The 57,671-nt window shown below is 33.8% G+C and carries 52 protein-coding genes, 1 rRNA gene, 1 pseudogene and 1 riboswitch; of the genes and pseudogenes, 29 read left to right on the top strand and 25 right to left on the bottom strand.

Annotated features, from left to right (window positions below):
• Positions 1-56: 56 nt before the first annotated feature.
• The 5 genes from ACKX2A_RS06625 to ACKX2A_RS06605 form a co-directional block, all read right to left on the bottom strand.
• A complete protein-coding gene (locus ACKX2A_RS06625; RefSeq protein WP_415328517.1) occupies positions 57-794 on the bottom strand; it encodes an SDR family oxidoreductase in 738 nt (245 codons plus the stop codon).
• Positions 795-867: 73 nt separating this feature from the next.
• A complete protein-coding gene (locus ACKX2A_RS06620) occupies positions 868-1,521 on the bottom strand; it encodes a TetR/AcrR family transcriptional regulator (protein WP_415328515.1) in 654 nt (217 codons plus the stop codon).
• Between the two features lie 221 nt (positions 1,522-1,742).
• Entirely contained in the window at positions 1,743-3,452 is a 1,710-nt protein-coding gene (locus ACKX2A_RS06615) for a S41 family peptidase (RefSeq protein WP_415328513.1), read from the bottom strand.
• 75 nt (positions 3,453-3,527) lie between these two features.
• Complete coding sequence (locus ACKX2A_RS06610; RefSeq protein ID WP_415328511.1) at positions 3,528-4,070, bottom strand: GNAT family N-acetyltransferase; 543 nt, start codon at positions 4,068-4,070, stop codon at positions 3,528-3,530.
• Positions 4,057-4,797: a hypothetical protein gene (locus ACKX2A_RS06605; protein ID WP_415328510.1), complete on the bottom strand. Its 741-nt coding sequence runs from the start codon at positions 4,795-4,797 to the stop codon at positions 4,057-4,059. The genes ACKX2A_RS06610 and ACKX2A_RS06605 overlap by 14 nt, the downstream gene beginning before the upstream one ends.
• Before the next feature lie 114 nt (positions 4,798-4,911).
• Here ACKX2A_RS06605 and pafA point away from each other — a divergent pair, with 114 nt between their 5' ends.
• Positions 4,912-6,558 (top strand): alkaline phosphatase PafA, encoded by a 1,647-nt coding sequence (pafA, locus tag ACKX2A_RS06600; RefSeq protein ID WP_415328508.1) that lies wholly within the window; start codon positions 4,912-4,914, stop codon positions 6,556-6,558.
• Positions 6,559-6,624: 66 nt separating this feature from the next.
• Here pafA and ACKX2A_RS06595 read toward each other — a convergent pair whose 3' ends face one another.
• The 5 genes from ACKX2A_RS06595 to ACKX2A_RS06575 form a co-directional block, all read right to left on the bottom strand.
• Positions 6,625-6,870: a helix-turn-helix domain-containing protein gene (locus ACKX2A_RS06595; protein WP_415328506.1), complete on the bottom strand. Its 246-nt coding sequence runs from the start codon at positions 6,868-6,870 to the stop codon at positions 6,625-6,627.
• Between the two features lie 25 nt (positions 6,871-6,895).
• Positions 6,896-7,219, bottom strand: a complete 324-nt coding sequence (locus ACKX2A_RS06590; RefSeq protein WP_415328504.1) for a Crp/Fnr family transcriptional regulator — start codon at positions 7,217-7,219, stop codon at positions 6,896-6,898.
• 178 nt (positions 7,220-7,397) lie between these two features.
• Positions 7,398-10,013: a T9SS type A sorting domain-containing protein gene (locus tag ACKX2A_RS06585; RefSeq protein WP_415328502.1), complete on the bottom strand. Its 2,616-nt coding sequence runs from the start codon at positions 10,011-10,013 to the stop codon at positions 7,398-7,400.
• Positions 10,014-10,278: 265 nt separating this feature from the next.
• Positions 10,279-11,409, bottom strand: a complete 1,131-nt coding sequence (locus ACKX2A_RS06580; protein ID WP_415328500.1) for a hypothetical protein — start codon at positions 11,407-11,409, stop codon at positions 10,279-10,281.
• The gene (locus ACKX2A_RS06575; RefSeq protein WP_415328499.1) at positions 11,406-12,998 is read right to left on the bottom strand and encodes a helix-turn-helix domain-containing protein; all 1,593 of its coding nucleotides are present in this window, start codon (positions 12,996-12,998) and stop codon (positions 11,406-11,408) included. Before ACKX2A_RS06575 ends, ACKX2A_RS06580 begins: the two co-directional genes overlap by 4 nt.
• Before the next feature lie 212 nt (positions 12,999-13,210).
• Between ACKX2A_RS06575 and ACKX2A_RS06570 the strand changes: the two genes are divergently transcribed.
• Positions 13,211-14,524, top strand: a complete 1,314-nt coding sequence (locus ACKX2A_RS06570; RefSeq protein ID WP_415328497.1) for a T9SS type A sorting domain-containing protein — start codon at positions 13,211-13,213, stop codon at positions 14,522-14,524.
• 287 nt (positions 14,525-14,811) lie between these two features.
• Here ACKX2A_RS06570 and ACKX2A_RS06565 read toward each other — a convergent pair whose 3' ends face one another.
• The 6 genes from ACKX2A_RS06565 to ACKX2A_RS06540 all read right to left on the bottom strand — a co-directional run bounded on the left by ACKX2A_RS06565 (position 14,812) and on the right by ACKX2A_RS06540 (position 18,982).
• The gene (locus tag ACKX2A_RS06565) at positions 14,812-15,603 is read right to left on the bottom strand and encodes a hypothetical protein (protein ID WP_415328496.1); all 792 of its coding nucleotides are present in this window, start codon (positions 15,601-15,603) and stop codon (positions 14,812-14,814) included.
• A gap of 284 nt (positions 15,604-15,887) precedes the next feature.
• The gene (locus tag ACKX2A_RS06560) at positions 15,888-16,193 is read right to left on the bottom strand and encodes a barstar family protein (RefSeq protein ID WP_415328494.1); all 306 of its coding nucleotides are present in this window, start codon (positions 16,191-16,193) and stop codon (positions 15,888-15,890) included.
• A 171-nt stretch (positions 16,194-16,364) separates the two neighbouring features.
• The gene (locus ACKX2A_RS06555; RefSeq protein ID WP_415328492.1) at positions 16,365-16,862 is read right to left on the bottom strand and encodes a ribonuclease domain-containing protein; all 498 of its coding nucleotides are present in this window, start codon (positions 16,860-16,862) and stop codon (positions 16,365-16,367) included.
• An 83-nt stretch (positions 16,863-16,945) separates the two neighbouring features.
• On the bottom strand, positions 16,946-17,737 hold the full coding sequence (gene nadE / locus ACKX2A_RS06550; RefSeq protein ID WP_415328490.1) for an NAD(+) synthase: 792 nt from the start codon (positions 17,735-17,737) through the stop codon (positions 16,946-16,948).
• 59 nt (positions 17,738-17,796) lie between these two features.
• Positions 17,797-18,252: a GNAT family N-acetyltransferase gene (locus ACKX2A_RS06545; protein WP_415328488.1), complete on the bottom strand. Its 456-nt coding sequence runs from the start codon at positions 18,250-18,252 to the stop codon at positions 17,797-17,799.
• A 52-nt stretch (positions 18,253-18,304) separates the two neighbouring features.
• Positions 18,305-18,982 carry a leucine-rich repeat domain-containing protein gene (locus ACKX2A_RS06540; RefSeq protein ID WP_415328487.1) on the bottom strand — a complete coding sequence of 226 codons (678 nt, stop codon included), beginning with the start codon at positions 18,980-18,982 and terminating at the stop codon, positions 18,305-18,307.
• Between the two features lie 51 nt (positions 18,983-19,033).
• Here ACKX2A_RS06540 and ACKX2A_RS06535 point away from each other — a divergent pair, with 51 nt between their 5' ends.
• The 11 genes from ACKX2A_RS06535 (at position 19,034) to ACKX2A_RS06485 (ending at position 30,019) form a co-directional block, all read left to right on the top strand.
• Positions 19,034-20,020: a gliding motility protein GldB gene (locus ACKX2A_RS06535; RefSeq protein WP_415328486.1), complete on the top strand. Its 987-nt coding sequence runs from the start codon at positions 19,034-19,036 to the stop codon at positions 20,018-20,020.
• Between the two features lie 94 nt (positions 20,021-20,114).
• Positions 20,115-20,441 (top strand): gliding motility protein GldC, encoded by a 327-nt coding sequence (gldC, locus tag ACKX2A_RS06530; RefSeq protein WP_072958851.1) that lies wholly within the window; start codon positions 20,115-20,117, stop codon positions 20,439-20,441.
• 86 nt (positions 20,442-20,527) lie between these two features.
• Positions 20,528-21,667 carry a cystathionine gamma-synthase gene (locus ACKX2A_RS06525; RefSeq protein WP_415328485.1) on the top strand — a complete coding sequence of 380 codons (1,140 nt, stop codon included), beginning with the start codon at positions 20,528-20,530 and terminating at the stop codon, positions 21,665-21,667.
• Between the two features lie 130 nt (positions 21,668-21,797).
• Complete coding sequence (locus ACKX2A_RS06520; protein WP_415328484.1) at positions 21,798-22,277, top strand: nuclear transport factor 2 family protein; 480 nt, start codon at positions 21,798-21,800, stop codon at positions 22,275-22,277.
• Between the two features lie 6 nt (positions 22,278-22,283).
• A complete protein-coding gene (locus tag ACKX2A_RS06515; RefSeq protein WP_415328482.1) occupies positions 22,284-22,730 on the top strand; it encodes a GNAT family N-acetyltransferase in 447 nt (148 codons plus the stop codon).
• Between the two features lie 82 nt (positions 22,731-22,812).
• Positions 22,813-23,319 carry a DinB family protein gene (locus ACKX2A_RS06510; RefSeq protein WP_415328480.1) on the top strand — a complete coding sequence of 169 codons (507 nt, stop codon included), beginning with the start codon at positions 22,813-22,815 and terminating at the stop codon, positions 23,317-23,319.
• A gap of 83 nt (positions 23,320-23,402) precedes the next feature.
• Positions 23,403-24,335 (top strand): hypothetical protein, encoded by a 933-nt coding sequence (locus ACKX2A_RS06505; protein ID WP_415328479.1) that lies wholly within the window; start codon positions 23,403-23,405, stop codon positions 24,333-24,335.
• A gap of 11 nt (positions 24,336-24,346) precedes the next feature.
• Positions 24,347-24,895 (top strand): L-threonylcarbamoyladenylate synthase, encoded by a 549-nt coding sequence (locus tag ACKX2A_RS06500; protein WP_415328477.1) that lies wholly within the window; start codon positions 24,347-24,349, stop codon positions 24,893-24,895.
• Positions 24,896-25,073: 178 nt separating this feature from the next.
• The gene (locus ACKX2A_RS06495) at positions 25,074-26,495 is read left to right on the top strand and encodes a CCA tRNA nucleotidyltransferase (RefSeq protein ID WP_415328475.1); all 1,422 of its coding nucleotides are present in this window, start codon (positions 25,074-25,076) and stop codon (positions 26,493-26,495) included.
• Positions 26,496-26,676: 181 nt separating this feature from the next.
• Positions 26,677-27,714, top strand: a complete 1,038-nt coding sequence (locus ACKX2A_RS06490; protein ID WP_415328474.1) for a hypothetical protein — start codon at positions 26,677-26,679, stop codon at positions 27,712-27,714.
• On the top strand, positions 27,674-30,019 hold the full coding sequence (locus tag ACKX2A_RS06485) for a hypothetical protein (protein WP_415328473.1): 2,346 nt from the start codon (positions 27,674-27,676) through the stop codon (positions 30,017-30,019). The genes ACKX2A_RS06490 and ACKX2A_RS06485 overlap by 41 nt, the downstream gene beginning before the upstream one ends.
• A 98-nt stretch (positions 30,020-30,117) precedes the next feature.
• Here the strand turns inward: ACKX2A_RS06485 and ACKX2A_RS06480 are convergent, their stop codons facing one another.
• The 3 genes from ACKX2A_RS06480 to cdd form a co-directional block, all read right to left on the bottom strand.
• Positions 30,118-31,155 carry a YncE family protein gene (locus tag ACKX2A_RS06480; RefSeq protein WP_415328471.1) on the bottom strand — a complete coding sequence of 346 codons (1,038 nt, stop codon included), beginning with the start codon at positions 31,153-31,155 and terminating at the stop codon, positions 30,118-30,120.
• A 12-nt stretch (positions 31,156-31,167) separates the two neighbouring features.
• Complete coding sequence (locus tag ACKX2A_RS06475) at positions 31,168-32,994, bottom strand: TonB-dependent receptor plug domain-containing protein (RefSeq protein WP_415328470.1); 1,827 nt, start codon at positions 32,992-32,994, stop codon at positions 31,168-31,170.
• A 32-nt stretch (positions 32,995-33,026) separates the two neighbouring features.
• Positions 33,027-33,204, bottom strand: a riboswitch (cobalamin riboswitch).
• 249 nt (positions 33,205-33,453) lie between these two features.
• Positions 33,454-33,936: a cytidine deaminase gene (cdd, locus tag ACKX2A_RS06470; protein WP_415328468.1), complete on the bottom strand. Its 483-nt coding sequence runs from the start codon at positions 33,934-33,936 to the stop codon at positions 33,454-33,456.
• A 102-nt stretch (positions 33,937-34,038) separates the two neighbouring features.
• On the opposite strand from cdd, the gene namA reads away from it, so the two are divergent.
• The 4 genes from namA (at position 34,039) to ACKX2A_RS06450 (ending at position 36,949) form a co-directional block, all read left to right on the top strand.
• Entirely contained in the window at positions 34,039-35,091 is a 1,053-nt protein-coding gene (gene namA / locus ACKX2A_RS06465) for an NADPH dehydrogenase NamA (RefSeq protein ID WP_415328466.1), read from the top strand.
• 37 nt (positions 35,092-35,128) lie between these two features.
• Entirely contained in the window at positions 35,129-35,419 is a 291-nt protein-coding gene (locus tag ACKX2A_RS06460; RefSeq protein WP_415328464.1) for a DUF2752 domain-containing protein, read from the top strand.
• A 30-nt stretch (positions 35,420-35,449) separates the two neighbouring features.
• The gene (locus ACKX2A_RS06455; protein ID WP_415328462.1) at positions 35,450-35,773 is read left to right on the top strand and encodes a CCC motif membrane protein; all 324 of its coding nucleotides are present in this window, start codon (positions 35,450-35,452) and stop codon (positions 35,771-35,773) included.
• A gap of 150 nt (positions 35,774-35,923) precedes the next feature.
• The gene (locus tag ACKX2A_RS06450) at positions 35,924-36,949 is read left to right on the top strand and encodes an NAD(P)-dependent alcohol dehydrogenase (protein ID WP_415328460.1); all 1,026 of its coding nucleotides are present in this window, start codon (positions 35,924-35,926) and stop codon (positions 36,947-36,949) included.
• Positions 36,950-37,123: 174 nt separating this feature from the next.
• Here the strand turns inward: ACKX2A_RS06450 and ACKX2A_RS06445 are convergent, their stop codons facing one another.
• Positions 37,124-38,905: an endonuclease gene (locus ACKX2A_RS06445; RefSeq protein WP_415328458.1), complete on the bottom strand. Its 1,782-nt coding sequence runs from the start codon at positions 38,903-38,905 to the stop codon at positions 37,124-37,126.
• Between the two features lie 365 nt (positions 38,906-39,270).
• Between ACKX2A_RS06445 and ACKX2A_RS06440 the strand changes: the two genes are divergently transcribed.
• Positions 39,271-40,080 carry a T9SS type A sorting domain-containing protein gene (locus tag ACKX2A_RS06440; protein WP_415328455.1) on the top strand — a complete coding sequence of 270 codons (810 nt, stop codon included), beginning with the start codon at positions 39,271-39,273 and terminating at the stop codon, positions 40,078-40,080.
• A 124-nt stretch (positions 40,081-40,204) separates the two neighbouring features.
• Positions 40,205-40,522: a hypothetical protein gene (locus ACKX2A_RS06435; RefSeq protein WP_415328450.1), complete on the top strand. Its 318-nt coding sequence runs from the start codon at positions 40,205-40,207 to the stop codon at positions 40,520-40,522.
• 80 nt (positions 40,523-40,602) lie between these two features.
• Here the strand turns inward: ACKX2A_RS06435 and ACKX2A_RS06430 are convergent, their stop codons facing one another.
• Both ACKX2A_RS06430 and ACKX2A_RS06425 read right to left on the bottom strand, forming a co-directional pair.
• Positions 40,603-41,130, bottom strand: a complete 528-nt coding sequence (locus ACKX2A_RS06430; protein ID WP_415328448.1) for a DUF4136 domain-containing protein — start codon at positions 41,128-41,130, stop codon at positions 40,603-40,605.
• 1 nt (position 41,131) lies between these two features.
• Positions 41,132-41,314: a DUF5522 domain-containing protein gene (locus tag ACKX2A_RS06425; RefSeq protein ID WP_029294953.1), complete on the bottom strand. Its 183-nt coding sequence runs from the start codon at positions 41,312-41,314 to the stop codon at positions 41,132-41,134.
• A gap of 40 nt (positions 41,315-41,354) precedes the next feature.
• On the opposite strand from ACKX2A_RS06425, the gene ACKX2A_RS06420 reads away from it, so the two are divergent.
• From ACKX2A_RS06420 to ACKX2A_RS06395, 6 genes and pseudogenes are all read left to right on the top strand, one after another.
• A complete protein-coding gene (locus tag ACKX2A_RS06420) occupies positions 41,355-41,681 on the top strand; it encodes a hypothetical protein (RefSeq protein ID WP_415328445.1) in 327 nt (108 codons plus the stop codon).
• 228 nt (positions 41,682-41,909) lie between these two features.
• Positions 41,910-42,818, top strand: coding sequence for a 1-aminocyclopropane-1-carboxylate deaminase/D-cysteine desulfhydrase (locus ACKX2A_RS06415; RefSeq protein WP_415328444.1), 909 nt, complete (start codon positions 41,910-41,912; stop codon positions 42,816-42,818).
• A 66-nt stretch (positions 42,819-42,884) separates the two neighbouring features.
• Positions 42,885-43,944: pseudogene (locus ACKX2A_RS06410) on the top strand (glucosaminidase domain-containing protein).
• A 92-nt stretch (positions 43,945-44,036) separates the two neighbouring features.
• Positions 44,037-44,999: a hypothetical protein gene (locus tag ACKX2A_RS06405; protein WP_415328442.1), complete on the top strand. Its 963-nt coding sequence runs from the start codon at positions 44,037-44,039 to the stop codon at positions 44,997-44,999.
• A 21-nt stretch (positions 45,000-45,020) separates the two neighbouring features.
• Positions 45,021-46,304: a glutamate-1-semialdehyde 2,1-aminomutase gene (gene hemL / locus ACKX2A_RS06400; protein WP_415328440.1), complete on the top strand. Its 1,284-nt coding sequence runs from the start codon at positions 45,021-45,023 to the stop codon at positions 46,302-46,304.
• Between the two features lie 322 nt (positions 46,305-46,626).
• Positions 46,627-46,923, top strand: a complete 297-nt coding sequence (locus tag ACKX2A_RS06395) for a hypothetical protein (protein ID WP_415328438.1) — start codon at positions 46,627-46,629, stop codon at positions 46,921-46,923.
• 53 nt (positions 46,924-46,976) lie between these two features.
• Here the strand turns inward: ACKX2A_RS06395 and ACKX2A_RS06390 are convergent, their stop codons facing one another.
• The 3 genes from ACKX2A_RS06390 to ACKX2A_RS06380 form a co-directional block, all read right to left on the bottom strand.
• On the bottom strand, positions 46,977-48,137 hold the full coding sequence (locus ACKX2A_RS06390) for a hypothetical protein (protein WP_415328436.1): 1,161 nt from the start codon (positions 48,135-48,137) through the stop codon (positions 46,977-46,979).
• A gap of 216 nt (positions 48,138-48,353) precedes the next feature.
• Entirely contained in the window at positions 48,354-49,577 is a 1,224-nt protein-coding gene (locus tag ACKX2A_RS06385) for a hypothetical protein (RefSeq protein WP_415328435.1), read from the bottom strand.
• Between the two features lie 44 nt (positions 49,578-49,621).
• Positions 49,622-52,273 carry a TonB-dependent receptor plug domain-containing protein gene (locus ACKX2A_RS06380; protein WP_415328434.1) on the bottom strand — a complete coding sequence of 884 codons (2,652 nt, stop codon included), beginning with the start codon at positions 52,271-52,273 and terminating at the stop codon, positions 49,622-49,624.
• A gap of 187 nt (positions 52,274-52,460) precedes the next feature.
• Between ACKX2A_RS06380 and ACKX2A_RS06375 the strand changes: the two genes are divergently transcribed.
• The 4 genes from ACKX2A_RS06375 to ACKX2A_RS06360 all read left to right on the top strand — a co-directional run bounded on the left by ACKX2A_RS06375 (position 52,461) and on the right by ACKX2A_RS06360 (position 57,661).
• The gene (locus ACKX2A_RS06375) at positions 52,461-53,138 is read left to right on the top strand and encodes a response regulator transcription factor (protein WP_415328433.1); all 678 of its coding nucleotides are present in this window, start codon (positions 52,461-52,463) and stop codon (positions 53,136-53,138) included.
• A gap of 52 nt (positions 53,139-53,190) precedes the next feature.
• Entirely contained in the window at positions 53,191-54,222 is a 1,032-nt protein-coding gene (locus ACKX2A_RS06370; protein ID WP_415328431.1) for a sensor histidine kinase, read from the top strand.
• Between the two features lie 131 nt (positions 54,223-54,353).
• Positions 54,354-54,953 (top strand): IS1096 element passenger TnpR family protein, encoded by a 600-nt coding sequence (locus tag ACKX2A_RS06365; RefSeq protein ID WP_415328430.1) that lies wholly within the window; start codon positions 54,354-54,356, stop codon positions 54,951-54,953.
• A 1,191-nt stretch (positions 54,954-56,144) separates the two neighbouring features.
• Positions 56,145-57,661: ribosomal RNA gene (locus ACKX2A_RS06360) — 16S ribosomal RNA — on the top strand.
• Positions 57,662-57,671: the final 10 nt, after the last annotated feature.

The raw sequence follows: 57,671 nt of genomic DNA, 5'->3' as shown, positions 1-57,671 counted from the left end.
AAACCCGCGAGAGATAAAATATATGGAATCAACTCCTAATCAGGAATGATGAATTTTTAGTTGTTGAAAGTTGCGAAAGCGCCTTCTGTAGCTGCAAAGAAATTATCGTAAATTAAACCTGTGTTTCCTACACGAATTTCGTAAATGTTTTCCTGCAATGCTTTTACAAGATCATTGGCAACATCTGAAGCCGGAATTCCGTTTTCCAAACCGCCAATTTCTGCGGAGAAATCTGTGGCAACTAAAGGTGGCATCAATTCAAAAACTTTGATGTTGGTTTCTTTTGCCAGTTCATATCTCAACAATCTTGTGTGCGAGTGAAGCGCCGCTTTGGAATCCGAATACGTCGGAAGATGCGAACCGGGAACGAATCCTACAATGGAAGAAACATTCACGATGGCTGCTTCGTTTTGTTCTTTTAATAAAGGTAAAAATTTGTCTGTCAATCGAAGAGGCGCGAAGTAATTTGTTGTGAATTCTGCCATTGCTTTGCTATAAATATCTCCGTCTGTTGCAAGATTATACACATAAGCATTTCCTGCATTGTTGATCAGAATATTGATATCTCCGAAAGTAGTTTTTACTTCTTCATACAATTTGTTAACATCACTTTCATTCGTAATATCCGCCTGAATAGTGAAAACATTTTCTAAATCTTTCGCCGCAGCGTCCAGTTTTTCTTTGTTTCTTCCAACGATGATGATTTTATTCGCCGGGCTTAATGCTTTTGCAATTTCTAATCCGATTCCTGAACCTCCGCCAGTAATTAAAATTGTGTTGTTTGTAATGTTCATAATAATTTGTTTTTGTTTGATTTATATTCAATTTAAATATTGTACTATTTGGTACAAAATATGATAAAAAATTTTATTCTAATAGCTTAAGATTCATTTCAATCATTGAACGAAGGATTTCCGGAGAGCTTTCCATTCGTCTTGTGACATGAATTCCATTCCATAAATTGGTTAAATGCCAAGCCAGAATTTCGGTGTCTTCTTGTGTTTTCAATTGTCCGTTTTCCTGCGATTTTTTGATAGATTTAGCGAAAATTTTCTGTAAACCTCTCAACAATTCTGCTGTTATTTTTTTGATATCTTCATCTTTTTCAGATAGCTGAACCAAAGCATTTCCAAGATAACAGCCTCTCTCAATATCACAATCTTCAGCATTGGCAAGCATAAAAAAAAACTGTCTGATAAACTCAATCTGATCTTCTGAATTTTCAATTGCCAATGCAATTTTTTTATTGAAATTTTCAGCAAACTGTTTTATTGATCGGACATATAATTCCTGTTTTCCACCTTTAAAAGCCAGATAAAAACTACCTTTTCCAATTCCCATGGCTTCCAACAATTCATCTGCAGAAGCTGTGTCGTAGCCTTTATTTCTAAAGACTTCGGTCGCTTTTTGGATCGCTTCCTGCTCGTCGAATATTTTTGGTCTTCCTGCCATTTTTTTATTTTGATGAGACAAAGATATATAATTGTACTGATTGGTACAAAATAAAATTTCAAATATCATTTATAGTTTTTGTCGATAAAGTTTTTGACTTGTTTGTTATTTGCGAAGGCACAAAATTTTATTTAATTTTTTCTCAAAGCTGCAAGGATTTTATCTAAGATAAAAATAGAAGACTGAAAAAACAATCATTCAGTTTGTCATCCTGAAAGGATCTATGCACAAATCTTTAGAGTATTTAGATCCTTTCAGGATGACAAACTTTGTGAAAATTAAGAGTAAAATTATTTAACAGAATTCAAAACCTTTTCAAATTCGAGATCGTGTTTGTCGAGGATATCCTGATCTTTATATTTTATCAACTCATCAATTCGAATTCCGGTTTGTTGAGTTTGTGAATGATCAGGATAGAAAATTCCGTTTCCTGTGAATGGCAAAATGTAATCTCCCGGAAGGTTTACTTTGACGAGATCTCCGTCTGCTCCGGAAGTTTGTTGACCAATTGTTAAAGATTGCGGGAAAATTTTCTGCAGACTCATAGAATACCATTCACTCGCGCTTCTTGTATCCGGGTTTACCAGAATGAAGACTTTTCCTTTGTAAATATGAGTTATTTTGTTTTCAATGCTTGGAAAATAATCGTAATCTTTGTAGACAAAAGTGCCGATATTTTTCGGATTAGGTTTGTAATATTTTCCGAAATAATTTTCTTTTGGTGAAAAATATTTATAAATGTAATGATACACAAAACCGCCCCAATCCGGATAACCTCTCATATCGAAAACGATGACTCTTTTCTGTGAAGCACTATTCAAAATACTGTCCATTTTTGGATCTATTTTATTATCATCAACGTTATTAATAAAGTCCAGAGTTCCATCTGTTTTAAAATATGCAATGTCTTTATCAATCAAACTTCGGTTTTGTATTTTGCGGTTTTTGTTATTAATATAATTGGAAAGAATAGCAACTTGTGATTTTTCCGTTGCACCAATTAATGAGATTTCTGTGGAAATTTCTTTAGAACCTGATTTTACCTTTAAAATTTTCTTTGGAAGATGATCCGGCCAAATCAAATTGTTTTCATATTTTGAAAGAACAAACAACAGTTTTTGATGATTGGAAACAGAAAGTAATTTGCTTTTCTCTTTAATGATTTGCGGAATGCTTTTTCCATTAATTTCCATGATTTTATCACCAACTTTAATCTGTGCTTTAGTACAAATTTCAGGGAAAATAAGATTTGTTACCAGCAAATGATCATCTACAATCTGAAAATCGAATGGTGAATAATAAGAAGAGGAGAATAAAATTTGGTCTCTGTAATTCAATTGGCGGTAAAATTCAAAGGCGTGACTGTCCTGAAATTGCGAAACCGTTTTGGCAAGAACAATCTCAAAATCCTTTCGTGAAGGTGATTTTACAGCTTCGTCTAACAAAATATTAAAGTAAAAATCGAAATTTTTATCCATCAAATATTTGTGCGGAAAAATATAATCTACAATTCCTTGAATTTTTGCCATCGTTAATAATCTGTATCCCAATGGAAGGTTTTCTTCTTTCGGAAACATATATTTTTTCTCGTCGCTTATCGATTGTCCCTCTTTTAAAAGTTCGTAATTAAAGCGATTCTTGTAAATATCATTAAGCAAATTTTTATTTTCTTGACTGATTTTTTTATTCTTTTCAAACCAATCGAAATTTTGATTGACAGAAAGGATGTCTTTTTGATTTTCAATAATGGGTGCTGCAGAAAACTTGGTGTTTAAGTTCTGTGTTAATTGTTTAATAATTTCATTAAAATCCTGTTTTAAATTTATCTTTTCAATATTGATTAAAAACAGACTATCCGCATCCATTTTTCTGCTGGCGAGATCGGGATGATAATATTTAATGAAATTCCATGTTTTAATGAAATCTGAATATTGATTTTTCTGAGCGAAAATAAATTGCTGAAATAAGAAAAATAGTATAAAAATTTTAAGTTTTTTCATAATAATAAGTAATTTTTAAAGATAATATTTATATATCAATAAAAATATTTATTATCATTAATGAAGGAGTCATATTTAAATCAACACATCAAAGCTCATAAATAAAGCAGTTTCGGTCGAATCTTTATATAATTTTGTGTTGATTCCTGTGATGGTAAATCCTGCGTTTTGATAGAATTTTATAGCCGGATAATTGGTGTTTTGAGTTTCCAATTCGACCAATCTGCATTGCAGTTCTCTTGCTTTTCGGTTAATATTTTTGATGAATAATTTTCCGATATTTTGTCCGCGAAATTTTTCAGTGATTAAAATATTTTCAATGAAAAGACTGTTATTCCATTCTCTGTAATCGCAGATCGCCCAGCCGATTAATTCACCATCTTCAAAAGCTCCGAAAGAATTTCCCTGTTGAATAATTTCATTTAAATCAGCAATATCTTCATTATTTGTCTCCCAAATTTTTTTATAATATTGATTTTTTTCTCTGAGATTAAATTCAAAAGAGTTTCCGATTTCGATGGTGGAGACGGCGAAGATTTTATCGGTTTCGTAACCGTTGAAACCCCATTTTAAAGTTGTGTTGGAGCTGAGTTTTTCTAGCTTTTTAATTTCGATCATCAGACAATGAAATATTTATGAATTTAGTACAAAAATCGCTTTTGTCATTCTCAAATTTGTTTGGTGTTGTTTCTTTTATATTATATCTTCTAAGTTCAGCAATCAGTTTGATACCGTTAAATGATTTTACAATATTATAGTTTTTTATTTGGTATTGAAGTGGAATTGACAATTCTGTGTAATCTACTTTATTGTTGTTAAATTTATAATATTTAAAAGAGTTTAATCCGTATGAATATCCAATATCAAAGATCAATTTTCCATTATTTATAATTGTCGGATAATGATGTGAGGAGTAAATTGTTTTATCATTTGTATTGAAAATTAAATAATCATCTATTTCAAATGCTTGAATTTTAAAGATGTAAAAATTATATTCCTTAGAAATTAAGAAAATTTTATATTTATTATTACAAAATGATGTTTCATCCACAATTCCTTGCGAAAATTCTTTAGAATGAATGCAGTGTTCTGTAATTGAATTCGGAAACTTTTTTTGAAATTCTTCATTTAAACTTTTATTTTCAACAACAATTGGACTCTTGCTTTTAGGAATGCTATCCTTTATCAATTCAAAATATCTTTCTTTATTAAAAAATTCAATAGTATTTTTTGTGTTAGATTCAATGCCAAGTGTAAAATCATCACAATTAAAATCTTTGACTATTTGTGCTGATAATTTTAAAGTGATAAAGAGTAATATTATAGTGAATAGAAATATCTTCATCAATTGTTCTAATTTTTAATATTTATCAATAAATGAAGTTACCAAAATTAATTATAATTTCACACACCAAAACTTTCAAAACCCTTAAATTTGTCCTCAATAAAAATTTACTGGATGCTTAGGAAAATTTCTATTGCGGCGGCTACGTTCCTGTCCGTAATGACAATCAATGCACAGAAGAATAAAAATTCTCAGTTAGAAAGACCAAAATTAGTAGTTGGATTGGTGGTAGACCAAATGAGGTGGGATTATCTATACCGTTTTTACAACAAATATGGTAACGACGGCTTCAAAAGGCTTTTGAATACAGGGTATTCTTTAAATAATGTTCATATTCCCTACGTTCCTACGGTGACAGCTTTGGGACATACCTGTATTTATACGGGTTCGGTTCCTGCAATACACGGAATTGCCGGTAACGACTGGACGGATAAAGAAACGGGGCAAAATGTATATTGTACAACAGACGAAAGCGTAAAACCGGTTGGAACAACCAATGCGAAAGTAGGAAGTCACTCTCCAAAAAACCTTTGGTCGACAACAGTTTCAGACGAATTGAGACTGGGTACAAATTTCCAAGGTAAAGTAATTGGAGTTTCATTGAAAGATAGAGCTTCAATTTTACCAGCTGGTCACACGCCAAACGGAGCTTTCTGGTTTGATGATTCTACGGGAGATTTCATTACAAGTACTTGGTACATGAATGATTTGCCACAATGGGTAAAATCCTTCAACTCTCAGAATTTACCGGATAAATTGGTTGCCAATGGTTGGAATACTTTGCTTCCGATCAATCAGTATACGGAAAGTGCACCGGACAATTCTTCTTGGGAAGGCTTGTTGGGAAGTGCCAAAACGCCGACTTTTCCTTACAGCAACTTAGCGGCTGATTATCAGGCTAAAAAAGATAATATCCGTTACACGCCTTTCGGAAATACTTTGACTTTGAAGTTGGCTGAAGCGGCTGTAGAAGGGGAGAAATTGGGTAGTGACGATATTGTGGATATGTTGGCAATTAATTTGGCTTCCACGGATTATGCAGGACATAAATTTGGGCCGAATTCTATTGAGGTTGAAGATGTTTATTTAAGATTGGATCAGGATCTGGCTCAGTTTTTCAATTATTTAGATTCTAAAGTGGGAAAAGGGCAGTACACGGTTTTCCTTTCTGCAGATCACGGTGGAGCGCATTCTGTAGGATTTTTACAGGAGCATAAAATTCCGACAGGTTTCTTTGGAGAGAACAGTCAGAAAGATATTAATCAGAAATTAAAAGATAAATTTGGGGTCGATAAATTAATCAATGCTGTCGATAATTATCAGATTTATTTTGATAGAAAATTACTGAAAGACGATAAAATCGAGTTGGATGATGTTGTAGATTTCACCGTTAAAGAACTGGAAAAAGATCCGACTGTTTTATATGCGGTTTCTGTAACGAAAGTGGCACAGTCTTCTATTCCTGAACCAATTAAACAAAGAATCATCAATGGAATCAACAGACAGAGAAGTGGAGATATTCAGTTGATATCTCACGATTCTATGCTTCCTCCATATTCAAAAACAGGAACAACGCACAGTGTATGGAACTCTTATGATTCTCATATTCCGTTGATTTTCATGGGATGGGGAATTCAGCATGGTGAAAGCAATAAGCAGTATTTTATGACAGATATTGCACCTACAGTTTCTTCACTGCTAAAGATCCAGTTCCCAAGTGGAAATGTTGGAAATCCTATTACGGAAGCGATTGGAAAGTAATTCAATTATAATGTAAAATATAAAATCCTTAACGTTATTGTTAAGGATTTTTTTGTTGATTGAAATTTAATAATAAATTTTTCCATTGTCGATTTTTACCAGTTTGTTTCGCTCCATTTTTTTGATAGTTCGAATGACGGTTTCTATTCTCAAACCCGTAAGAGATGCCAGTTGCTGCCTTGTATATGGGATGGGAAAAGAAAGTTTCTCGCTATAACCAAAATAATTCTTAAGATGATTCATTAAAGTATTAAGTTTGGTTAAAGGATCCTGAAAAGAAAAAGATGCAGAAGTAAGATATCTGTAATGCATTCTGTCGGCTGTGTAAGAGTACAGATTAAAAGTAATTTCCGGATTTCCCCGCAATAGTTCTGTTAATTTTTTTTTCGAGTTTAATGATTTCGCAATCATTAATTGCGATGGCATTAAGTGCATATTTTTTATCATGAAACAGGTAAGTTTCTGCAATACAGTGTCCTTCAAAAGGAATTCCGTGGATAAATTCTTTGCCATCTTCCAGGAAGCTGCTCATTTTTACGGTACCGGATTTTATCTGTAAATAATATCGGGGGATACTGCCTTCTTCAAAGATATATTCGCCGGAATTATAGTTTTGCAGTTCTGCTCCATGAGAAAACAATAGGTTTTCACAGATGATCATAAATAGGGGATTATTAATTAATCATAAAAGTAATAAATAAAGGTATCGACTAAAAACTTATTAATACCACATAGATGCCTCATAAATTTCTTTCTTTAATGATTAAAATGATATAAAAAAAGAAAAACCCGCATTATAAAATGGGGGTTTCATTATGATTAAAATTAATGGGTTTAATTTATTTCTTAATCACCTTAAATGATTTTGATGAACCATTTGAGGTATTTTTTATAACAACCAGATAATTTGCTGTAGGCTTATCAGAGAAAGGAACTTTTAATGTTCTTTCAGAAGTTGTAATTTGGTAGATCATCTGTCCTGCAGCATTGTAAATTTGTACTAAATAATTGTTTTTCCCTGAACCTAAATTTACATTCAATTCATCTTGAACGGGATTTGGATAAACACTTTGAGAATCCTTGCTATCAATTTCATTTACAGGTTTGTCGGTAATACTTTTATTATTTTTTGAGGTCGTAACAGTTTTTCCTGTACAATTTGTGACTTTCCAAACGGTTGTAATGGTTCCTATATTATATCCGGTTGTTCCGTATACAAGAAGTCTTGCTAACTCATCATGGCTCGTATATATTCCTCCTATATTGGAGACCGTTAAAGTGGAAGATTTAGTTCCAGTAAATGTTCCATATCCGGCTATAGTTCCTTCAGTGTAATTGCGCCAAATTCCGTCAGATCCTAAATACTGCCATTGGTAAGATACTGCTTGTGAGGCTTCTACCGGAATGCTTAATGTTCCTCCCACACAGCCTGTAGTTAAAACAGCTGGTTGCTTGGTAATTGATACATTGTCTGCTCTCCAGGTTACTGGATTGGATGCTGCGGTACAGCCTCTTGCTCCGATAGCCAGTAACCTTGATTTTTCAGGATTTACATACGCACCTGAAATATTTGAAATCGTTAATGTAGGAGTTTTTGTTCCTGAGAAAGTAGCATATCCGCTTACGGCTCCTTCGGTATAATTGTTCCAGTTTCCGTTGCTGTCCTGAAATTGCCACTGATAATTTGAAGCACCAGAAGCAGAAGCAGATATTGTTAGGGATCCGTTAACTCCTGTTACCAGCGATACTGGTGGTTGATTCGTAATGGTTACATTATTTATTTGCCATTGTGCGGTATTGGTAGGCTTATATCGACCATTTTTTCCATATACTAACAATCTTGCTTTCTCAATTGTATTTGCATATACTCCTGAAATATTTGAGATTGTTAATGTTTTTGTTTTCGTCCCTGAAAATGTTGCATATCCGGGAATGTTTCCCTCCTGAAAATTAGCCCAGGCTCCATCAGCAGTTTGATATTGCCATTGATAATCAGTTCCTGTCGCTTGAGCACTAAGTTGTACACTTCCTCCCACACAGGTGTAAGTCATCGGCGTCGGTTGACTCTCGATGTTGTAAACATACCAAGTTTGAGGAGTTGAATAAATAATACTTCCATTCGCCTGTGTTATAGCCAATCTAGAGGTATCGGGACTATTTACATAAGCACTTGAAACATTCGATATTGTAAGGGTATTGGTTTTTGTCCCAGAGAAATTACCATAGAATGATGAACCATCATTATAATTCTCCCATCCTGTAGCTGTCTTATATTGCCATTGATAGCCAACTCCTTGAGCCGCAGATTTTAAAGTTATTGATTCTCCTACAAAAGTACTATTTTCAAAATCGGGAATTCCGTTATTATAATTAAATGGATAATAAGAGAAACTGGTTTCTTCATTATTTAATATAAGATCAATCTGTAAATTATAAGGTGAATTAATATTTTCCAGATCACTTACTGGCATACTTGCAGTAAATGTATTTCCAACAGGCTTTACAGACCATGCAACTTTATAATATCCTGCACTTGGCGTAGCAAAAGGATCCTGATAAATATTTACATCAGTCACTGTTCTATTGGATTCAAATGTTCCGGTAACTACCAAATTACCATTGTCAAAAGAAGTATTAAGACTTGTAATTCTTGATGTATTTCCATTTCTATAAGTGCCGCCCGGAGCACTGGAAAATAATTCACTGTTATTCAAAAAAGCACATCCTGCACGATTGATAAATGTAGGTGTAATTGTCCCGATAGTACCATTACCGGCAAACATCAAATTCATACCTTTAGTAGGATCATTATTTTCAGTGATTGTCTGATGAGAATGAGGAAGACCAAGACCATGCCCAAGTTCATGGAGCATCCCGCCGAATCGACTTCTGAGAAAATCGCCTGCCACACCAACAATATTGAGATATTGCAAGTCAAATCCAGGATAGTCAATTGCGAAACAATTTAAGCCTAGCCCAACAAATGCGACATTGGAGTTTGAATTTTTTCCAGCTGTAAAAATTAAAGATCTTGCTGCCGTTTTTTGTGAAGGGTTGTTGGTGAAATAACTATTAACTTCCTGTAGAATATTTGTCATATCCTCATAGGGATAAGAAAGGATAGGACGAGTACCGTGTATGACAATTATTTTAACATTATTCGGATTTGTAGCTTCTTTGTACAGCCCAAAAGTCTTAGGACCAAATCCATTAGCAATCATATTTTGCTTATAAAAATTCTGTGCCCAAATCAACATCTCACTCAGTCTTTTTTTATACGTAGTATCCAACGGAACATCATTCGGAACAAAATAAACTACATTTAAGTTGTAAGGCTGAGTTGAAGTGTAAGTTACATTGTTATAAACACTCGTGTACTGAGCATTCACTTTTGCATTTGCAAAAAGTAGGCAGAAAAGCATGAGTAGCCATCTGCAGATAGTGTTGTTTTTCATCGTATGTGTGTTGTTTTTCGAAATCCAAGTTGGATATCTTTTGCAAATTTCTGGTTTTTTTTCAAAAAATCAAATTAAAAACCAATTTTTTGCATTTTTTTTGTGAAAAAATCAATTTTAAAATAATCTTTATTTGTTGAATAAATCTTGAAATGCAAAAATAAAATCAGCTTAAGCTTGTTTTAAAAATAAATTTAATTAAATTTTGATATTTGGTTGAAAATTTTCTAAAATATCTAAATGTGCTTTCTTTGGGAAAAAATTATCAGGAATGAATCATTTGTTGAATTTCTTTCTGGTATTTTTTGTTTTTGTTTCTAATTTTAAAAATAAATGATAAAAGTACAGCAATAACTAATATTCCGAATCCAACTAAAGCAGCAAGACAATAATGAAAACTATTTTTTATTTCCTCGCTTTTAATTAAAGTTTCTTTATTATGGTTATCTATTGCTTGATTAATAGAGTTAAGCTCATTTTGCTCTCTTTTGAAACGCATTTCAAAATATTTTTTATTGAAAACCTGATACAAATTTTGATTTCCTATGGCTAAATAATTGTCTGCCATTTCCTTATAAATTCCTTCATTCAGAACAAGATCGTTGGTGTTTTGTGAAAGTTCTTCCGCCTTAATCAACATATTCAAGGCATCCTGATTTTTGCGTTTTTGCTTGTAAACTTCCGACATTCCCTTTAGTGCAAAAGCTTCGAGACTTTTCGCCTGATTTTTCCTTGCGTAGTCAATAGATTGTAAAAATGCCTGTTCCGCTTTATCAATTTGGTTAAGATTTAAATAACAATAACCAATATTGTACAAAACCACACTAATATTGGCGTAAGTTCCCGATCTCGGATTTACTTTTTTAAAGCTTTCAATAGACTTTAGAAATTTTTCAAGCGCAATTTCAGAATTAGACTGACTTTTATAGATCATACCACGAATGGCGTAACTACGTGCTGTTTCAATATTTTTTTCAAACAATCCATCAGGAAGTTTTACCAAATATTCATCAGCTTCATTCAGGGTTTCCAGACTTTTGCTGAATAATTCCATTTGTTGGTACTGAATGGCAACAGAAATTAAGACACTTGTTTGTGTTTTAAGGTCATTTGACCTTGTGGCTAATTCTTTGGCTTTTAGAATATATTTTAGTGATTCATCGAAATCACGTTTGGCAATATTTGCTGTAGAAAGAAGCATATAAAGTGAGATTGATTGGTTGATATCTTTCTCCTTTTTAAGCAAATTTTTAGCAATTATGATTGTATGCTCAGGATTGTTGTAAATTTCTTGACGTGCATTTTTCAATAAAGAATCATCCGAAATTTTTTGTCCATATGTTGAAATATGACAGATCACTAATAAGCTTATTAAGATTTTTAATACAAATTTCATGATGTTCTGTTTTTACTGATTTCCTGAATATAAGCATTGGGTGACATTCCTGTTACAGATTTAAAAATCGTTGTAAATGCGCTGTGAGATGAGAATCCTGAGAATTCTGCAAGATAGCTAACCTTATAATTTAGATATGTTGGATCTGTTTTTAATAGATGTGCAATATGATTGATTCTTAATTCATTAATATATCCGTTAAAATTCTTCCCTTTACTATTATTAATAACCTCAGAAAGATATTTTGTATTAACTCCCATTTGAGCAGAAAGCATAGAAAGTGACATGTTTTTACTTAAATATTGATCAGATTCTTCCCATTCTTCCAATTTTTGAAGGATTTCATCTTCTTTTTCTTTTGAAATTTTGTTAGAATCTTTTTCTATGATTTTATCAATTGTAATAATTTTTTCCTCTTTCGGAACATCAATATTTGCAGGAAATGTTTTTTGCTTTTTCTTTTGTTTTTCAAAGAAATCAAATTGTTTTTTTAAGTCTTTGTTTTTGCTTTTTAGGCTTAAGAAATAAATTAATAAACAAATAATAATTAGAGAAAAAATTAAAACTAATGTTCGAAATTTATTAACCTGATTCTGTTTTTGAAATTCAAGACTTTTGTTTTGTGAACTCTCAACCAGTTTTACAATATATCGAATCCCCTCTTTGGTACTGGCGTCGATTTTTGTTCTGATTTCGCTGTATAGTTTATTGTATTTATGGTATTTTTCGTCATTATGAATGGCAAAATAATTTTTAGATAACGATTCATAAATCTTCATTTTTAAATTATTAAAAGGCAGATTCTCGATTTTTGAAAGTCCTTTTTCTAAATTTTCTATTGCTGAATTGTAATCTCCTTTAAAAAAATAGTATTTTGAAAGATTTTCATAAGCTAAAGCTGTTAAAAATGGTTGGTCTTTTTCCTTTTCGAGATCTAAAATTACATTAATTACGATGCCTTTTGCTTCCTCTAATTTATTCTGCCTTAGCAAATATGTAGCCCGGAAAAGTCTATTTTCAATACCAATGATTTTATTTTCCTCATTTTGATTATCAAGAAACTGATTGCTTCTATCAAGATTTTCTAATGCAGATACCGTATTCCTGTTGATTCCAAAATTGAGTGCCTGAAGTTGATAGAGTTTTGCAACAATTATTTTTGTTTTTTTATTGTCACTTTTAAGTAGTTTAATATCACTTAAAAGATTAGAAATAATTCTTTGTGACTGATTATATAAATCCAGATTCTGATACTGGTCTGCCAGATTGTATTCTGTGAACATCTGCATGAAGTAGGAGAGGGTTTCCTTTTCGCCTGATTCTTCTTTTTGGCTCGAAATATTGACCGATTGTACATAATCACCCTTCATTGCATACGCCTGAGAAATGATGTTTCTTAAAACAATTTTATGTTCATTATTTTGATCACTGATCAGAATGCTCAAAGAATAATTGATGCAATCGTCCGGATTTTGATAGATCTTCTGAAAAGCTTTGTCTGCCAAGATGCCGAAGTCAGGACTAGATTGTGCTTTCATAAAAACCGAACACAGCAGAAAAAGCAATATTTGGGTCGTTTTTTTCAACATTCTTTTTTTTAAAAGAACGCTTTTATGTTGATTTTTTTCAATCTTCTTAAAATCTGTCTTCAAAGTAGAGTTTTTGTATGATATTGATTTTTAGTTGTTTAATTTTTTAATTCTTTTAAATTTCACGAATTCTGTAAGTCAAAAGCTTTTGAAAAGGTAAATATAATATTAATATTGTTTCCACCAATTCAAAATATTAAACCAAAGAAAGTATGAAAAAGATTTACCAAACATCATTTAAGATTTTAGCTGCTTATTTCTTGTTCAATGCTTCTGTAATGGATGCTCAATTGACGGTAATGGCAGTTGGAAATTATACAGTAGGAGGTGTATCAGATAACGGTGTGGTAAGTATGCACACCAGCGGAGGAGGAATTTTTAAATGGGATGCGACCAACGGAATTTCTCAGATCGGAGCTCTTACCAATGGATATCCTCAGGCGGGAAGAACGGTGATTTCAAACGACGGGACAAAGATTGCTTCTACGATTACAAACGGAACAACAAGTTTCAATGAAATTGCAACGTACAATGTCGGGAATTCTACATGGACAAATCAGGGAGGACTGGTTCCTACCGGTTGGGACGGAAGTGTAAGTTCTACCTGGGGAATGAGCTCAACAGGAAATGTGATTGTAGGTTTAGGTTGGCTTACTGCAGCCAATGCTCATGCTGTAAAATGGGACGCTGCAAACGGAATGGTGGATCTTGGAAGTATTATTGCGGGAAGAAGTTCAAGAGCAAATGCTGTGAATGCCGATGGAACGGTAATCGTTGGTTGGCAAGACGAAACTGATGGAACGAGAAGCGGTGCAAGATGGGTAAATGGTATAGAAAGCTTTATTACAGATAATAATGGTGATAATGTAGGTGAAGCAGGTGATGTTTCGGCTGATGGAAATACAATAATAGGATCGGCAATGCCAAATCCTTATGTCTGGAACTCAACTTCCGGACTTACATATATAACACATCCAAATTCCTCTGCCTTCTTCAGAGGTGGCGCAACGGGAATTTCCGCGAATGGCGGAACGGTTATTGGCTTTTTTAGACCTTCACCCGGACCGCCAATGGCTGGAGAAGGCTTTATATGGACAGCGGCAGGGGGACGTGTGAATTTAAATGATTATGCAACCGGTTTGGGAATTGCGACCAATGGAGTGACGATGTCTCTTCCACTAGCAATCTCTCAGGATGGAAAAAAGATTGCAGGAATTGGGATGAACTCATCAAGTCAGATTGTGGTGTTTTATCTTGATATCACCCAATATCTTGCAACAAATGAAAGTATTAAAAAAGAAAAAGATATATCTATTTACCCAAATCCGGTGAAAGATATCATTTATATTAAAGGAAAAGAAAAAATTGAAAAGGCAGAAATTTATAATATGGTCGGTCAAAAGGTAAGGACGTTGTCGTCTGTTGAGAGTCAGATTGATGTATCGTCTTTATCCATGGGGAATTATGTGTTACAATTATTTGTGAAAGGGGAAGTTTCACAGAGTTTTAAATTCATAAAACAGTAAAAAATAAAATTAGGCAATACACTTAATGACTTAGACCAAAAACTCGCAGTGCACAACCTGCGAGTTTTGTTTTATAAGATATGGTCTAGTTTTCTTAAACTATATCTGAAATGATTAGATGGATAACTACAACTCTAACCTTCATTGCCGCGACATCCTTTTTGGTTATGAGCAGAGCATAAACTGAAGGTTTAGGACCGAATGTTCAGGAGCCCGTAACTAAAAATATATAGAAGAAGGCGGGATTAAGCTCCCAAAGTTTTGATAAATTAAAATAAAGATTAAAATTATTTTAAAGGAGTAGCTTTTATCTGAATATTGTCATAAGAACCACCTCCGAAAGTTAATTTATAAGCTGTACTACTTGCTCCCCCACCTCTTAAAACGACAGAATATGTTCCGGCAGGTAAATTTAAGGTTGCTCGGGGAGCCATATAAAAGTAACCGCTAATAACAGTTCCTGTGGAAGAGGAATTGGTGTAAGAAAGAGAATTGTTACCAAATCTTGTATTGGTCGTAATTCCAGCCGGAGCATTTGTAAAACTAAAATAAGTAAGTGCCATTTTTACAGCACCATCTGTTAAAGGGTCGTCAGTATTTGTCGTAAAATCTGTTGAAACATTGGCGCTAAATTCTACCAAAGATGGTTTATCCAATACGAAATTGGCCACTGTTGCCAAAACAGATTCGCTGTAAACGCTGTTGCTCGCTATATTTACGGATGTTGTCGGAACTTGATCGGTGATTGTTCCACCCGCAATCATTTTTGTTTCCGAAGCAGAAATTTTTCTCACCCATTGTGTTCCGTCATTATAATATTCTCCGGGATAAACGGGATTTGCTGCCACAGAAGTATTTGTTGCGGTGTTGTAAACCGCCATTCCTGCGACATGAGCGCTGAGGGGAGAAGGATTGTTGGTTGCCAGTAATGCAACTCTTGAAAGTAATAAACCTTTACTACTGCTGCTCAGTTCTAGAACTGCGTTCGAGTTTGGATTTGATACTCCAATTCCTACTTGTGCATACATTTGAAATTGATAGCCCAAAAAGGCTAAAAGAAATAATTGAATTTTTTTCATGTTGTTTTTTTAATGAATTGCAAAAGTATAGATTATTTCCCTTTGGTTTGATTTTTATTGCTTTACTTCAATTGATTTTATGTATAATTATTATTAAAAAACATATTTTATTGTTAATTTGATAATTTTAAAATAATATTTATTTCGTTAATAACAAAAATTTGCAGGAATATATTTTGTGGTAATTAAATTTCATTGAAGTTTTTAATTTAAAATTTATGCTTTTAGTTTAAATAAAAAAGCCGTCACAAATTGACAGCTTTTATAATATTATTTCTTTTAAATTATTCTTCGATATCTTCCTCTTCATCATCGTATTGCTCTAGAAAATAGGTGAATGTAAAAGATTCCTCCAACTCATCTTCTGCATCTTCCAGAGTAATTAAAAGATCTTCGAAAGTTTCTAACTGATCAACAGTCATGTTCACAAATTCGATATGAAGCGGCATTTCCAGCTCACCTGTGATAACGTCAGAAAGTGCATCCAGATTATCTCCAAAATGCTCCGGAAGCGGAAGTTTTTCTTTTACTTGAGCATAGAAATCTTCGTAATCTCCGATGTCTGTAAAATCTATATATATTGTTTTCATAATTTTTTATTTTTAAATCAGTGAGCTTAGGTCATTGCGAGGAGTGAAGCGACGAAGAAATCTCAATTAAAGTCACTCCGGTATAAAGAGTTGTATTATTTTTATTGGTCATACTATAATAAAACCTACCTTCATATTTACTGGATATTTCTTTGTTCCTCACAATGACAATTACTGCTTCTCAAAACTCTTATAATGGTTTTTCGTTAAATAGACATCTCCATTTTTCGTGAAAATAATTCGATCTGCATTTCTGCTTCCACAATGATAATTCACATCTGCTTCAAAATATTTTTCTCCTTGAGGCAACGTTCTTTCTCTGTTATTAAATTTATCTCCACCAATTGCACGTCCTGGTAAAACTTCGCAAAGATTTCCTTTCGAAGGATTCCAGCCCTGTTGCCTGGCTTCGTTTTTTGTGATGTAATAACTAGGAAGCTGATGATTTTGTTTAACATAATTAATCACCGTTTTCTCATTCGTTAACTCATCAATCGATTGTTGAGAAGGAGAACTCCCGGAATCATTTACTGTTCCGTATTCAATAGTAGCTTTATTTATCGAAGCCGGATTTTTGTCTTTAATAAAATTATTATAAACATACATCACAGACATTCCAAAAAGAAGTCCTAAACAGATGAAAAACAGAGATCTTGTTTTACCATTCATAAATTAAAATTTTAAATGTAATAATCTAGCAATTTAACGGTTTACCATTAATTGTTACATTATTACATTGGTAAATTGTTACATTAATTTCTCCATTCCTCCGGAACATCGCAGATCGGAATCGGAACCATTTTATGCTTTGCAGCTTTGTGCATTCTGTCGAAAATTTCAAAAACTTCTTTATCGCGACCTTCGTAATCTTCGGCAGTTTTTGTTCCATATTCTTTCTGAATTTTTTCCAATTCAGGATATGTTGCACCGATTTGATCTTCGTCTGTTCTTTCTGCGTCCCAAAGTCCGTCCGTCGGAATGGCATTTTGAATGCTTTCAATTAAATTTAGGCCTCTTGCCAATTCATAAACCTCAGTTTTGTAAAGATCCGCGATGGGCGACACATCAACACCGCCGTCACCATATTTTGTGTAGAAACCGATTCCGAAATCTTCTACTTTGTTTCCGGTTCCGCAAACCAAAAGCCCGTGAAGCTGACCAAAATAATACAAATTCAACATTCTAAATCTCGATCTTGTATTGGCCAAAGCCAGATTATTGCTCCATCTTCCTTCTACATGATCATGTACAACATTCTCAAAACTTTCGAAAACCGGAGTCAGATTGATTGTTTTTGCCTGTACATTCGGAAATTTTTTCTTTAAATCCTCAATATGATCCTGCGCTCTGTTTACTTGATCTTGTTTTTGACGGATTGGCATTTCCAGAAGCAAAACTTCAAGTCCTGTCATTGCGCAAAGCGTAGAAACCACACCGGAATCTACACCTCCCGAAACTCCAATTACATATCCGTTTACTTTTGCTTTCGTAGCATAATCTTTCAGCCAGCTTACAATATGATCTATTACTTTTTGTGTCTGCATGTTTATATTTTTTAGTCTGTTTTAATTTAGAATGTTCAAAATTAAAGTTTAGTAAGTATTTAAAGAAATTTTTCGCGTTTTAATTCATACCAAAAGCAAATTCCGTCCGGTTCGGTGAATTCGTCTGTCTTTTCGAAACCTAATTTTCTTAAAATATGATTGGAGCCGTCATTCTGGGAGTGAGCATGAGCATAAATGGTATCAATTTTTAAATCATTAAAACCAAAATCAAGAGAAGCTTTTGCAGCTTCCAAAGCATAACCTTTACCCCAAGATTCTGGGAGAAAGCGATAACCGAGATCGTAAACATTTTTATAGCCATTGATCTCTTGGGTTAATAATTTTAATCCGCTCCAGCCAATTAATAAATTACTTTCTTTTTCGATCACGGCTAATCTTCCAATACCATTTTCCTGATATTGTTGCTGAATCATTTTAATAACGTTTTTAGATTCGTTGATATCCGTAAGAACTGGAACACCAATATATTTCATGACTTCTGGGTTAGAATCCATGAGAAACATTCTTTCAAAATCGCTTTCTTCGAATTTTCTTAAAATCAGTCGTTTAGTTTTTATTAACATCTTTTGGTCTTTGAGGAAAACCTCCGGAACTTACTGGAGTAGAGGTATTAATTACTTTTCCTCGCTTAATATTTTGTTCCGTTAAAGGGTTATTATTATAATTTAAAGATTGAAGTTCAGGATTTTGAGAAACATCAAGATTTTTAATTTGATTATCTGCAATATTTAAAGTTGCCAATTTTTTAAGTTGAGTGACATCAATGGATCCCAATCCGTTCGAAGCAATCACCAATTCATTGATAGCAGGTGTGTTTTTCAAAGAAATGCCCGTCAATTTATTTCCCGTTAGATACAAAGAAGTTAAATTTTTAAGATTTTCTGCTTTAAATGTTAACAAATTACATGCTTCACAAGAAAAAAGTGTAAGATAATCGAGGTCTTTCAAATCAACACCAATTAAAATAGAACCATCTAAAACGACAGTCTGTACATTTTTAAAAAGATTAATATCTTCCGCAGATCTTACCTGTATTTTGTTGGATACGAATAAATTAACAACTCTGTCTGCTTCGGATTTATCAATTGCGCCGTCTTTATTAATATCATAATTAGCAAGAACGGCTTTCTCGAAATTTTTATCGGTAAATTTTAAATTTTGCGCGCTGAAAAGGGACACAGCGAACAAGGAACAAAGGATTGTAATTATTTTCTTTTTCATCATTAAATTATCTTTAATTCATTATTTTTGTAAACTTTAATTTCATGTAAAAATATGAAGATTTTCAAAATTACTGCGCTTTCTTTAGTATTAGTTTTGGGTTTAAATTCTTGTAAAAAAGAATCTCAAAATCAATGGAAGGTTGAAGTCAAAAACCCTGCCGAAAAGGTTGAGATCACAGATATTTCAAAAGAATTTTATGATCAGAATGTTCCTTTGGAGCAATTTAAAGCCCGGTTTCCATGGTTTCAGGGAACAGTTTCTGACGCGGATTTCGGAAAAAGAAGAGTAGATTCGAAAGAAGTTTCTGTTTATAAAGAAGCAATCGGGAAGATAGATCAAAAAAAACTTCAGAGTGATCTTCAGGATTTGTTTTCACATATCAAGTTTTATTTCCCGAAATTCAAAAGTCCGAAAGTATTTTTGTTTTCATCGGCTTTACAGATGGTGCAGGATCCTATTTTTTATGATGAAAAAGGAAATCTCTTGTTCATCGATATCACTGGCTTTATGGGAGAGGGAAATCCGAATTATAAAGGTTTGGAAATGTATTTCCAGAAGTCTATGAATCCGAATAATATTGTCCCGAAAGTGTCACAAATTTTTGCGGAAGGAATCGTAAAAGAATCTCCAGATCATCAAAAATTCATCGATATGATGATTCTGAATGGAAAAATAATGATGCTTCAAGACGCATTTTTACCGGATTATCCAGAGTATTTAAAAATTAATTATACTCAAAAACAATACGAATGGGCGGTTTCCAACGAAGCGAATATCTGGAATTATTTTGTTGAAAATAATCTTCTTTTCGGAGACGACCATAGATTGGAAGACCGTTTTCTTTCTCCTGGTCCGTTTTCAAAATTTTATACTGAAATTGATAACGAATCCTCACCACAAATCGGAATTTTCACAGGGTGGCAGATTTGTAAGGCTTATTTCAAGCAAAAGCCGGATACAAAGTTGCTGGATTTCTTGAAAATGGATGCAACGGTTATTTTTAATCAATCAGGATATAAGCCGAAGTTGGCAGAATAATAGTCTCGAAGAAAGTTTTAAAATTAGAATTAAGCTATAGGCAATAAGCAAAAAGCCAACAGCTAAAAATAGAATTAGAAATAAATAGAAAGTTATGAGAAAAACTCAGATTACGATAGATGTAGAATTGGATGAAAACCACATCCCGGAAACAATGACTTGGAATGCTCAGGATGGTGGAGTTGAAAAAGAAGAAACGAAGGCTGTAATGATTTCCGTTTGGGACGAAAAAAATATGGAAGCCCTAAGAATAGATCTTTGGACAAAAGAAATGCCTGTTGACCAAATGAAAATGTTCATGCATCAGATTTTCGTTTCTCTAGGAAACACTTATCAAAGAGCAACAGGAGAGGAAGATGTGGCACAATGGATCGAGCAAATGGCTGAGGAATTTGCGATAAAATCTGCAATAAAAATGTAAATAATAAATGTAACAATGTATCAGTCTAACAATGTATCAATCATTGGTAAACTGGTAAATTATTATATTGGTAAATTATACAAATTATGAATTTTAATACAAAAGTTATTCACGGAGGACAACACCACGAATCTGCAACAGGTTCTGTGAACGTTCCTGTATTTTTAACGTCTACATTCGCACAAAAATCTCCGGGGGTACATTCCGGTTACGAATATTCAAGAGCGGCAAACCCTACAAGACAGGCTTTGGAAGACTCTTTGGCAAGCATCGAAAACGGAGCAAGAGGTCTGGCTTTTGGTTCTGGTTTGGCTGCTATCGACTGTGTTTTAAAATTATTAAATCCTGGTGATGAGGTAATTGCAGTTGATGATTTATACGGTGGAACTTATAGAATGTTCACGAGACTTTTCGAAAAATATCAATTGAAATTTACATTCGTGAATTTTGATGATGTTTCTAAAATTGCCGATGTCATTACAGATAAAACTAAATTAATCTGGGTGGAAACTCCAACAAACCCGTTAATGAAATTAGTTGATATTAAAGCGGTTGTAGAAATTGCAAAAGGAAAAGATATCTTGGTTGCAGTTGATAATACTTTTGCAACGCCATATCTTCAAAGACCAATCGATTTGGGAGCGGATATCGTAATGCATTCCGCTACAAAATATTTAGGAGGTCACTCTGATGTTATCGCGGGAGCTTTGGTGGCAAAAGATGCAGAATTGGGAGAAAAACTTCACTTTATTCAGTTTGCGAGTGGTGGAATTTTAGGACCTCACGATTCTTATTTGGTGTTGAGAGGAATTAAAACTTTGGCGTTAAGAGTTCAGAGACATTCAGAAAATGGAATGGCTGTGGCAAAATATCTTGAGACTCATCCTGCAGTTGCTCAAGTGATTTATCCGGGATTAGAATCTCACCCACAATACGAATTGGCAAAATCTCAGATGAAAGATTTCGGAGGAATGGTTTCTTTCACTTTCAAATCGGGGAAAAAAGAAGACGCGATCAAGTTTTTAGAAAAAGTAAAAGTTTTCACTTTGGCTGAATCTTTGGGTGGAGTGGAATCTTTGGCCAATCACCCTGCGTTGATGACTCATGCTTCCATCCCAGCTGAAAAACGTGCTGAACTTGGGATTACCGACGATTTAGTTCGTTTAAGTGTTGGAATCGAGGATGCAGAAGATCTGATTGCAGATTTGGAAAGAGCTTTTTCTTAATAGAATAAATCTTAGCGAGCTTAGTTAAGTGAAACGCCTTTGCGAACTTAAAAACGTATAGTAGTCAAAAAATCTTTGCGAACTTTGCGTTAAAAAATTAGCTTTAAAGAATTATTTAAAAATAACCATAATGAGAAAGATTCAGATTTTATTGTTATTCATTTTAAGTCAAATTGCATATTCTCAGGTAAAAAATACCGATGAATTATCCAAAACAGCGAAAAAATTAGACAGTCTGATATTTGATATCGGATTTAACAAATGTGACCTTTCTCATTATGATTCTATCATCAGCGATGATTTAGAATTCTACCACGACAAAGGTGGGATTACTTCTGGAAAAGCGGCTTTTACAGCTTCCATTAAAAATAATATTTGTGGCGGACCCAATAAAGTAAAACGTGAACTGGTTCCCAACAGCATGAAAGTATATCCCTTGTACAACAACAATGTTTTATATGCTTTTATTCAGGAAGGAGAGCACGATTTTGCTGAATTTTACAAAGGAAAATGGAATAAAGGAAGCCGCGCAAAATTTACCATTCTCTGGATACTAGACGGAAAAGACTGGAAAATGAAACGTGTCCTAAGCTATGATCATCACTTATAATTAACTATGAAAAATACAAGAAAAGCAACCATTCAGGATATACAACAATTGTCCGAATTGTTCGATCAATACAGAGTTTTTTACCATAAAAGTTCTGATATTCCTGCCGCAGAAAAATTTCTAACGGAAAGAATCAAAAACAACGATTCTGAAATTTTTGTTGCCGAAAATGAAGGGAAATTGGTTGGCTTTGTTCAGTTATATCCATTGTTTTCATCCACAAGAATACAGCGTTATTGGTTGTTGAACGATTTATATGTGAATGAAAATTATCGTGGAAAAGGCTTTTCAAAAGAATTGATTGAAGAATCTAAAGAACTGGCAAAATTTACCGATGCAGCCGGAATTCTTCTTGAAACAGGAAAATCCAACGATATTGGAAACAAACTATATCCTGCTTGCGGTTTCGAAATTTACGATGAGGTGAATTTCTACGAATGGACGAATAAATAAATTAATGTAACAATGTAATAATTTAACAGTTTACCAATATTGTTACATTATTAGACTGATAAATTGTTAAATTTAAAAAATTATGACTGACTTTCAAAAATACGTTCAAAGATATTTAGACAATATTCCATCAGAGAATTGGCTGGAAGAATTAAAAAAATCGGGTGAAAAAACCGTTGAAATCTATTCTAAACTTACAGAAGAACAATCAATTTTTGCTTATGCAGAAGGAAAATGGACTTTGAAAGAGTTGCTTTTGCATTTATCGGATACAGAAAGAGTTTTTCAATACAGAATTTTAGCTTTCGCAAGAGCAGATAAAAATGAACTGCCAGGTTTTGATGAGGAATTGTATGCAGATCAATCTTTTGCCAATGAAAGAAGTTTGACTTCTTTGTTGGAGGAATATCAACTGGTGAGAAAATCTTCTCAGATTTTATTAGAAACCGCAAATTCATCAGCTTTAAAAAATATTGGAATAGCTAATGGAAATCAAATTTCTGCCGAAACAATAGGAAAGCTGATTGTAGGTCACAATATTCACCATTTGAATATTATTGAGGAAAGATATTTGCCGAAGTTGCGATGAGACAGGTAAAAAATAAATTAATTTTAATTAGCTTATTAATTTTTATAGCTTCTCTTTTCTTTGATGCTTTCAAGGTTGAAGATATGGGGAAAATAACTAATTTTCAATCGTATGCAGTTGCTCTTATGGGAGTTATAAGCTTTCTGGGAGGTGGTATTTTTGAATTTTTTGTTTGGACAGCAAATTGCTGGTTTTTTCTTGCTATTTTATTTGTTTTTTGGAGAAAGTATTTAATTTCTTTTTTATTAGGATTAATTGCGTTACTTGTTTCGAGTTCTTTTATTTTGTGGCATCAGATTTTAGTTTCGGAAAGTGGAAGAACAGCAGAAATTCAAAGCTTAGAAATCGGATATTTTTTATGGCTGGCTTCAATTTTATTTGTAACGTTTTCTTCAGTTTATTTGAAAATTACAGAGAAAAAAATGCGTAGTTTAAAGAATTTAGATATTGAAAAAAGTATTGAAACAAGAAAACTAATTTGTGAAGAAGGTTGGTTTGATAGATTAGATACTTTTACAAATTATTTTATGTTTCTTAGTTTCATGCTTCCTGCAATTTTCGGTTTAAAAGATATTAAACCATCTGCAAACAGTGATTTTGAATATTTTTTTTATATCTGCTCATTTCTCTTTGGATTATATGGACTTTATTGCAAATTCACAGAAAAGAATTTAAAGGAAATCAAATTCAATATTCATAAGGAAGAAGCAAAAAGAAGAATTCTTGAATATGGAAAAAAATATAATTATAGAATTTCTAAAATTTCAAATAATTGTATTTTTCTTAATGAACCAACAGATAGCTTTAGTTTTGGGAATCATGAAACAACAACGATGATTTTTTTTAAAGATCAATCTATTTTGTATACTTTAATCAAGGATGCTTCAAGACTGAATGTACCCGTTTTAATATCTCAACATATTATTCGAAATGATTTAAAAAGATTATTGAGTTTGAAAAAAATCGAAACAAACAGGAAAAGAAGCTATTTTAGTTTATTCTTTTTTAAAGATTAATTTTATTTATTATGGAAAATATCATAGAAATACTAAAATCAGGCGGAACAATTTTATATCCTACAGACACAATCTGGGGAATTGGTTGTGATGCCACAAATATAGAAGCAGTCAACAAAATATTTGACATCAAAAAACGTGAGAAAAACAAATCCATGATCATTTTGGTGGAATCTGAAAAGAGGTTACAGGATTTGGTGGACGTTCCAGAAATGGCTTGGGAAATCATCGATTTGAGTGAAAAACCGGTTACGATCGTTTACGAAAACCCAAGAGATTTACCAAAAGAATTATTGGCAGAAGACGGAAGTATAGGAATTCGTTTGGTAAAAAATGATTTTTGTAAAAAATTAATTACAAAATTAAATAAGCCATTGGTTTCAACTTCCGCAAATTTCAGTGGAGAAAAAAGTCCGTTGAAATTCTCGGATATTTCCCCTGAAATGATCGATTTGGTAGATTATGCTGTGGAAGAGAACAGGGAAGCGGTTTCAAAATATTCCGGTTCTTCGGTGATCAAAATCTGGAGCGATAACAGAATAAAAGTTCTTCGCGAGTAAAAGAAAAGATTTTAATTATCTTTGCAAAACCATTTAACCATTAAGAAGTCGGAAATTTAATTTTTTAAACTTAAAATCTGATTTCTTAGTGGTTTTACATTAGATATAAGTTAACAATTATAAAACATATAGTTGTAAGTCTAATATCTAGCATCTAATATTTAACATCTATAAAAAAATGTTCATCAATTTAAATCAAAATAAAAATCTTAAACTTTTCAAAATAATTTCTGATGTTGCAGCCAGAAATAATCAGTCTGTTTATATTGTTGGCGGCTATGTAAGGGATTTGCTGATGAAAAGAAAAGCTTCAACGGATATTGATTTTGTTACTGAACAAAGCGGAATTGAACTGGCACAAAATGTAGGAAAAGAAATCGATCCGAAAATGAAGGTTTCTGTTTTTAAAACCTACGGAACGGCGATGATTAAATATAAAGATCTTGAACTCGAATTTGTCGGTGCAAGAAAGGAAAGTTATACCGAAGACAGCCGAAAACCAGAAGTGGAAGGTGGAACAATTGAAGATGATCAAAAAAGAAGAGATTTCACGGTGAATGCGATGGCGATTTCTTTAAACAAAGATAATTTTGGAGAATTGATCGATCCATTTAACGGAATTGATGATTTGGAAAAAGGTATTTTGAGAACACCTTTGGAACCTGCTCAAACGTATTCCGATGATCCTTTGAGAATGATGAGGGCGATTCGTTTTGCTTCGACATTGCAGTTTCAGATTGAAGAAAATTCTTTGGAAGCGATTAAACAGGAAGCAGAAAGAATCAAGATTGTTTCGATGGAAAGAATTATGGTTGAATTCAATAAAATAATGCTTTCGAAAAAGCCTTCGATTGGTTTAAAATTAATGGAACAGACAGGTTTAATGAAATTAATTATTCCTGAATTAATTGATCTAAAAGGTGTAGAAGAAGTTGAAGGACAAACCCATAAAGACAATTTCTATCACACGTTGGAAGTTGTTGATAATATTTCTGAAAATACAGATAATCTGTGGCTCCGTTGGTCGGCTTTACTACACGATATCGGAAAAGCTCCGACAAAAAAATTCGTTGAGGGTACAGGATGGACGTTCCATGGACATGAATTTTTAGGTTCGAAAATGGTAAAGTCATTATTCCAAAGATTGAAATTGCCTCTAGGGCCAGATATGAAATATGTTCAGAAGATGGTGAAGTTATCATCACGTCCAATTGCTTTGATCACGGATGATGCTTCGGATTCTGCTTTAAGAAGGTTGCTTTTTGATGCTGGAGAAGATTTAGAAGCTCTTTTCACGCTTTGTAAAGCCGATATCACAACGAAAAATTCCAAAAAACAGGAAAAATTCAAGAAGAATTTTGAATATGTTGCTGTAAAAATAAAAGAAGTTGAAGAAAAAGATCAGGTAAGAAATTTCCAGCCGCCGATTTCCGGTGAAGAAATTATGGAAATGTTTAATCTAAAACCAGGACGTGAAATCGGAATTTTGAAAGAAAAAGTAAAAGAAGCCATTTTGGAAGGCGAGATTGGAAATAATAGTGAAGAAGCTAGAAATTTTGTGATCACGGAAGCAGAAAAATTGGGTTTAACTTTAGCTTAAAACTTAAATTTAAAATAAATAAAAAAGCAATGGATTTCTATCCGTTGCTTTTTTATGATTAAAATACAACTTATAATAAAATCTTAAATTTTTGTTAATTAAATCTTAAAATTTGCATGAATTTTGCTATACTTGTTTGAAAAATATAAACTCAAATTTGTCGAATTTTAAAAATTAATTGGTGAAAAAAATACTGTTGTTTCTGCCGTTGCTTTTTATTTTCTTATCGTGCGAAAATAAAGTGGAAAAGGTAGAAAATGCTTTTTATTACTGGAAGACTTACGGAATATCCGAGAAAGAAAATCAGATTATTAAAGATCAGAATGTAAAAAAGCTTTACATTAAATATTTTGAAGTAGACTACAGCGAAGCGATGGGAAATTATCCTATTTCCAAAAGTGATGCAAGTCTGTCTTCATCTTATTGCGACAAAGAGAAACCTATAAATTATGAGGTTGTTCCGACGGTTTACATTAAGAATATTGTTTTCCGGAAAAGTTCTGATGGAGATTTGGATAAATTGGCTGACAATGTAAATTTTCTCATTAATAAATATTCGAATGAAAAATTTGATTCTGTAAAAGTTTCTGAGATACAGATAGATTGTGACTGGACTGCTTCTACAAAAGACAAATATTTTTATTTCCTTAAAAAATTAAAACCTCTTACTCGGAAAACAATTTCATGTACATTGAGATTATATCCGTACAAATATCCTGATAAAATGGGAGTTCCGCCGGTTGATAAGGTCACATTAATGTGCTATAATCTCATTAATCCCTTGGAAGACGATTCTAAAAATTCGATTTTGGATCTGAATGAACTAAAAAGTTATTTGAACTTAGGAAAAAAATATCCTCTTCACATGGATGTTGCGCTTCCCTTGTATTCTTGGATGCAGATTTATCAAAACAATAAATTTGCCGGAGTTCTGTACAATGGGAACGAACTGAAAAGTATGATGAAGGAGATAAAACCGCTTTGGTATGAAGTGACAAAAGATACAACTATTGATTACAGGTATTATCTGAGAGCGGGTGACAAAATAAAATATGAAGAAATAACAACTTCTCAGGTCGATCAGGCGATTGCAATGATCAAGAAAAATGTAAAGCTTGATAAAGAAATTACAGTAACACTTTTCCATTTGGATGAAAACCAATTAAAAAATTACACAGATGCAGAAATTAGTCATTTTTATAGCGATTTTACTAGGTAATGTTCTTTTGGCATGTGGTTTTTATCCTTACGGCGAAGATGTACGGATTTCATTTCTAAATCCTGATTACTTTTCTTATCAGAAATACAAATCTTTTTATTATTCGTCTTTAAGTTTTGGAGACGAATATTACAATCCGGAAAGTAGAATTTTTGATAATCAGAATGAAGAACTTTGGAGAAAGTACTGTAAAAATAAAGTTACCATTGATGATATAGCAAATGTACTTTTCAATTATACTTTTTCAGATATTAACCCGAATCATTCTAATATTTTTCTTCAATATTTATATAAAACGAATGATGTTGAGGCTGTTAATTACTTGAAATTTGCCAAAAACTGCGAATATTTTAATACCTGGCAGGATGATCCCTGGGAAAGAAATACCCAAAATGTAAAAGTTAATAGAAGCGCATTGGTAAAAAAAGCGTCGACCTTGGCTTATCAATCAAAAAAGGCTGAAATTAAGAAAAGGTATGCATTTCTTGCGATTCGTATGGCTTTCTATAATGGAGATATGAATATTGTTAACCAAATTTACACTCAATATTTTAAAGTAGATAGATCTGATGATATTATTGATGTCTGGGCATTGTATTTTAAGGCAATTGAAGAAAAAAATCCTGCGCTTCAAAATCTTTATTTTGCGGAAGTTTTTGCAAAATGTCCTGAAAAACGTTTCGTTTCATGGCAATATTTTTCATCAAAATTATCTGAAAAAGAAGTTTTACATTATGCTAAAAACGGGATGCAAAGAGCAAATGTTTTAGTGATTTACGGACTGTACAACTCGGGGAAAAATCTTGAGAATTTAAAGAAAATTTACACTGAAAATAAAAATTCTGAAGGACTGGGTTTTTTACTTTCAAGAGAAGTTTCCAAACTTGAAGACTGGATTTATACGCCGTATTATACTTTGTTTTACCCTTCTATTAGCAGCGAAGAATATGCATTGGGTAGAAATATGGAGAACGAACCGGCTCAGCAGGTTTTGAAAAGGTCGGAATCTGATCGAAAATATGCCGCTGAAATGTTGGAGTTTGTTAATTCTGTGGATTTATCTAAAGTTCAGAATCCTGATTTCTGGAAGTTTGCAAAAGCGGAGTTATTATCCATGATAAAAGATTATAAAGGCAGTCTGGAGCAGATTTCAAAACTTGAAAAGTCTTTACCGCAAGATTCAGAAATTCGGACTAATCTGGAGCAGATTAAAGTATTGAATCTTTTTGCCAATCAACAATATGGAAAAGCGATTATACCTGAAGTCACAAAAGATATTATTCTTAAAAATAAAAATGACAAACGTTTCATTTTTGCGCTCGGAAGAGAACTTGAATATCTTGGAAATACCGATGATGCAGCTCTTTTATATGCTTCATTAGACGAAGAGAGATTGGAAAATGATTATATGAATTATAATTATATTTATTTCAAATCTTTAAAAGATAATAAGTACACTTACGAAGATTATTACTGGAATTATTTTAATTATCTGGATGCCGTTTATACGTCTGAACAGGTTTTAAGTTTCATAAAGAAAGTTCAAAGTTTAGACGGGAAAACTGATTTATTTTCTCAAAATTTCACAATGAAAAAAACAGCGGTTAATGCTTTGTATGATTTATTGGGAACAAAATATTTAAGACAAAATAAGCTCAAGTCGGCGTTAAATACATTTCAGAAATTGGGTGAAGATTATTATGATATTCAGTATTCTCTTTGGGAAAAAAATGGTAAATACACATACGATCATAGTACTGTTATTTTTGATGACAATCCTTTTTATCAGTTAAAATACACTCCCGATTTTGTCCCTGAAAAAGAAGAATTCAGAGTAAACAAAATTACGATTGTGCAAAAACTGATTGAATATATTAAAAGAGCCAACAATCCAAACGAAAAAGACCGTGATTACTATTACTTTTTGATAGGTAACTGTTATTACAATATGGCTCAATATGGCAATGTCTGGATGATGAAGAGGTATTTTCTCAGTTCATACAGTAATTTTTCCATTCGTGAAGATAATGAAGAGTTTAATTCATCTAATCTGGCAAAATTCTATTATGGTAGAGCGCTGGAAAATGCAAAAACAGATAAATTTAAAGCGTTATGTCTGAGAATGCAGGGAAGATGTGAAAATAACAGACTTGAGTTTGAAAGAGAGAAAACAGGACAGTTTCCCGATGATTCTCTTAATACATATTACCGAAGACTGAAAGAAGAATATCCTCGTCAATACAATGATATGATGAGCAATTGTGATTCTTTCATTTCATATTTTAAAGTAAGAAGAGAAAGTTAAAGACAAAAAAATCCGGACAGTTTAAAAAACCGTCCGGAAAAAAAACACAAATGATGAAAAAAAAATAAAATTTATATAAACACCGAAGTGTAAATTTATTAGTTCCAGTAAGCGCCGTTAGTACCTTTTCCTGCTGTAAAAGTCTTAAGTAAAGATCCTGTTGTTGAATATACGCTGATTTTACTATCTTCCGTAAATCCATTCGCATCTGAAGTATAAATTCTACCGTTTACAACACTGAATCCATATAAATTAGAATAAGGATCAACACTGTTTGCAACAGTAAATAATGGAGTAGTAGGAGCGGTTGTAGCCGTTACATCCATTGTGTAAACTTTAAGACCAGAAGTAAAATATATTTTCCCGTTTTCGATTTCAAGATTCGTAGCATCTGTGATACCTGTTAAAGTATATGTTTTTGTGATGCTTCCTGTGTTTGAAATTTGATAAATGTAAGAATCTGTAGTACCTGCAGCAATTGCATAAACTGATTGATTGTTTGCAATCATTTTGTTGATGTTTCCACTAGGTAAAGTGATCGTATTCTGAACTTCGTTGGTTGAAGTAGAGATGTAAGAAATCTTGTTTCCGAAACCAAAAGATGCATTTTGAACAAAAACATAATTTCCGGCTGCCACAATTCTTTCCGCATTATCTGTGAAAGTGATTTTTTTAACGAAAGATAAATCAGAAGCTTTGTAAACACTTACATATTTATCTCCATTATATTTATCATTCGTTACATAAATATTGTTATTAGCAAAAGCGATGTAACGAGGAGAATTCAGTTGAGCTGTGATTTCTCCAACTTTTTTGAAATTGTAGCGATTTACAACTTGAATTTTGTTTGAATTATTTAATAAAAGATAAGCATTTTCACCGCTAAAACCGATTGTTTGTAATACATCTCCCAAGTTAGAGCCATTATTAGCTGAAAAAATATTGTCTTGCTTAGTGTTTAAATCTGAACTTACGAAAGTTACATCGGCATTTGGCTTACCAAAATTCCCTTCATTAGAAAGTAAAACCCCGCCTCCGTAGTACATATCATTAGTTGCATTATTGTCATCAGTACAAGCAATATTGAAAAGCAATGCAAATGCAAAAACAAGCGTTAAAAGTCTAGTTAGTTTCATAATATTTTAATTTTAAAAATTAATGTTTGCGTAAACACTGTAGTTTCTTTTCGGTAAAGGATAGTAAGAAACCGTTTGGTAGACAGTGTTTGTAATGTTGTTTATTTTAAATCCTAAAGTGTATTTCTTTAAAAGTGTTGCCGAAATTCCTGTATTTAAAACAAAATAAGGATCAATCGCATCCGCTCTTTTTTCGTCAGTTGTGGTGTAGGTTAATCCATTGAAAAGTCCCTGAGCGTAAACATTCAGGAATTTGTAGCTGTAATTGATATTTCCGTTGGCTTTATGAATCGGGACGTAAACCATCTGATTGCCCGTTTCTTTATTAATGGATTTTGAGTAAGTGTAACCTGCATTTAATTTAATACTATGCTTCCCAAAAGTTTTATGATAAGTAATCTGAGAATCCAGCCCGTAAATTTCAACTTTATATGTGTTAAAAGCCGACCAATAACCATATTGAGTTGGAAGCCAATTAATATAATTTTTAACATCCATGTAATACGGACTTAAAGTCACTTTAAAATTTCCAAAGCTAAATTCATGGTCCATGTCGATATTGTTGGATGTTTCCGGAACAAGATTCAGATTTCCTCCCGGTTGCCAATAAAGATCATTAAAAGAAGGAATTTTGAAGTTTCGAGAAAAACTTGCGCCGACATTGTACCATTTTAAAGGATTCCATTTTCCTGAAAAAGAATATAAAAACGGAGAAGTAAGACTTTCAACAAAATCTTTCTTTGCACCGGCTTCAAAACGAAGGTTTTTTGTTGCGAAATATCTCACCAAACCAGCTACAGAACCCATGTTTCGACTGATGTCTTCGATTCCGGATTGATAACCCAATCCTTTATTTACCTGAAATTCTCCAATAACATTTACATTGATTTTCGGAGTGATGAAATAATTGAAATCATTTCTGAAAATATAATTTTTCCCTTCCGCACCGCTTTCTTTAGGTTTATTAATATCTCCAAAATATTGAAAATTATCTTCTGTATAAGCAGCTTTTAAGCTATTGGAAAAGTTACTTTTATTAATATCCCAAGCCAATAAACTTCTTAAAGTTTGAGATTTATATTTGGTTTTATTTCCGTTTTCTGTAAAAACAGGGTAGTATTGCGAACCATCGAAAATTTGGTTTTGCCATGAAATCGTCTGATGAGGTGCAATTTTGTAAGAAGCTCCAATGTTGATTGAAGTATTGTAATATCTTCCGTTCCAGTTGACGTATTCCTTTTCCGGAACTTCATATTGATTTTGACTGATAAAATAATTCCCCGAAACCTTAAAGCTGAATTTTTCATTGCTAAAAGAAGCTTTCAAAAAATTATTATAGGTATCAAAAGAACCCACTTCCGAATAAAGTGAAGCCTTTAAACCTTTATTAAAATCAAGATTATTATTAAGGTGAATACTCCCACCGATTGCTGAACTTCCGTATTGTACGCTTCCGCCACCGGCTTTTACCTCAAGTTCATCATATCCAAAAAGCGGAATATTATTGATGTCTCCCTGTCCCAGAAAATTGGAATTGATGTTGATTCCGTTCCAGACGAAAGCTGTGTGTCCCGCACTCGTCCCTCTAAAAGAAGGTGAAGAAACAGCACCACGACCATTTTCTTTAATGTAAATCTGAGATTGAAAACGCAAAAGTTCGGAAAGATTGGTGGAATTTTTCTCAATATCTTTTGGCGTTATGGTATTGACTTTATGAAAAAGTTTTACTTTATTCATTTGGCTGTCAAAAACATAAACCGTATCAATTGTTTTCTCCTGTCCGAAAAGAAAACAATTATAAGACGAAAAAAGCAGTATTAAAGATCTTTTTATATCCATTCTATTTCACTTTTCCTCCGAAAGCTATTTTTTTTATAATTGATAATCTTGGCAGGTCTCCTGACTTTCGCTTTTCTACACCTTCCCGTTTGCACAGTGGTTTTTTGTAGAAATTTTGCTTGCGATCTACAGTTGCGGGGACAGTTTGGGATTTTCGCCCAATTCCCTTTTCATTCCAAATGATTGGAAACCAAAATTTTTGCAAAGATAAACTTATTCGTCGGAAATGCAAAAACAAGAAAAAGATGGATGAGGTAAATTTTACTTCATAAAAGTCAATCAATTTTATTGTTAATTTTTAAAATTCACTAAAAATTGACCATTTACCATTCGCATTTTCAGCGGTCGCATTTTCCTAGCCCTGATTGCAGTGAAAATCCTTTTTGAAAAAAAGATTGCAACGGAAAGCAGGAAAAAGCTCCAAATAAAAATTATTATAACTTGTATTTAAAATAAATATTACAAAAACGTAGCATCAAAATAAAAAGGAAGCAAATCCTTAATCGCGTTAACTTTTACTACTTCTTCGTTCATACTCGAAAAATAGAGATCAATGTTTTCGTTTTGTTTAGTTTCGTACTCCATTAAACTTTGTCTGCAAGCTCCACAAGGCGGAATTGGCGGATTTTTCTCATGAAATTCTTTCGGACCTCCCACAACGAAGATCTTTTTAATTTTTACATTCGGGAAATTGGCAGCAATCCAGAAAAGAGCGGTTCTTTCAGCACAAAGTCCGGAGGGATAAGCCGCATTTTCCTGATTGTTTCCGGAATATATTTCACCATTTTCAAGTAGCACCGCGCAACCTACCCAAAAGTTGGAATAAGGAGCATATGCATTTTCGCGAGCCTGTTTTGCTCTTTCGAATAATTCTCTTTCTATATCGTTCAGTTCAGCGCTATTCTTAAAATATTCGTAACTGATTTGAGTTTCTTTTTTCATATATTGTGGAATCAAAAAAGGGGATAAATTTACTTCTTTTTAATGAGGTGGGCAATTATATCTCATTCTTCAAATTTTAACTTAAAAATATTCACAACAAAAATGTTATACACTCCAATCAAATTTAGAAATATTGAGTTGAAAAACCGTTGGGTAATGTCTCCAATGTGTATGTATTCTAGCGAAAACGGTCTTGCTAACGATTTTCATTTTGTTCATTACGGAAGTCGTTCTCAAGGCGGAACAGGTTTGCTGATCGTTGAAGCAACCGGTGTGGAACCTCGCGGAAGAATCACCAACCATTGTATGGGAATCTGGAATGACGAACAGGCAGAAAAACTTCAAAAAATAGTAGAATTTGTACATAAAAATTCCGATAGTAAGATTGGAATTCAACTGGCTCACGCCGGAAGAAAAGGTTCTACTTGGAATAATCTTCAAATTCCGATTGAAGAAGGTTGGGAAACGGTTGCTCCAAGTCCGATTCCTTATCATCCGACGGAAAGAATTCCTCATGTTTTAACGGCTGATGAAATTAAAGAACAAATTCAAAATTTTAAAGAAGCAGCAAAAAGAGCTGTGAAAGCAGGTTTCGATGTTATTGAAATTCATGGAGCACATGGATATTTGGTTCATCAGTTTTTATCTCCGCTTTCCAATATAAGAACAGATGAATATGGTGGAAGTTTTGAAAACAGAATCAGGTTTTTACTGGAAATCGTAGATGCTGTAAATGAAGAATTAAACGAAAACGTAGCTTTATTTGTAAGAATTTCAGGAACTGAATATGCCGAGAACGGCTGGGAAATTGAAGATAGTGTTGCTTTAGCTAAAATATTAAAAGAGCACAATGTAGATTTGGTAGATGTTTCAAGTGGTGGAAATATTCATGGAGTAAAAATTCCTTTATTTGATGGTTATCAGGTTCCACTTGCTTCACAGGTAAGAAATGAAGCGGGAATTGAAACAGGAGCAGTTGGTTTAATTAAAAAAGTGTCTCACGCGGAAGAAATTTTACAAAAAGGTGATGCTGATTTAATTTTTATAGCAAGAGAAATTTTAAGAAATCCATACATTGCAGTTCAGGGTTCATTTGAAATGAACGAAGATTGTTTTTTTCCACATCAGTATTTAAGAGCTAAGATTTCTTCATAATTTTTATATATTTGAGAGCCAAAAACATATATTTAAAATGAAAATAGAAGACTTCATGTTACCCTGTCCAATCAAGAAACTCTTTGGAATAGAGTGTTTTGGCTGTGGTACACAGAGAGCTATTGTCATGGTTTTTGAAGGTAGGTTTGGGGATGCTTTTCATATGTTTCCTGCTGTTTATACCTTGTTGCTTTTTTTCGCAACGGTTTTTCTCAATTTTGTAGATAAGAAAAGAAATTACGGAAATTTACTGATTGTTTTGGCTGGTCTAAATGCCGTAATCATGGTGGTTTCTTACTTTTATAAACATTATTTTATGAATCATTAAAAACAACAAACACTTATAAAAATTAAAACTATGGAACAAAAATTGCCAAACGCACAGACGGTGCTTATTTTAGGAATTATTTCGGTGGTAGGAACTTGCTGCTGTACTGGTTTGATCGGGATTATCTGCGGACTGATTGGTCTTAGCAAATACAAGAAAGATAAATTACTTTATGATGCAAATCCTGGTGGATATTCAGATTTCAATAACTTGAATACAGGACGTATTTTATGTATTATTGGTCTTTGTTTAGGGGGGCTTCAGATTCTTTACTTTATCTTTATGCTCGCAACTGTGGGTTGGTCTGGTTACATGGAGCAAATGCAGGAGCTTTCGAAAATGGGAAGAGGATAATCCTTAAAAAATAATAAAAATCAAGACCGCAATTACAGCGGTCTTTTTTATTGCTTCATAATGAAACTTTATGATAGATTTAACATAAATAAAAACTAACAACTGTTAGATTATAACTAAATTGAAATATAAATTTTCAAAATTAATTTTATGAAAGCAGTACGTTTTTTTGGACATAAAGATGTCCGTGTTGTGAATGATTTGGAAAAACCAAAACCAAAAGGAGAAGAAGTTTTGTTAAAGATTGGTGGAGCAGGAGTTTGTCATTCAGATTTGCACATTATTGATGAAGGTACGGTTGGAGGAAATGTTTTTACGTTGGGCCATGAAAATGCAGGCTGGATCGAAGAAGTTGGCGAAAATGTGACAGGTTATAAAAAAGGAGATGCAGTTTTGGTTTACGGACCGTGGGGATGTGGTCATTGCAAGCCTTGTCAGCAGTCAAAAGAAAATTATTGCGATCATCAGTCGGAAATGGCGTATGGAGGCGGATTGGGATTAAATGGCGGAATGGCAGAATATATGTTGGTTCCTTCATCCCGACTTTTGGTTCCCATTTTCGATCTTGACCCGGTAGTTGCAGCTCCATTGACAGATGCAGCTTTGACTCCATATTCAGCGATAAAACGTTCACTACATAAATTAATGGCAGATGAATTTGTTGTCGTAATCGGAGTTGGAGGTCTTGGTCACGTTGCTTTGCAGATTCTAAAAGAAATCAGCGGTGCTACGATTATTGCTTGTGATGTTACCGAGGACAAGTTGGCATTTGCAAAGGAATTGGGTGCAGCTTTTACCGTTAATTCTAAAGATGCCGATGCAGCCGAACAAATTCAGAAAATTACAGGGATAAAAAAAGCAAAAGTCGTTCTTGATTTTGTGGGCGCAACTTCAACCATCGAATTAGGAACTAAAATTGTGAGCCTTGATGGAGATTTAACGATCGTCGGATTAGGTGGCGGGCATTATCAATACAACATGAGCGGGCTTCCTTTCGGAGTGAGCATGACGAATCCTTATTGGGGATCGAGAACTGAATTGATGGAGGTTGTAGGCTTGGCAAGACAAAAGAAAATCCACATTGAAATTGAAAAGCACAGCTTGGATGAAGCCAATGAAGTGTACGAAAGAATGCGACAAGGTAAGATAAAAGGTAGAGCGGTTTTGGTTCCTTAAATTTTTTTTGATAAAAATTTTTAGAAATATTAAATATTGTCAAATAGATCTAAAACAAAAAATCCTTCTTTCATGTGAGAGAAGGATTTTCATTTAAGTTAAAAAAATAACAGGTAAAGATATCCGCTAAGGAATTAAACCTCTAGCTTCAATTAACCCATCATCCAAACTTCACTAGTTCACTATAAAATTCAATACAGAATTATCCAGTTTTAAAATATAAAATCCCTGTCCAAGATTTTTAATTTTAATTGAATTTCTACTGTTTTTAAAAGGTTGATCAATTGTCTGAACAACTTTCCCTTGAAGATTATAAATCTCAGCTTTTTTAATATTTTGAGTTTCACCTTTTACAAAAATTTCGTTGTTTGAAATCGGGTTAGGTGAAATCTGTATAGTATTTTGATTTAAATTTAATTCAGAAGATGTATTTTGAATCTGTCGCGAAGTTCCCGAATAACAAGTCCAGCTCAAATCATCAATAGAAACTCTGTTTGTTGAAGAATTATTTTCTAAAGTTACAATTACGTTTCCTGAAATATTGATATTATTGAGTGTAGTTGTTGTAACATTGGTGTTATAAGGAATTGTTCCAACGGTCGTTCCGTTTACTTTCACATTAAAAGTTCCGTTTGTACCGGAAAATTTCATTTGCGTCGATACCGTCAATGCACCGATTCCGTTTGCTGTGCTGCTTGAAGTTAATGCTCCGTCTCTTATTGTAATTGCTCTTGAATTGATGGTTTGATCCGTTCTTGCATCTGTTGCCGTCCATGTAATTCCATTATTCGTCCATGTTCTTGTTAAGTAAGTAGTCGCTACTGCCGGAATATTTTCAAATGTCTCATTGGCACAATTTGTTGGGTTCACCACGATCGCATTCGTAGTTCCCGATACTGTTGAGCTGTTTTGAGAAGAATTTCCTACAGCGTCTTTTGCTACAATATAGAAAGGATAAGTGGTAGAAGCGCTTAATCCTGTGATGGTTGTAGAAGTTGTGCTTACTGTTGTTTTCAGACTTCCGTTCATGTAAACAGCATATGAAGTAACTCCTACATTATCTGTAGAAGGATTCCAGGTAAGAGAAATACTGCTTGATGTAGTGCCTGTAACAGCCAGACCCGTAACAGTGGTTGGTGCCTGTGTATCTGAAGACCATATAAGATTGGCATAATTTGGATTATCAATAAAAGGGTTTCTGTTCCCCTGATAAAAATAAGATGCATTATTTCTGTTAATTTCTGCTTGAGAAACAGGATCCTGATTATGCCAAGCCAAAAGAACATACAGTTCCCAAGTTTGTAATCCCGGAAAGGTAGAGTTACCCAGCATATCTCCTGAAATGAATGTGGAAAGTTTACTTTGATAACGTGTTACAAAATAAAAAATCATACGGGCAACATCTCCTTTAAATTCATCAATGGGCTCAAAAACAACTCCCGAATATCCTGATGAAATACTATTTCCAAGTTTTGAACCATTGTTTGAAGTAAATGTAGTGGTTCCTACTTTTCCAAAAGGATAATTTGAACGTATTCCATTCACTTTTCCGTCGGTAGCTCTGATGAAATGTATGTCGGAAACCATTGGTGAAGCCTGATTAAACAAGCTTTGAGGAATAATATGTTCTCGGTTGTAGCAATCTCCTTCTACGGAATAAGTTCCGCATTGACCTGATCCTGGAGTAAAGTTGTATGAATCGGCTCCTATAGGATTTTCAGAATAAATATCTAAAATAGAACCGTCATTTTCATAATTTTTGTCGATGTCGGTTGTTTTATAGCCGTTCCAAAGTGCATTATAGCCTTTGTCCTGATGACCATTTGTAATAATTGTACTTAAAGCCGTCTTTAATGAAGGACCTGACAATCCATTTGCTGAGTTATAATAACCCGAAGGAGCTTGGGCATTTGTTAGAACCGAAACAAAAGCCAGAAGTGGTAATAGTTTTTTCATGCTAATATTTAAGATCATAAGATTACTATAAATTTATGAATAGAAAATTACGAAATTGTTAATTTTAATTATGCGATGAATTTTTAGTTTAAACATAAATTGCAGTAAATTCTTTTCATGAATCTCCGTAATCGTATGTTCAAATTTGCTAAATTGATTTTATAAACATAAAAGAAAATTAGAGCCCATTTGTGTGTAATTTGTGTTTAAATAAAATTCAATATTTCAATTCATAATAAATAATATTTACATTAATCAATTTTAAATCAAAGATTAAGTTTCATTTAATTGATAAAAGTCATGAAATTTTAAATTAAAATTAAACATAAAAAGAACTAATTTTGTATTTATTATTTTTATTTAGAATGATTAAAAATTTATCTTTTAAAATTTGTCTTCCTCTTTTGGGGATTTTGGGTGGAATTTCTGTGAATGCTCAGTGTAATGAAGTCAGCAGTTTTTCCGAGAATTTTGATGCATACTCTTGTTGTGCAATGGGCGTTGTGCCGACCTGTTGGGACAGTGTTTTACTGAATGGTGCAAGCCAGATTATTTCCTCGACTTCGCCTGCTTCAGGAACGAGCCAGATTTATCAAAACGGTTATGGAACGGGAAAAATTTCTATCGTTGTGATGCCTCCTATTTCAAACATCAATGCAGGGACTCACCAGTTGAAAGTGAAAATGAAAGCCAATTCTGCCGGTTATCTTGAATTTGGTTATATTAAAGATAATATTCCTGAAACTTTTGTGGTTCTTCAAGGAATTAACATCAATAATACCAGTTACAACGATGCTGCTTCACAAAGAACTTTTACGGTTCCTACAACTGTTCCGGACGGAATGAGATTGGCGATTCGTAATCCGGGAACTTCTTTCGCGGGACATTATTGGGACGATGTAGTTTGGGAACCGATTCCAAATTTGGCAACAAACGAAAATGATATTTCTTTTGGAGTGAGTATTTATCCCAATCCGTTTAACGAGACTTTAAAAATTTCCGATATCAAAGATGTGAAATCGATTACAATTAATGATGCAGTTGGTCGTGTAGTAAAAACTATTGAAAAACCAACCGCTATTTTAGAATTAAATGATTTACAAAAAGGAGTGTATTTCGTGAATTTACATTTCAGAAACGAAACGGTAAAGTCTTTCAAATCAATCAAAAACTAATCTTTAAAAAAAATTAAACTGAGAAGGCTGTCGATTTATATTGACAGTCTTTCTTTTTTGAATGTTTTGTGAATTTTGAAATTGCTTTGGCAGATATTTTGTCTTACTTAATAAAATCACCGTTATGAATCACAAAATAAAAATCGCTCTGGCTTTAATAACAGGAGGAACCTTAATTTATCTAAGCCGAAAAATAAAAAGCAAGGACAGTAAATTACGAACTTTTACTGCTGAAGATGGGAATACATATCAGGAAAATGAAATGTATTTTACCGCTGATGGAAAAGTTTTTAAAAATGGAAAACAAGTCCACTTTAAAACACCTGAAAGCAATGAAAACATAAATACGAAGACAAATTTTAAATTTGATTCAGTACCGCAAAATTATGATTCTCAGCCGAAAAATGTTGAATATCATCAAAAAGGAATCAGACATCATTAATTAAAAACAAAATTAAAAACAAAAAAAGTCAATGCAAATTAAGCATTGACTTTTATATATTTGATTGATTTTAATATCGATTATTTTCTTTGTGGAGGATAATTTTTCATAATCTCCGCCATGATTTCAGGAATTTGTCTTTGCTTTGCCTTTGGAGAATCAACAGAAATTCCGCTTCCGATTCCCTGCCAAACCAATTTGTTTGATTTCGCATCAACTAGATCTACAATAATAGCTCCTTCATTATAGTTGCTTGTCCAGGTTCTGCTCATTCCGACACCCCAACCAAAAGGACCGCCCCAACCGTACATTCCATAAGGAGAATTGTTGGTAATGTCGGTAATTTTTTTGTGGTTTGCTTTTAAGTTTACGATCAAATCAGGATTTTCTCCGGACTGAAGACCTTTGCTTTGAAGCTGTCTCGACAATTCATTCAAAACTCTGTCTTTATCAATATCATTCAATTTCAGATCGTCGATTCTTATTTTATAAGTTTTATAAGACGTGAAGTTTGCCGTATCAGCATAATCAGAACGTACCTGGAAAGGACTACAAGATGTTAAACCCAGCGTAGCCGCAGCTAACAAAATAAAAATATATTTTTTCATTTTATTTATTTTTTTTATCGTTTTTAATGAATGTATCGGTCTTTTTATCGTATCCATAAGGACAATGTCTACAACCACTTTTACAGCAATGTCCTCTTTTCAGATGAAATTTCTCCGTAAAAACCTTATACCCTTGCTCGTTGTAGTAAAAGTCTTCACCTTCTTTGATGTCAAAAAGTGCCATAAGTTAAATCTCTAAGTCAAAAAACTTTATATTTGTTATCATGATAATTGTATGCCAAAAGCCATTAAAAAAACTTAAAATTAATGGTATTGCTCTTTTTCCCTTTATCTTCATTAGGAGACTCGAAGATAAGGAAAATAATGTATTAATTAATCACGAAAAAATACACTTGAGACAACAATTGGAAATGCTTATTATTTTCTTCTATATTTTCTACGTTATCGAGTATTATTACTGGGTTTTTAAGCTGAAAAATACCGACTCTGCGTACAGAAGAATCTCCTTCGAAAGAGAAGCCTACGCCAACGAATCCAATTTAAATTATCTTAAAGAAAGAAAATTCTGGAATTTTAGGAAATACCTTTAGCGGTTATAAATTATAAGTTGTAAGTTATGAGTTTTGAACTTTGTATCCATCATCATTAGTATAAATTCGTAAAATTAGTGGTAGAGAGTCATTTTTGACGTAGGAGAAATCTATTAAGAGCTATAAAATAGATTCTTCACCACACTTTCTCTTTGTTTTGAATGACAAACGTCACACAATTCAAACACAAAAAACACTAATTTTGCAAAACATGATTTAAGCTAAAAAATGCTACTACAACTTCCAACACAAAAAGTCCCGATTCAGGAAATTCCTATCAACAAAAAAGTAAAGCTTTTCATTAAAAGAGAAGATTTAATTCATCCTCAAATTTCAGGAAACAAATATTGGAAGCTATTTTTTAACGTTAATAATTATTTAACAAAAAATCATGAAAAACCTTATATCATTACTTTTGGAGGAGCATTTTCAAATCATATTTCTGCCGTTTCAGCTGTCGGAAATTTAGCTCAAATTCCAACACTCGGAATTATTCGTGGAGAAGAATTAAAGAATAAATGGCGTGATAACCCGACTTTGATTTTTGCCAAAAGAAACGGGATGAATTTACAGTTCGTCACACGTGAAGAATATCGCCACAAGGAAAAATTAACCGAATTTTTGCAGACAGAATTTCCTGAAGCGCTCATCGTTCCTGAAGGCGGAACCAATGAAGAAGCCGTTGCAGGCGTAAAAATGATGCTGAATGACGAAACAAAAGATTTTGATTATCTTTGCACCGCAGTTGGAACCGGAGGAACCATTGCAGGGATTTCAAAATATTGTGAAGAAAATCAGAGGGTTATAGGATTTAAGGCGGTTGATGATGATTCTCTTGAGAATAAAATCTTTGAATTAACTTTCAGGAAAAATTTTAATCTAATAGATTCAGGTTTTGGAGGTTATGGTAAAATAAAAGATGAAAATATCCGTTTTATCAATGATTTTAAAGAGAGATATGAGATTCCTTTAGAACCGATTTATACAGGAAAGATGATGCAGAGGGTTTTTGAGCTAATAGATGAAGATTATTTTCCTGAAGACAGCAAAATTTTGTGCTTTCACACAGGTGGATTGCAAGGAATTGAGGGAGCAAATTTGCTTTTAGAAAAACAGAATAGAAATTTAATTATATAAGTAAAAAATGAAAACATGAAACATTAAGTGTTCCATCTTTCATTTTAAAACAATAAAAATTATAAGATGAAAAGACTTTTCATATTCGTAAGCCTTTTAGTTTTATCAAAATTCTCAGCTCAATCTTGGGCAACTGAAGACCAATACATCCAAAAATTTGCAAAATATGCGGTAGAAGAGATGGAAAAATACAAAATTCCGGCTTCTATCACTCTTGCACAAGGACTTTTGGAAACAGGAGGCGGACAAAGCCGATTGGCTCTGGAGGGCAAAAATCATTTTGGAATTAAGTGTAAAGAAGACTGGACTGGAAAAACAATGAAGCATACCGACGACGCTCCCAACGAGTGTTTCCGTGTGTATGACGATCCTAGACAATCTTATGAAGACCATTCTATTTTCTTGTCAACAAGAAAATATTACGCGAATCTTTTTAATTTAGACATGAAAGATTACAAAGCGTGGGCAACCGGATTGAAAAAGGCAGGATACGCCACAAACCCGCGTTACGCTTCGATCCTTATTGGTAAAATTGAGAGATATAAATTATATGAATTCGACAATACAAGTTCAAAAGAAGTATTATATGCAGTTTTGAAAATGTATCCGGATTTGAAGGACGACAGAGCTTTCATGGCACAAATGGAACCTGAAAAGTATATCAAAAAGGCAAAAGATCCTGTAACGGTTGAAGTTCCTTATAAGCAAACTTCTTACGCTCAACAACAGAAAAGAGTAGAAAGAATTAAGACAAAAGCGGAAATTCTTAATTCAATTTTAATTAAAAGTCATCCAAATGATGGTTTAAAATATATCATCATTCCTGAAGATACAAATGTTCAGTTTATTGCTAAAAAAATTCAAAATAAGCGAAAGCAGATTGATGAAATGGAACGAACTGGATAACGATGTTTTAAAGAAAAACGAAATTATCTTCCTAGAATCTAAAAATTCCGAAGGAAATACACCAACTTATAAAGCCGAGTCTGGCGAGGATATGCATGATATCGCTCAGAAATTCGGAATTAAATTAAATAAATTATACGCAAAAAACAGAATGGATGAAGGCCAAAAACCTTCTGCCGGACAATTGATTTATTTAATTGATAAAAAACCTAGAAACTAAATAAATAGTTACTTGCTGATAGTTGTTGGTTGACAGTTTAATGTTTGCTGATGAACTATCAACAAGTAACCATCAACTATCAACCAATAACAATGAAAATTTTCAATGTGAAATCCAGATTTTTGTGGATATTTTTACTGTTGATTACATGTAAAATATTTTCGCAGGAACAGAATTATATTCCTTATAGAAAAGGGAAACTTTGGGGATTGTGCGATTCTTATAAAAGAATTGTAGTTCAGCCGCAATATTACAGTATAAGTTCATATGATGGTTCTGTTGGAGGATTTCATGCTGAGAAAAATGGGAAATTTGGGATTATAGATCAAAATGCTACTCAAATTATGCCTTTTATTTCAGAAGGTAAACCGATTACGGTAAGTGACGAAAATTATGTAGTTTTTGATGGGTTTGATTTTTATAATTATTCCATAAAAACAAAAATGAGGATGGATAGAATTGTTGAAAATCCGCCTCGTCAAATAGAAGATATGGGGTTCTCAAATAAAGGAGGGGCTAAAGATGATGGTAAATTAAAAAGAAATTTATTGGATGATGAGGATTTACAAATGATATTGCCTTTTGATAATAATTCATATCAAATTAATTATAAAGTGAATTGTCTTGAAATCGTTTCCGGAAAAGAACTTATCGGGATTTACGTTCCAAAATTGAAAAAGATATTCAGAGATACTTCTGGAATCGCTTATATTGATATTCAGCCTTACAATGGAAAGTTTTATATTTTAACGACGGATTCTTCAGGATTATTTGGATTGGTTGATGAAAATTTACATGAGATTTATCCTATTAAATACACTTCAATTTCTTTAATGAATAGTACAAATACCGTAATTTTGTCCGAGCCGGATCCAAAAAATCCGAATCAGGTTGTTTTTAAAACAATTCTTCCGAATGATAAAATTTTAGAAGGAGAGTTTTATCCTGAAAATAAGATTTTAAAAGACGAATATCCGTTTCAATTATACTATAAAATTGTTGAAGGACAAAAAAACTATGCAGGAGAAGATGGAACCCTTTATTTTGAGGGCTAAACTATAAAGAAAAAATAGAAAATGAAATATCAAAGAAGTTCTGCTTTATTCGATGAAGCGTACAAATACATTCCGGGAGGAGTAAATTCCCCGGTTCGTGCATTCAAATCTGTAGGAGGAGTGCCGGTTTTTATGAAATCTGCAAAAGGAGCTTACCTTACGGATGCCGATGACAACACTTATATTGATTATATTAATTCTTGGGGACCAGCTATTTTAGGTCACACGCATCCTGAAGTTTTAGAAGAACTAAAAATTCAGGCGGAAAAAGGATTTTCTTTCGGTGCACCAACCGAATTGGAAACTGAAATCGCAAAATTTATTGTAGAAAATGTTCCAAATATCGACCAGATCAGAATGGTTTCTTCGGGGACAGAAGCTTGTATGAGTGCGATCAGACTGGCGAGAGGTTTTACCGGAAGAGATAAATTTATCAAGTTTGAAGGTTGTTATCATGGTCACTCAGATTCATTTTTGATTAAAGCGGGAAGTGGTGCCGCAACATTCGGAAATCCAAATTCTCCAGGTGTAACGGCTGGCACTGCAAAAGATACTTTATTAGCAAGATATAATGATTTTGAACAGGTTGAAGATTTGTTCAGACACAATCAGGGTGAAATTGCCGCGGTAATTATTGAGCCGGTTGCAGGAAATATGGGTTGCGTTCTTCCGGAAAATGAATTCCTTCAAAAATTAAGAAAAATCTGTGATGAAAACGGTACTTTATTGATTTTCGATGAGGTAATGACAGGTTTCAGATTGGCTTTTGGCGGCGCTCAGGAACTTTATAATGTAAAAGCAGATTTGGTGACTTACGGAAAAGTAATCGGAGGCGGACTTCCGGTGGGGGCTTTTGCGGGTAGAAACGAAATTATGGATCATTTGGCTCCAAAAGGAGGTGTCTACCAAGCCGGAACATTGAGTGGAAATCCTTTGGCAATGAGAGCTGGTTTGAAAACACTTCAATTGATTAAAAACGATCCTGAATTTTTCAACAGATTAGCAAAAACAACAGAAACGCTAGATTTCGAAATAGGAAAAATTTTAAATGAAAAAGGAATTGCACATAAAATCAATAGAAAAGGTTCGATGATGTCTGTGTTTTTCCATATTAATAGAGTTTCTAATTTCGATGAAGCTCAGGAAGCAAATCATGCTTTATTCAATAATTTTTTCCATCAAATGTTGAAAAACGGAATATATCTTCCACCAAGCGGCTACGAAACGTATTTTATAAGTGATGCAATAAAAGATAAAGAAATTGATATGACTTTAGAAGCAGTAAGAAAATTTGATTTTTCTTAAACGCTTGAAAATATAAATTTAAAAAAGGATGAGGTTTTGCTTCGTCCTTTTTTGGGCTTAAACTGTAATTGCGTAAATATTTTTCACAAATAACCATATGCATTTGTGGCAGAAAAATCAAATAGCTTAACTTTTATTTATGAATGTACCCATATTTTGCAGAAATCCATTTGTAAATATTTTTATAGATTCTTATCGGAATGAAAAACTTTAGAGGTATTACTTTATAAAGATGATAATAATTACCAACATTAAATTTCATTAATAAACTTCCAGAAATATTTAAATAAAATAAATTTGAGTACATAAAAATAACCAGAAAATGCAAAAAGTAATTAAAAAAGGAGAGTGGAAATATTCCGGAAATACATATTTGCCGATCTTGTTGGTAGAGCAGGATTGGGATCATTTTTATGAAGAAGGATACAGTAATTTTCCTTCACATACCAATAAAGAAGGATTTGTTTATTATCTGCATTTTGGTAAACATCGTATTAATGAATACGGAAATATCTTGTCCGACAGCAGCTCGCAACCATTTTCGTCAGTTGAAGAAGCAATGAATTACGCAGAAAGAAATATCGAAGTATTGAAATGGATCATTGAAGACCAAAAATAAACGGCATCAAAAAGTATTTTTGGTGCCGTTTTTTTATGAAAATTATTTCTATTTTATTGTAAAGTAGACCATCCTGTTGCCCAAGTCGGTGTCAGAAGTCCGTTTCCTGCGCCTGTTGCATCAGACTTTTCCGTGAAAGTAGTATCTACAATCGGGACATTTGTTCCTGCTGTGGATTTTAAAGCAACTTTTGTCGTGGTATTATCAAAATGAGCATTAGTGATTTTTTTATGTCCATTGAAATAAGCTACAGACGGATCTTGCTCAAGACTTATTCCTGTTGCCCAGTTTGAGGTCACAATGTTATCAATCGTAGCATAACTTCCCTGATTTATTTTCACTCCAAAAGAATCTCCTGTTGTTCCACCAATTAAAGTTACGTTTTTGATGGTTGCATTTGATCTTGGAGCTGCATCGTAATTGCTGATATTATTGATGCCTTTTAAACCTATATTTCCTGTTCCGTCGGATTTTCTTTTGGTGTAAATATTACTGGCTGTTCCGATCCATCCATCTGTCCAGACTAAGGCATCGTTGGAATTACTTAATGAAACAATATTGGAAACATTTACTGTTCCACCATATATTTGTATGCCATCTTCTGCATTAGTTACTAAAGCTACATTTTCTATTTTGGTTTCGCTTCCGACTCCGAAAAGGGAAAGTCCGTTGAATTTTTTTCCAAAATAGTCTGCGCCGGCATATTGAATTCTCATATATGTTAAAGATCCTGAATTATCTGCACTTTCTGCACCACCGTAGGTTGCACTTGCAATTTCAGAGATTGCTGATGTTCCTGTGTTGATAGGAGCTTTTCCACAGATTACAATTCCGCCCCAGCTTCCTGCTGTTGCTGGTGCAGAAGTAAATAGAACGGGTGATCCGGGAGTTCCGTTGGCGAAAAGCTTTCCGCCCTGTTCTACAATAATATATGACGATGCACCTGCTGTTGCTGTAATTCTTGTTCCTGCAGGGATTACCAATTTTCCGCCATCTTTTATTTTAACAATACCGTTTAAAACATATACTTTGGTAGGGTCGAGTGTCACAGTTTGTCCGCTTGGAATATCACCTTTGAAATTATTTGGATCTTGAGCGATTCCTACAGGAACGATAGTCACTACTTCATCATCATCTTTGCTGCAAGAATGAATAGCGAATGAAGTTCCTATAATGAAAGCTGCAATCAGTAATTTAAAGTGATTTTTTTTCATAATTTTTTAGATTTTACTTTCTCAAATGAGATTTTTATGAATATCTGAATTGAGAAGACCAAATTACAGTTTTTCTGTTTATTTTCCCAATACTAAATGTAATCGTTTGATATTTTAATGCAAAACCTTGAATTGAATAGCTCCAAAAAATAAAACGCCCTCAAAGAAAAATTCCGAGGGCGCTTTTTAATTTGATATGAAGAAACTAATTACTTCTTATTGTAAACCAGCTAAAAGGTTAACACCGTCTACTGTTGCCCAAGCCCCTGGAGTTAAAGAAACTTTTGTAACTGTAGTTGTGTTTGTGAAAGTTTTTCCACCGTTTGGAGTATAAGCATATCCCCAAACACCTGCGTTATCAGAGTTTACATAATTAAGAGGGGATACCACAACTTTACCAGAAGTTACCTGGCTTGTTTCTGTAGCAGCATCCTGAATAAGTACTGAATATGCCTTCTGAGTACCGATATTTTTATATCCACTCACATAAACATTAGTGAAAATACCTGTTCCATGCTTCTTGAACTGAATCGCTGAAATTTCTGGAGAGTTAGCTGTTTCAGGATTAGTGTTCGTATCTCTGATTAAAGTGATATTTGAAATCTTTGGAGCTACATTGTCTATATTACTTGAAGCTTCGATTTCCATTCCGAAGTTACCTGTTCCAGTCTGGAAAGCGTACCAGTTTGTATTGTTTTGTCCGCTCCAAGCGTCCTGCCAGTCAAAAGAATCGTCATAGTTTCCATAGGAAACGATATTTTTAGCACTTACAGTTCCTCCGAAGAATTCGTATCCGTCATCTGTTCCTTTGTAAGAAACAAGGTTTTCTAAAGTTGTACCTGCACCTACTGCATAGAATGTCATAGAGTTGGTTTCAGAAGTACCATCTCCGATTTTCTTACCTGCATATTCTACACGTACATACTTCATTGTACCAGAGTTATCGTTGGCATCATTTCCTCCATAGTAAACGTTGTTACCATCTTCAGAAAGAGCTTGTGTATTTCCATTTACGGCTTTAATCGGAGCATTTCCATACAAAGTAATTCCACCCCAATCTCCCGGAGTTTTTGTAGAAGTCGTAAATACGATTGGCTCGGAAGCTGTACCTACTGCATTAATATTACCGTCCTGAAGAATAACCAATCCACTTGTTTTAGTCGTTACAACGTTGAAAGTTGCTCCAGCCTCGATAGTGATTGTAGCGTTGTTAGTTATTTTTACGATTCCGTCTAATGTATAATTTCCTTTTTTAATTAAAAGATCTTTTGTAATTGTTCCAGATAATGTTCCGCTTCCGCTTAACACACTTTCAGTAGTTCCTGGAGTAGTAACAGTCGTTCCCTCTCCCAAGCCGTCATTCACATCAATTGTACATGAATTTAAGGCTAATGTTAACACTGCTGTTAACGATAATAATGATAAAACTCTTCTTTTCATTTTTATACTTATTTTATTTTTTTATACTTTCCTTAATGTTTTTGTTAAAATGTGTAGCCAACTGTGAAGTTGAATGTTACTCCTCTGTAGTAGTCTGTAAGAACGTTGCTTCCATCTTCTACTTTCAGAGGTAAGTAGCTTTTGTCTTCGCCCAATAAGATTCTGTATTTACTGTCTAGAATGTTTTGAACGGCAAACTTAACGTTCCAGTTTTTCGTTAATTGTCCTTGATAAACGAAATCTACCTGATGGAAAGGTTTTTCATAATAATTATCAGTACCTGTTCCACCTGTTGCATAGATTTTACTTCCTGAAACATTATATACAAGGGAGAATGTCTGAGCCAGGTTGTTACGATTTTTTATTTCGTATTTTAAATCTGCATTTATTGTGTAAGGAGCAGCACCCTGTAAGCCTCTTTTGTGTAATGTTTCACCTGTATTTTTGAACCATGTCGGTTCCTCCATGTTTAATTGTTCCTGACTTCTTTCAACATTAGAATGCATAATAGTTGCATTAGCTCCTAATGTGAAATTTTTAAGAGATTCTGAGATTCTGCTTAAGCTTAAAATTCCCTCTAATTCTATTCCATACAATTCAGCTTTTTTTGCATTAAAGAATGTAATGGTAGAACCTGTTGCATCTGCAGATGCTGTAAGAGAACGTTCAATTGCATTATCGATTCTTTTTGCAAATAAATTCACAGCGAACATCTCTTTTGCAGTAGGATAGTATTCCCATTTTAAATCAAAATTATAGTTTTCACTATTTTGAATATTTTGATTTCCTACAATATTTACGTTATCAGGACTAATGTATTTAATAGGCATTGTCTCAATAAGAATAGGACGTGTAACAGTTTTACTGAAAGCAAATCTTAAATTATTCTTACTGTTAAGAGCTTTCTTAATTGCCAATGACGGTAAGAAGAAATCCTTATTTTTCTCAAGGTTATTTTTTGTAGATGCTCCTTGATCAGAATAACGTATAAGTGTCATATCGTTTTCGTATCGCGTTCCCAATAATACATCCCAAGAGTCTGTAGGCTTGAAATTCACATTAGCGTAACCTCCATTAATGATCTGATAAAAGCTAGAGTAGAACTGAGAAACGTCAGAACCTTCCTGGTAGAATAGATCTCCATTCCTGATTGATGCATCAAATGTGTCTTGTGGTGTATCCACATTTACAACAAATGGTGCTAAAGAAGCATTGGAAGTACGTCCGAATAAAAATCTGTAAGAAGTTTTTCTAAAATCAGAGAAACCATTATATCCTAATGAAATTTGTATTGGGTAATCTTTTCTATCTCCTTTTTCACCTAAAGACAATTGATACTCCGCAAATGCAGAACCATAAAATCTGGAGTCTACATCTAAATATTGACGAATAAGGTTGTTTCCGCCATAACGCATCTGAATCATATTTTCAGGAAGAATAGCTCCTGTGCTTGGATCTGTACGGTTACCATCAATAATTTTTCTGTCTGGTTGACTATAGTTGTTGATTACATAACTTGCCCCTGCTTTTACCTGATGTCTGTCCGTAATTTTTTGTGAAGCTGTTAATTGCAGATCTAAAAATCTAGAAATATCCAATTGATTGGTTCTGAAAAAACCTGAATTTTTATTTTGAACTAAATTGTCCTTATATCCAAAATTATCTTCAATAATGTTATTGGTATTTTGTAGATAAATTGCGTTTAAATTAACAGCAGTTCCTTTATTTTTATATCCAAGACCTAGTAATGCCGAAGATTCTGTTTCGTAATTGTATTGCTTACGATTTAAAAAGTTCATATTATCAATGAAAGAATCTTTACCTTGTGATCTAAACTGATTATTAGCACCTTCTTTATACTCAAATTTAGTCCCTTGATTCAAAGAAAACAAAATTCCTAAGTTTCCGGATCCCATTTTCAATTTCTGAGCTGTTGTAAATCCAATGCTTGTATTAGGCATCGATTTTACATTGTCTACATTCCAAGAATCTTTAAATGAATTTAATGATTCATTTGCCGTAAATCTATAATTATTAGGTCTTGAATTTCTGATTTCACTAGGTAATTTTCTGTCTTCAGAATTTAATCCCAGATAGCCATCAAATCCGCTTGCATTTTCTGCTCTTTTAAAGTTATCTCTGAAGGTACTTAAAGTATTTACCCCGATTCCGAATTCTATCTTTGTAAAAGGCTTATCAATCGTTAAAGTCTCAATATCAAAAGTAGCTCCTGCAAAATCTCCGTAAAGGTTTGAGTTGAATGTTTTATAGATATTCAGTTTACCCACAACGTCTGTCGGAAACTGTTTCAAAGCAATGATTTTCTGGAAAGGGTTGTTGGATGGAGATCCAAGACCGTTAATTAAAAGATAATTGTATCTTTCTTCCAAACCTCTTACAAAAAGACCTCTGCCTTCCACAGTGGTGATACCTGTAACTTTAGTAAGACCCTGTTCTACGTTGGAAATTCCTTTTCTGGAAATCTCTTCAGCACTTACGGCCTGCTTTTGAATAATCGCTTTCTTTTGTTCCACCAAAACTGCAGTCTCAGTTTTTTTGCTGGTAGTTCCCTGGATTACGACACCTTCGATTTTCTTCTCTTTCTTTATAGTGTCATTCTTGGTTTCTTGAGCGTATGCTACAGTTCCGGATGCTGTTAAAAACAAAACTGCGATACTCAGTTTTCTAAAATTCATTTCTTTTTTACTATATTCTTTCGGTGCAAAGGAATAAAGAAATGATGGGGTAAATGGTTTACCAAAATTTAAATTTTCTTTAACTAAACATTAAGAAATGAATATTATTATTAACTTTATGTGAACGATACCGGTTTTGTTAAACAGTGATTAAAATATTATTAACTTTGACGCGTAAAAATTGAAAATGAACCAAAAGAAAATCCTCTTAATAGACGATGAACTGGATATTTTAGAGATTCTGTCTTACAACTTAGAAAAGGAAGGCTACGACATTTACACTGCCACAAACGGTAACGAAGGTATCGATAAAGCCAAGGAAATCGTCCCTGATTTAATCTTATTAGATGTAATGATGCCCGAAAAAGACGGTATCGAAACATGTCAGGAACTTCGCAAAATTAAAGAGCTTCAGAAAACACTTATTGTTTTCCTTTCTGCAAGAAGCGAAGAGTTCTCACAATTGGCAGGTTTTCAGGCTGGTGCAAATGACTATATCGTTAAGCTAATCAAACCGAAAATTCTGATCTCTAAAGTAAATGCCTTATTACAATTAACTTCTCAGGTTTCCGATAATGCTAAATTAATCGAAATTGGTGATCTTGTAATTGATAAAGACAACTTCAGAGTTTCGAAAAACGGACAACAGTTCTTACTTCCGAAAAAAGAATTCGATTTGCTTTATTTATTGGCTTCAAATACAGAAAAAGTATTTAAAAGAGAAGAAATTCTGGAAAAAGTTTGGGGAAATGATGTAATTGTAGGAGAAAGAACCATCGATGTGCATATCAGAAGATTGAGAGAAAAACTGGGAATCAATACGATCCAGACATTAAAAGGAATTGGGTATAAACTTATTGTTTAATACTCAATTTCAATTTCTTACCTTTACATAAACCAATAAAAACTTTGTAAAATTGAAATTTTACAGACTTACCCTTGTCGCCTCTTGTCTTCTGACATTGGTGATGTTTCTATTAGTAATCACTTTTGATTCACTAAAGGATATTTATTATAATACTCCTTTTTTTAAAGTAGGACTTTTCATTTGTCTTGTCGCGATTTTTATCATTAATTATGTAGTACTCGAATTACTGTTCAATTATTATGGTAAAAAACAAGTTCGCGGACTTTCTCAGCTTCTTCCACAGGAAATTGTTCATGCAGACGATGAAAATATTACCATTAAAGAACTGGGCGAAAGATTTTCAGACCTCAATCAGCAGAAAGTAACCGAGCTGGATATGATGAAAGAAATGGAAAGCTACCGAAAAGAATACATTGGCAATGTTTCTCACGAGCTTAAAACACCATTATTTTCCATTCAGGGCTATGTTGAAACCTTACGTGATGGTGGAGTAGACAATCTTGTGATTCGCGATAAATATTTAGAAAGAATTGATAAATCGGTTGAGCGATTAATTGCCATTGTTACAGATTTGGATATGATCAACAGATTGGAAGCCGGAGAAATTAATCTTACTGTTTCTAAATTTGACGTAAATTTATTAATCAAAGAAATTTTCGATCTTCTCGATCTCGAAGCTGAGAAGCATAACACGACATTGCAGATTCAGACCTTGCATCCGCAAATTTTTGTGGAGGCAGATAAGCAGAAAATGTCTCAGGTTTTTATTAATCTTGTTTCAAATGCCATTCATTATGCCAACAGACAGGAAGCAAAAGTAGTCGTGAAAACAAGTATTCTTAAAAATAAAGTTTTAATCGAAGTCATAGACAACGGGATGGGAATAAAACCCGAAAGTCTGCCAAGAATTTTCGAAAGATTCTATCGTGTGGAAACCAGCCGAAGCAGACGTGAAGGCGGTTCGGGACTGGGATTAGCGATTGTAAAGCATATACTTGAAGCTCATAATGAAAACATTACCGTGGAAAGTGTATATCTTGAAGGCACGAAGTTCAGTTTCATGCTTGAAAAAAGTAAATAATTTTTGCAAAATGTAAGAAAAAAAATATTTTAAAAAATCCTGAAATATTTTTTTGTCACATCTCATTTATTTTATATTTGCAATAGAGATTTATCATAATAACAAAGGCAAAAAAAGTAATTTAAAAACTGATGGTTTACAAAATCCGCGTAATATTAGATGCGAAAGAAGATATTTTCCGAGATATCGAAGTTAAAGGAAAACAGACGCTATGGAACTTACATTTAGGAATTAAAAGTGCGTTCAGCTTGCAGGGAGATGAGCTTTCTACTTTTAATCTTCTGGAAGAAGATGGAACGATTGTAAAAAATGTTCCGTTGGAAGATATGAGTGATGATGGTGATGGAGAGATTATGTCGGATGTTTATATTGATGAGGCTTTCGAAAATGTAGGAGATAAAGCTCAGTTCCAGTATGGCCTTCTTGACCTTTGGGAATTTTTCTGTGAACTGATCGAGATTATCGACGAAACGAAAGGGGTAAATTATCCGATTACAGTATACAGATTTGGAAACGTTCCTTTGAAAGCACCAAGCAAAAATGGTAGCGCAGGAGGATCTAAAAAGAAATCTGCAATGCCATTAATGGACGATGATTTCGGTTTCGAAGACGACTTTGGAGGAAACAACAACTTTGCAGATGAAGACGATGACAATTTTGATGACGAGGAAGAAGAAGACTACAATGATGATGTTTTCGATGATGAAGATGACAGCGATGATGAAAGATAGTCAATAGACATTTCAAAAATATATAGCCCTGAATGAAAATTCGGGGCTTTTTCTTACAATGAATTTTAGAGAAATTAAAATTACTATACATATATAGTATAAAATTTCAACGTATCATCTATAATAAAGAATAAAGAATAAAGAATAAAGAATAAAGAATAAAGAAACCTCATAACACACCCACTCAAAAACTCTCCAACCCTCCAACCCTCATTTTTTTCTCAGGAGCTAAATCCGGCTTTCTGCTGTATCTTTATGTCTACGGCTTGCGCTTTGCTCCATCCGCAGCCAAAAAGGATGCCGCTTCAATCCGGGCTATGGTTGAGGAATGTCCATTCCGCTTTCGTCAATCATCAAAAAGCTTAAGTTTTCAAATAAGACAACAATTTCCATCCAGCTTGTCATTCCGAAAGAATCCAGGCATATTATTAGAATAAGTTTACGTCATTGCGAGAAACACAGTTCCGAAGCAATCACTATCATATAAATACAAGAACACAAAAAATCACAAACATTAGCGTCATCGGCAAAATCTGCGAAAGATAAAAAAATAAAAAGGGGGGGGTATCCCAAATGACTATCATTCCAAAAATCACCCATTCTCATACCCAAATCCCTGTAACCCCAACTTAACAAACATTAGTTTAAAATTATTGTGACTAAGATTCAGTAGTTTAGCTTTAAATATTACAAAAAAGTAAATTTTATGTTAAATAAATTAGGATTATAAAGGAATAAATTTCTACTTTTGCCCCACTGAAAACGAGAGGAAGTAGGAAGCGCAGAAGAGCCTAAAACAAGGCCAATAACAAGAAACACTTTTAGATAACAAACGATTACATCAAACACAATTTTATTTAAGCTAATTGCAAAATTAAATTAGATAAAAAGTTGTGAGATTAGAAAAGTTTTGTATCTTTGCAGTCCGGTAAAACGGGGAGCAGGAGTGAGATTGACGGAGTGGAAATAAAGAGAATTAAGGTCATCAAAAAACTTTAAAAAATCTTTAAAAAGATTTGGTCAATTAAAAATAAGTTATTACTTTTGCACACGCAAATACGGGGTGACACTGACAGAAAGATTGTCCCGTTAAAAAGCGAAAGAACGAAGTTCATTGAAATACAATATAACAACCAAGTAAGGAAAAACTAAAGCGTTAAAAAAAACTTTGAGTGAGTCAAGAACAAACATACAATGGAGAGTTTGATCCTGGCTCAGGATGAACGCTAGCGGGAGGCCTAACACATGCAAGCCGAGCGGTAGAGATTCTTCGGGATCTTGAGAGCGGCGTACGGGTGCGGAACACGTGTGCAACCTGCCTTTATCTGGGAGATAGCCTTTCGAAAGGAAGATTAATATCCCATAATATATTAACTGGCATCAGTTGATATTGAAAGCTCCGGCGGATAGAGATGGGCACGCGCAAGATTAGATAGTTGGTGAGGTAACGGCTCACCAAGTCAATGATCTTTAGGGGGCCTGAGAGGGTGATCCCCCACACTGGTACTGAGACACGGACCAGACTCCTACGGGAGGCAGCAGTGAGGAATATTGGACAATGGGTGCAAGCCTGATCCAGCCATCCCGCGTGAAGGACGACGGCCCTATGGGTTGTAAACTTCTTTTGTATAGGGATAAACCTTTCCACGTGTGGAAAGCTGAAGGTACTATACGAATAAGCACCGGCTAACTCCGTGCCAGCAGCCGCGGTAATACGGAGGGTGCAAGCGTTATCCGGATTTATTGGGTTTAAAGGGTCCGTAGGCGGATCTGTAAGTCAGTGGTGAAATCTCATAGCTTAACTATGAAACTGCCATTGATACTGCAGGTCTTGAGTAAGGTAGAAGTAGCTGGAATAAGTAGTGTAGCGGTGAAATGCATAGATATTACTTAGAACACCAATTGCGAAGGCAGGTTACTATGTCTTAACTGACGCTGATGGACGAAAGCGTGGGGAGCGAACAGGATTAGATACCCTGGTAGTCCACGCCGTAAACGATGCTAACTCGTTTTTGGGTTTTCGGATTCAGAGACTAAGCGAAAGTGATAAGTTAGCCACCTGGGGAGTACGTTCGCAAGAATGAAACTCAAAGGAATTGACGGGGGCCCGCACAAGCGGTGGATTATGTGGTTTAATTCGATGATACGCGAGGAACCTTACCAAGACTTAAATGGGAAATGACAGATTTAGAAATAGATCCTTCTTCGGACATTTTTCAAGGTGCTGCATGGTTGTCGTCAGCTCGTGCCGTGAGGTGTTAGGTTAAGTCCTGCAACGAGCGCAACCCCTGTCACTAGTTGCCATCATTGAGTTGGGGACTCTAGTGAGACTGCCTACGCAAGTAGAGAGGAAGGTGGGGATGACGTCAAATCATCACGGCCCTTACGTCTTGGGCCACACACGTAATACAATGGCCGGTACAGAGGGCAGCTACCTAGCGATAGGATGCAAATCTCGAAAGCCGGTCTCAGTTCGGATTGGAGTCTGCAACTCGACTCTATGAAGCTGGAATCGCTAGTAATCGCGCATCAGCCATGGCGCGGTGAATACGTTCCCGGGCCTTGTACACACCGCCCGTCAAGCCATGGAAGTCTGGGGTACCTGAAGTCGGTGACCGTAACAGGAGCTGCCTAGGGTAAAACAGGTAACTAGGGCTAAGTCGTAACAAGGTAGCCGTACCGGAAGGTGCGGCTGGAACATCTCATTTTAGAGCGTCT

This window comes from Chryseobacterium sp. MMS23-Vi53, from assembly GCF_047651245.1.
In the GTDB taxonomy this organism is placed as follows: Bacteria; Bacteroidota; Bacteroidia; order Flavobacteriales; family Weeksellaceae; genus Chryseobacterium.
Note: the sequence above shows the minus strand (reverse complement) of the source record. Positions and strands in the feature narration are given on the sequence as shown.

What these genes read in the sequence shown, in the direction of transcription:
- ACKX2A_RS06625 (WP_415328517.1), bottom strand. Translation starts at nt 794, where the DNA reads ATGAACATTACAAACAACACAATTTTAATTACTGGCGGAGGTTCAGGA.
- ACKX2A_RS06620 (WP_415328515.1), bottom strand. Translation starts at nt 1,521, where the DNA reads ATGATATTTGAAATTTTATTTTGTACCAATCAGTACAATTATATATCT.
- ACKX2A_RS06615 (WP_415328513.1), bottom strand. Translation starts at nt 3,452, where the DNA reads ATGAAAAAACTTAAAATTTTTATACTATTTTTCTTATTTCAGCAATTT.
- ACKX2A_RS06610 (WP_415328511.1), bottom strand. Translation starts at nt 4,070, where the DNA reads ATGATCGAAATTAAAAAGCTAGAAAAACTCAGCTCCAACACAACTTTA.
- ACKX2A_RS06605 (WP_415328510.1), bottom strand. Translation starts at nt 4,797, where the DNA reads ATGAAGATATTTCTATTCACTATAATATTACTCTTTATCACTTTAAAA.
- pafA (WP_415328508.1), top strand. Translation starts at nt 4,912, where the DNA reads ATGCTTAGGAAAATTTCTATTGCGGCGGCTACGTTCCTGTCCGTAATG.
- ACKX2A_RS06595 (WP_415328506.1), bottom strand. Translation starts at nt 6,870, where the DNA reads ATGCATTACAGATATCTTACTTCTGCATCTTTTTCTTTTCAGGATCCT.
- ACKX2A_RS06590 (WP_415328504.1), bottom strand. Translation starts at nt 7,219, where the DNA reads ATGATCATCTGTGAAAACCTATTGTTTTCTCATGGAGCAGAACTGCAA.
- ACKX2A_RS06585 (WP_415328502.1), bottom strand. Translation starts at nt 10,013, where the DNA reads ATGAAAAACAACACTATCTGCAGATGGCTACTCATGCTTTTCTGCCTA.
- ACKX2A_RS06580 (WP_415328500.1), bottom strand. Translation starts at nt 11,409, where the DNA reads ATGAAATTTGTATTAAAAATCTTAATAAGCTTATTAGTGATCTGTCAT.
- ACKX2A_RS06575 (WP_415328499.1), bottom strand. Translation starts at nt 12,998, where the DNA reads ATGTTGAAAAAAACGACCCAAATATTGCTTTTTCTGCTGTGTTCGGTT.
- ACKX2A_RS06570 (WP_415328497.1), top strand. Translation starts at nt 13,211, where the DNA reads ATGAAAAAGATTTACCAAACATCATTTAAGATTTTAGCTGCTTATTTC.
- ACKX2A_RS06565 (WP_415328496.1), bottom strand. Translation starts at nt 15,603, where the DNA reads ATGAAAAAAATTCAATTATTTCTTTTAGCCTTTTTGGGCTATCAATTT.
- ACKX2A_RS06560 (WP_415328494.1), bottom strand. Translation starts at nt 16,193, where the DNA reads ATGAAAACAATATATATAGATTTTACAGACATCGGAGATTACGAAGAT.
- ACKX2A_RS06555 (WP_415328492.1), bottom strand. Translation starts at nt 16,862, where the DNA reads ATGAATGGTAAAACAAGATCTCTGTTTTTCATCTGTTTAGGACTTCTT.
- nadE (WP_415328490.1), bottom strand. Translation starts at nt 17,737, where the DNA reads ATGCAGACACAAAAAGTAATAGATCATATTGTAAGCTGGCTGAAAGAT.
- ACKX2A_RS06545 (WP_415328488.1), bottom strand. Translation starts at nt 18,252, where the DNA reads ATGGATTCTAACCCAGAAGTCATGAAATATATTGGTGTTCCAGTTCTT.
- ACKX2A_RS06540 (WP_415328487.1), bottom strand. Translation starts at nt 18,982, where the DNA reads ATGATGAAAAAGAAAATAATTACAATCCTTTGTTCCTTGTTCGCTGTG.
- ACKX2A_RS06535 (WP_415328486.1), top strand. Translation starts at nt 19,034, where the DNA reads ATGAAGATTTTCAAAATTACTGCGCTTTCTTTAGTATTAGTTTTGGGT.
- gldC (WP_072958851.1), top strand. Translation starts at nt 20,115, where the DNA reads ATGAGAAAAACTCAGATTACGATAGATGTAGAATTGGATGAAAACCAC.
- ACKX2A_RS06525 (WP_415328485.1), top strand. Translation starts at nt 20,528, where the DNA reads ATGAATTTTAATACAAAAGTTATTCACGGAGGACAACACCACGAATCT.
- ACKX2A_RS06520 (WP_415328484.1), top strand. Translation starts at nt 21,798, where the DNA reads ATGAGAAAGATTCAGATTTTATTGTTATTCATTTTAAGTCAAATTGCA.
- ACKX2A_RS06515 (WP_415328482.1), top strand. Translation starts at nt 22,284, where the DNA reads ATGAAAAATACAAGAAAAGCAACCATTCAGGATATACAACAATTGTCC.
- ACKX2A_RS06510 (WP_415328480.1), top strand. Translation starts at nt 22,813, where the DNA reads ATGACTGACTTTCAAAAATACGTTCAAAGATATTTAGACAATATTCCA.
- ACKX2A_RS06505 (WP_415328479.1), top strand. Translation starts at nt 23,403, where the DNA reads ATGGGGAAAATAACTAATTTTCAATCGTATGCAGTTGCTCTTATGGGA.
- ACKX2A_RS06500 (WP_415328477.1), top strand. Translation starts at nt 24,347, where the DNA reads ATGGAAAATATCATAGAAATACTAAAATCAGGCGGAACAATTTTATAT.
- ACKX2A_RS06495 (WP_415328475.1), top strand. Translation starts at nt 25,074, where the DNA reads ATGTTCATCAATTTAAATCAAAATAAAAATCTTAAACTTTTCAAAATA.
- ACKX2A_RS06485 (WP_415328473.1), top strand. Translation starts at nt 27,674, where the DNA reads ATGCAGAAATTAGTCATTTTTATAGCGATTTTACTAGGTAATGTTCTT.
- ACKX2A_RS06480 (WP_415328471.1), bottom strand. Translation starts at nt 31,155, where the DNA reads ATGAAACTAACTAGACTTTTAACGCTTGTTTTTGCATTTGCATTGCTT.
- ACKX2A_RS06475 (WP_415328470.1), bottom strand. Translation starts at nt 32,994, where the DNA reads ATGGATATAAAAAGATCTTTAATACTGCTTTTTTCGTCTTATAATTGT.
- cdd (WP_415328468.1), bottom strand. Translation starts at nt 33,936, where the DNA reads ATGAAAAAAGAAACTCAAATCAGTTACGAATATTTTAAGAATAGCGCT.
- namA (WP_415328466.1), top strand. Translation starts at nt 34,039, where the DNA reads ATGTTATACACTCCAATCAAATTTAGAAATATTGAGTTGAAAAACCGT.
- ACKX2A_RS06460 (WP_415328464.1), top strand. Translation starts at nt 35,129, where the DNA reads ATGAAAATAGAAGACTTCATGTTACCCTGTCCAATCAAGAAACTCTTT.
- ACKX2A_RS06455 (WP_415328462.1), top strand. Translation starts at nt 35,450, where the DNA reads ATGGAACAAAAATTGCCAAACGCACAGACGGTGCTTATTTTAGGAATT.
- ACKX2A_RS06450 (WP_415328460.1), top strand. Translation starts at nt 35,924, where the DNA reads ATGAAAGCAGTACGTTTTTTTGGACATAAAGATGTCCGTGTTGTGAAT.
- ACKX2A_RS06445 (WP_415328458.1), bottom strand. Translation starts at nt 38,905, where the DNA reads ATGAAAAAACTATTACCACTTCTGGCTTTTGTTTCGGTTCTAACAAAT.
- ACKX2A_RS06440 (WP_415328455.1), top strand. Translation starts at nt 39,271, where the DNA reads ATGATTAAAAATTTATCTTTTAAAATTTGTCTTCCTCTTTTGGGGATT.
- ACKX2A_RS06435 (WP_415328450.1), top strand. Translation starts at nt 40,205, where the DNA reads ATGAATCACAAAATAAAAATCGCTCTGGCTTTAATAACAGGAGGAACC.
- ACKX2A_RS06430 (WP_415328448.1), bottom strand. Translation starts at nt 41,130, where the DNA reads ATGAAAAAATATATTTTTATTTTGTTAGCTGCGGCTACGCTGGGTTTA.
- ACKX2A_RS06425 (WP_029294953.1), bottom strand. Translation starts at nt 41,314, where the DNA reads ATGGCACTTTTTGACATCAAAGAAGGTGAAGACTTTTACTACAACGAG.
- ACKX2A_RS06420 (WP_415328445.1), top strand. Translation starts at nt 41,355, where the DNA reads ATGATAATTGTATGCCAAAAGCCATTAAAAAAACTTAAAATTAATGGT.
- ACKX2A_RS06415 (WP_415328444.1), top strand. Translation starts at nt 41,910, where the DNA reads ATGCTACTACAACTTCCAACACAAAAAGTCCCGATTCAGGAAATTCCT.
- ACKX2A_RS06405 (WP_415328442.1), top strand. Translation starts at nt 44,037, where the DNA reads ATGAAAATTTTCAATGTGAAATCCAGATTTTTGTGGATATTTTTACTG.
- hemL (WP_415328440.1), top strand. Translation starts at nt 45,021, where the DNA reads ATGAAATATCAAAGAAGTTCTGCTTTATTCGATGAAGCGTACAAATAC.
- ACKX2A_RS06395 (WP_415328438.1), top strand. Translation starts at nt 46,627, where the DNA reads ATGCAAAAAGTAATTAAAAAAGGAGAGTGGAAATATTCCGGAAATACA.
- ACKX2A_RS06390 (WP_415328436.1), bottom strand. Translation starts at nt 48,137, where the DNA reads ATGAAAAAAAATCACTTTAAATTACTGATTGCAGCTTTCATTATAGGA.
- ACKX2A_RS06385 (WP_415328435.1), bottom strand. Translation starts at nt 49,577, where the DNA reads ATGAAAAGAAGAGTTTTATCATTATTATCGTTAACAGCAGTGTTAACA.
- ACKX2A_RS06380 (WP_415328434.1), bottom strand. Translation starts at nt 52,273, where the DNA reads ATGAATTTTAGAAAACTGAGTATCGCAGTTTTGTTTTTAACAGCATCC.
- ACKX2A_RS06375 (WP_415328433.1), top strand. Translation starts at nt 52,461, where the DNA reads ATGAACCAAAAGAAAATCCTCTTAATAGACGATGAACTGGATATTTTA.
- ACKX2A_RS06365 (WP_415328430.1), top strand. Translation starts at nt 54,354, where the DNA reads ATGGTTTACAAAATCCGCGTAATATTAGATGCGAAAGAAGATATTTTC.